Consider the following 55752-nt stretch of genomic DNA (forward strand, 5'->3'; position numbering starts at 1 on the left):
CCGTGCCGGACACCGAGCTGACCCGGGCCAACGGGCGCGTCGTCGGCACCCAGATCCTCGGCAACGACTTCGCCGGGGCGCCGCTGGCGGGCCTGCTCGTCACCGCCCTGCCCGCCGCCGTGCTGGGCGCGCCGGGGATCCTGTACGGGGTCGCGGGGCTGCTGTTGCTGGGCATGCGCGGCCGGTTCCGGTCTCCCCGGGCGGCGCCGCGGCCGGTGGCCGGGGAGATCGCCGGGGCGCTGCGTCACCTGTGGTCGCACCGGTTCCTGCGCACGCTGGCCCTGTCGGCGGGGGTGATCAACATGGCCGGGGCCGCCTACTTCGGGGTGCTCGTGCTCTGGGTCGTGGGCGACGGCTCGGCGATGGGGCTGGCGCCGAGCGGCTACGGCCTCATGCTGACCGTCTTCGCCGTCGGGGCCCTGGCCGGATCAATGGTGGCGGGGCGGGCCGGTCGCCTGGCCGGGGACGGGCCCGCCTTCGTCACCCTCTGGGCGATCTGCGCCCTGGCGCACCTGGTGCCGGTGCTGCTGCCGGTCCCCTGGCTGCTGTACGTGACCGCGATCGTGTGGGGGGTGTCCGGGGCGGCCGCGAACGTACTCGTGATCACCACCCGGCAGCGGATCATCCCTGAGGAGATGCTGGGGCGGGTGAACGCCGCCTACCGGATGATCGGGATGGGCGGCATGCCGGTGGGCGCCGCGCTGGGCGGGCTCGCGGGAGAGGTGGCCGGGCTGCCCGCGGTGTTCCTCGGGGCCACGGCGGTCCAGCTCCTGGCGGTCTTCCTGATCGGACGGGTCGTATTCTCGGCGAATTCCGCGCGGGTGACCAGCGGCGTTACCATTCCCGACATAACCGGATCACGTTAGGCACCCACAACAGTGCGCTGAGATGACATGATTACCCCTGTCAATGAGGGGATGGTATGCGGGAGATCGGCGGACGGTACCTCCTGAACGAGGAGGCCGGTCGTGGGGGCATGGGCGTCGTCTGGCGCGCGTTCGATCGGCTGCTCCACCGGGAGGTGGCGCTCAAGGAGCTGACGCTCACCGGCGAGGCCGAGATGGTGCGTCGGCGCGTGCTGCGCGAGGCCAGGATGGCGGCCAGGCTGACCCACCCGAACATCGTCACGGTCCACGACCTCATCGAGGAGGGCGGCAAGCTCTGGATCGTGATGGAGTACCTCGACGGGCTCTCCATGCACCAGCTGCTCTCCCAGGTGGGCACGCTCCCCGCGCAGTCGGTGGCCGCGATCGGCCGTCACCTGCTGGCCGCGCTGCGCACCGCCCACCAGGCGGGAGTCCTCCACCGTGACGTCAAGCCGGCCAACGTGATGCTGACCGGCGACCGGGTGGTGCTCACCGACTTCGGCATCGCCACCGCGGAGGGCGACATCCGCAAGACCACCACCTCCAGGCGGCTGCGCGGCACCCCCGCGTTCATGGCCCCCGAGCGGCTCTACGGCGGCCCGGCCAGCAAGGAGGCCGACATGTGGTCGTTCGGCGCCACGCTCTACAGCGCCATCGAAGGCCAGCCTCCCTACCCCGGACAGGACGCCGCGACCGTGCTCGGCATGGCACGCAGCGGCCCCTTCCCGCCGCCGCGCCGGGCCGGGGTCATGCGCCCGCTCATCGAGGGGCTCCTCCACCACGACCCGGCCCGCCGCTACTCGCTGGAGCAGACGGAGACGATGCTGGCAGGCATGCGCGCGAGCGCGTACCAAGCAGCCATCTGACCCCGCCCACGCGATCCAGCGACGCACGGCGGGGCCGCCGGGCCCGCTGGGCGTCGGCAACGCCGCGACATCCCACGAGGCATCGGCCCGCAGCCCGGTCATGCCAGGGCGTACACCGTCAGGCGCCGGCTGCTTCCTCGCGGGGGTCGATGCCTGATGCCTTCTTCGCGCGGGCCTCGGCCTCGGCGGCGTCCATCGCCGCCGCCTCCTCGGGGGTGGGCGCGGTGCCGCCGAGATGCGCCGGCTGCCACCAGACACCCTGCGGGATCTCCGGGTAGGTGCGCTGCGCCCGGTCGACCAGCTCCGACAGCCGCGTGTGCAGGGTCTCGGTGTGCTCGTTGACGTCCTCGCCGCGCTTGGGGTGCATGGGCTCGCCCACCAGGATGGTGATCGGCACGTGGCGCTGGAAGATGCGCCGCTCCCTGCCCTTGGTCCACAGCCGCTGCGTGCCCCACAGCGCCACCGGGATGACCGGCACCTTGGTCGCCTGCGCCATCCGGATCGCGCCGTTCTTGATGTCCTTGACCGTGAACGACCGGCTGATCGTGGCCTCGGCGAACACCCCGACCATCTCGCCCGCCTTGAGCATCCGCAGCGCGGTCGCGTACGAGCCCGCGCCCGCCCCCCTGTCGACCGGGATGTGCTTCATGCCGCGCATCAGCGGCCCGGAGATCCGGTGGTCGAACACGTCCTGCTTGGCCATGAACCGCACCAGCCGCTTGGCCGGAAGCGCGGCGTAACCGGCGAAGATGAAGTCGAGGTAGCTGATGTGGTTGCTCACCAGGACGGCGCCGCCGGTCGACGGCACGTGCTCGGTGCCCTCCAGGTTGAAGCGGTAGTCCAGCACGCGAAACAAGGTCCGCGCGGCGGCGATCACCGGCGGGTACACGATCTCGGCCATGTGCAGAAGGTAGCTTACTCCGTCCAGTGCTCGCCTCCGCGGCGTCCAGCGCTTGCCTCCAGGCGAAAACGGGCAGATGTTCTGACCATGAAGAAGCTCATCAACACGGCCGACACCGTGGTCGAGGACGCGCTGGGCGGCCTCGCCGCGGCGCACCCCTCGCTCCGGGTACGCGACCGCGTGGTCTACCGGGCCGAGGGCCCGCGTCCCGGCAAGGTGGGCCTCGTCTCGGGCGGCGGTTCGGGTCACGAGCCGCTGCACGCCGCCTTCGTGGGCCACGGCATGCTCGACGCCGCCTGCCCTGGTGAGATCTTCACCTCCCCGGTGCCCGACCAGATCATCGAGGCCACCAGAGGCGCCGACGGCGGCGCGGGCGTGCTGCACGTCGTCAAGAACTACACCGGCGACGTGCTCAACTTCGAGATGGCAGCCGAGCTCTGCGACGACGTCCGGGTGGTGAGCGTCCTGGTCGACGACGACGTGGCCGTGCAGGACTCCCTCTACACGGCCGGCCGGCGCGGCACCGGGGCGACGCTGTTCGTGGAGAAGATCGCCGGAGCGCTGGCCGAGGAGGGCGCGCCGCTGGAGGAGGTGGCGCGGGTGGCCCGCGAGGTGGACGAACGCAGCCGTTCGTTCGGCGTCGCCCTCACCTCGTGCGTGACCCCCGCGGCCGGCAAGCCCACCTTCGACCTCCCGGGCGACCAGGTTGAGCTGGGCATCGGCATCCACGGCGAGCCGGGCAGGTCGCGGGCGGCGATGGCGCCGGCCCGCGAGCTGGCCGCGACCGCCATGGCGGCGATCGACGGCGACCTCCCCCTCCGCGACGACCTGCTGGTCCTGGTCAACGGCATGGGCGGCACTCCCCTGATCGAGCTGTACGTGGTCTTCGCCGAGGTCGACGCCTACATCAGAGGCAAGGGCGCGCGGGTGGCGCGCTCGCTGGTCGGCAACTACGTGACGAGCCTCGACATGCAGGGCTTCTCGGTGACCGTCTGCCGCCTCGACGACGAGCTGACCCGGCTGTGGGACGCCCCGGTCGAGACCCCCGGCCTGCGGTGGGGGCGCTGATGTCCGGGATGCTCGACACCGGGTTCTTCCTCGCCTGGATGGAAGGCGCCGCCAGGGCGGTCCGGCTCCATCGCGACCGGCTCACCGGCCTGGACGCCGCCATCGGCGACGCCGACCACGGCGCCAACCTCGACCGCGGCTTCACCGAGGTGGGCAAGGCGCTGACCGAGTGGCCGCCGACCTCCCCCGCGCAGGTGCTGGTGTCCGCGGGCACGACCCTGATCCGCCGCGTGGGCGGCGCCTCGGGCCCGCTGTACGGGTCGCTGCTGCGGCAGATGGGCAAGACGCTGGACACTCCGGCGACGGCGGCCGGGTTCGCGGCGGCGTTCGACTCGGGCGTGCAGGCGGTGGAGCGTCTGGGCAAGGCCGCCCAGGGCGACAAGACCATGATCGACGCGCTGGCTCCGGCCGCCCGTGTCCTGACGCAGGCCGTACAGGAGGGCGCCGACGAGCACAAGGCGTTCGAACGCGCGGCGCGCGCGGCCGAGGAGGGGGCGAAGGCGACGATCCCCATGCGCGCCCGCAAGGGCCGCGCCAGCTACCTGGGCGAGCGCAGCATCGGCCACGAGGACCCGGGGGCGGCGTCGGCGGTGCTGCTGCTGGGGGCGCTGGCGGAGGCGGCGTCCTGATGGTCGGCGTGGTCCTCGTCTCGCACAGCGCCGGGCTGGCCTCGGAGGCGGTGGAGCTGACGCGCGGCATCGCCGGCCGCGAGACGCCTGTCGCGGCGGCCGGCGGCACCGACGACGGCGGGCTCGGCGTCAGCATGGACCGCATCGAGGCCGCGGTGCGCGAGGTCGACCAGGGCGACGGCGTGCTGCTCATCCCCGACCTGGGCAGCTCGGTCCTCACCGCCCGGCTGCTGGAGGAGCCGGGGCGGGTGGTGCTGGCGGACGTGCCGTTCGTGGAGGGCGCGATCGCCGCCGCGGTCGCGGCCGGCGGCGGCGCGGCTCTCTCGGCGGTGCTGGCCGCCGCCCAGGAGGCCCGCACCTTCCGCAAGCTCCTCTAGTGGCCCTTGAACGCCTCCTCCAGCCACCAGGAGGGACGGTCGCCGGTGACCTTGGCGTGCACCAGCAGGGGCCGGTCGCGCGGGCCCTTGAGCCAGTCGGCGACGCCCGCCAGGTCGTCCGGCCCGGTGACGGTCACGGCTCTGAACCCGTACCCACGCGCGATCGCCGCCAGGTCGGCGGGCGGGAACCGGACCGTCTCCAGCGGGTGGCCGTGCGGGCCGAAGTGGTGCACCTCCGCGCCGTACGCCTCGTCGTCGTAGACCACGACCACCATGGGCAGCCCGAGCCGGACGACGGTCTCCAGCTCGGCGATCCCCATGAACGCGCCGCCGTCGCCGAGCGCCGCGACCGGCAGCCGGTCGGGGCGGGCCACGGCGGCGCCGATGGCGGTGGCCAGCCCGAGCCCGATCGCCTGGAACGCCTGTGTGAAGCAGAACCCCTGCTCGTCCGGCACGTCCAGGAACATGGCCGGGTAGCCCATGAAGTTGCCCGAGTCGGTCGCCACGATCCGCTCGGCCGGGAGCAGGTCGTCGAGGCCCGCGGTGAGCGTCCGGGGGTCGATGCGGCCGCCGCCGCTCTCGTCCTGGTACGGAACCGCCCGCCAGCGGCCCTCCTCGCGGATCCGCAGGGCCAGCTCGGGCGAGCGGTATCCGGGCCGCTCGGGGCCGGTGGCGAGCGCCCGGGCGACCTCGGCCACGTCGCCGGTGACGCCGTGGTCGGCGGGCACGTGCCGGCCCACGACGTCCGGGTCGATGTCCACCTGGACGACCTTGGCGCCGGGGCCGATCAGCGAGCCGTGGCGGGTGGTCCACATGTTGAGCGCGCAGCCCCAGCCCACCACCAGGTCGGCGCCGCGGATCAGCTCGGCCGCGAGCGGGGTGGCGAACCCGCCGCTCACGTCCAGATCCCACGGGCTGCCGCGGAACAGGCCCTTGGCCACGGCCGAGGTGGCCAGCAGGGCGCCGGTCCGCCCGGCCAGCTCCTCCAGCTCACGCCGCGCGTGCCGGGCACCCCGCCCGGCCACGAACACCGGCCGCTCCGCCTCGTCCAACAACCGCCGCAACCCCTCGGCCTCCGCCATGGCCACGCCGGACGCGGCGGAGGGTGAAGTGGTGGATGCGGAAGAAGCTCCGGACGCGCCAGGCCCACCAACCCCGTCGGCGGCGTTGGACGCGCCGAATGTCCCGGACGTGGCCGGAGCCTGATCCGAGGGCTCCCCCGCAGGGCCCGCTTCCGCGGCCTGGACGTCGAGGGGGAGGTTGAGGACGACGGTGCGGCGCTCGTCGCGGGCGACCCGGAACGCCTCCAGCGTCGTCTGCCGTGCCGTGGCGGGATCGGTGATCCGCATGGGCACGGCGCCGACGGCGCGGACGGCGGCGTCCTGGTCGATGTGGAAGTTGGAGCGGGCGTCGGTCGCCTCGCCCGCCAGCACGACGAGCGGGGTACGGCTCTTCGCGGCCTCGGCGATGCCGGTGATCGCGTTGGTCAGGCCGGGCCCCTGGTGCACCGAGACCACCGTCACCTCGCCGGTCATCCGGGCGTAGGCGTCGGCCATGGTGGCCGCGCCGCCCTCGTGGCGGGCCGCGACGAAGCGCACGCCGCGGCCCGCGAGGGCGTTGGTGACGTGGAAGTTGCCGCTGCCGACGACCCCGAACGCGGCCCGTACGCCCGCCGCGGCCAGCGTGGCACCGACGGCCTCGGCGACGATCACCGTTCGACCAGCGCGAGCACGCGCACCGGGCTGCCGGAGCCGCCGAGGATGGGCAGCGGCGGCGCCACCACGACCGCGCCGGTGACCGGGAGCCGGTCGAGGTTGCGCAGCTGGGTGAGCCCGTACTTGCCGGCGCCGAGCAGGAAGGCGTGGCACGGGAAGGCAGGGTCGAAGGAGTGGGCGGCGCCCGCGTCGGTGCCGACGGTCTCGACGCCCAGGCCGAGGATCGGGGTCTCCTCGGCGAGCCACCTGGCGCACTCGGGGGAGATGCCGGGGGTGTGCGGGCCGGTCTCGTCGGCGTTGAGGAACGTGTCCTGGTCGCCCGAGCGGGAGTCCCAGCCGGTGCGGTAGAGCAGCCAGCCGCCGTCGGGCAGCGGGCCGTTGACGCGCTCCCACTCCTTGACGTGGTCGATCTGGAGGAGGAAGTCGGGGTCCTTGCCCGCCTCGGCGGTGAAGTCGAGCACCACGGCGGGCGCGATCAGGCTGCTCACCGGGACCTGCGAGACGTCCTGGCCGTCGCGGCCGGTCGCCCAGTGGATGGGGGCGTCGAAGTGGGTGCCGGTGTGCTCGCCGGTGTGGATGTCGTTCCAGTACCACCCCGGGCCGCGGTCGTCGTAGCGGCTGATCTCCTCCAGGCGGAACCGGATGGTGTTGCCGAACGGCTCGGGCAACTGGAGGATCGGGGTCTCCTCCGACAGGGGCGCGGTGAGATCGATGACCTCGATCGCGCCGCTGCGCACGCTGTCTGCAAAGCTCCGCAACACCGACATGTCTTCCTCCTCGCGTGGGGCTGAGCGCATCCTCCTACGCGCGCGTCACCTGTGCAAACACGCCCCGCTGCAAGGGTCTGTCAGGCTTTGGTCCAGTCTGCGCAGCCGGCCGTCTGGAAGCTCTTGTCGGTGGCCTGGATGGTGACGGTGGCCGGCCCGCCGGGCATGCCGGCGTCGATCACGTCGGCGAGGCCGCCGGTGGCGCTCTTCATCCGGGCCCAGTAGCACTGCCCGGCGCCGCCCACGGGGCCGGTGGTACGGTACGTGCCGGGCTGGATGTCGACGCCGACGACGAGGGTGCGCATCGACGCGAGCGGGTCGCCCGCGCCCGGCGAGGCGGGGCTCGAGCTCACGGGCGTGGAGGTCGCGGACGCGAACGGATCGGACGTCGGATTCGAGGCGGCGGGGTCCGACACGGCAGGGTCCGACACGGGGGGATCGGAGACAGCGGGATCCGACACGGCGGGATCCGACACGGCGGGATCGGTCGGGACGGCGTCGTCCGGCGGCGGCTGCGCTTCGACCGTCACCGTGACCCGCGGCGCCGGCGCGGCCGCCAGCTCTCCCGACCCGAGCCCTGTCAGGAACCCGACGAGGAACCCCAGCACCCCGGTCAGCCCGGCGACCAGGAGCAGGATCGTCGGGCTGGTCGGCGCGCGCGGGTAGTCAGGCGGGGGCCGGTACATCACACGGACAGCGTCCCACCCGCGTCAACGGTGGAGGTAGTCGACGAGCGACGCCTTCTCCGTCTCCAGCTCCTCGATGGCGTTCTTGACCACGTCGCCGATGCTCACGATGCCGACCAGGCGGCCGCCCTCGACCACCGGCATGTGGCGCACGCGGTGGGTGGTCATGATCTTGCGCAGCTCGTCGACCCGGTCGCCGGGCGCGACGGTGCGCACCTCGGCGGTCATGATCGAGGAGACGGGCTCGCCCAGGATGCCCGCCCCGCGGTCGTGGAGCCGGCGCACCACGTCGCGTTCGGAGACGATCCCGTCGATGGTGACGCCGTCGGCGGACACGACGACGGCGCCGATATTGTGCTCTGCCAGCTTGGCAAGGAGGTCCCGGACACTCGCGTCCGGAGCCACGGTCGTGACGTCGCTCCCCTTGCCGCGCAGGATCGTCCCGATCAGCATCTGCACCACCTCGGCTATGAGTTACCCCGTCGTGGTCCCAGGCAAGCAAGGGGGTGGGACGCCGTCAAGGACTCGCGTAAGCTGACTGTATTTGCCATGTGAAATACCACAGCTGGAGCCGTTGTGACCGAGCCTCTCAACACCGGGAGCCACGACCTGCCGATCACCGACGAGCTGGCCGCGTTCATGCGGACGAGCTGGGCGGACACGCGGCGGACCGACGTGCGAACGCTGCCGGTCGCCCCGTGGGCGGCCAAGCGGCGGGCGGCGCTGGCCGGCCGGTTCCCCGGCGAGCGGCTGGTCGTGCCGTCGGGCACCCTCAAGGTGCGCAGCAACGACAGCGACTACCGGTTCCGCCCGCACAGCGCCTTCTTGTACCTGACCGGCGCAGGTGAGCCCGGTGACGTGCTCGTGATCGAGCCGTCCGGCGAGGCGACCCTCTACACGCGGCCGCGCTCCCCGCGCGAGGAGGGCCAGGAGTTCTACCGCGACCGCCGCTACGGCGAGTTCTGGGTGGGCCGCAGGCCCGACCTGGCCGAGGCGGCGGAGCTCTACCAGATCGACTGCGTCCACCTGCGCGAGCTGGAGCTGAAGGGCCCGGCGCGGGTGCTGCGCGGGGTGGACCCGGCGGTGGACGCCGCGATCGAGCCCGGCGGCGGCGACGCCGAGCTGGAGAGCTTCCTGTCGGAGACGCGGCTGATCAAGGACGACTGGGAGATCGGCGAGCTGCAGGCCGCGGTCGACGCGACCGTGCGCGGCTTCGAGGACGTGGTGCGCGCCCTCCCGCAAGCGCTCGGCCACCCGCGCGGCGAGCGCTACCTGGAGGGCGTGTTCGGGCTGCGTTCCCGGCTGGAGGGCAACGCGGTCGGCTACGACAGCATCGTCGCCGCCGGCGCGCACGCGTGCGTGCTCCACTGGATCCGCAACGACGGCCGGCTCGACCCGGCCGACCTGCTGCTGCTGGACGCGGGCGTGGAGACCGACACCCTCTACACCGCCGACGTCACCCGCACGCTGCCGCTCTCCGGCCGGTTCGGGCCGGTGCAGCGTCAGGTGTACGAGCTGGTCTACGAAGCGCAGTCGGCCGCGATCTCCGTGCTGCGGCCGGGCGTCCGCTTCCGCGAGTTCCACCTGACCGCCATGCGCGTCATCTGCGAGGGGCTGCACGCGTGGGGCCTGCTGAAGGACTCGCCCGACGCGCTCATGGAGACCGGGCTCTACCGCCGCTACACGCTCTGCAGCAGCGGCCACATGCTGGGCCTGGACGTGCACGACTGCGCCAGGGCGCGGGTGGAGACCTATCTGGACGGCGTGCTGGAGGAGGGCCAGGTGCTGACCGTGGAGCCGGGCCTCTATCTCCAGCCGGACGACCTCACCCTGCCGGAGGAGTTCCGCGGGCTGGGGGTGCGCATCGAGGACGACCTGGTCATCACGGCCGACGGGGCCCGCCTGATGTCGGCGGCGCTCCCCCGCCACCCTGACGAGGTGGAGAGCTGGATGTCGGTCCTGCTCGGCTGATACCTGGGTATGACGGGAGGTTGGCACCCGGGTCCAATGGTGCCGTCGGGTCGGCGCCCAGATGATCAGGTTCTCCGACGATGGGACCTGACATGCGAAGACCAGCCCTGATTCTCAGCCTGCTCACCGCCACCGTCCTCCCCTTAGCCCCCGCGTCGCCCGCCACGGCGGCCGGCGCGGCGGCCGGCGCGGGCACGATCACGTGGACGCCCTGCCAGGACGACCCGTCCGCCGAGTGCGGCGAACTCGCCGTGCCCGTCGACTGGGACCGCCCCGGCGGGCCGACGATCAACCTGGCGCTGGCGCGGCGCAAGGCCACCGGCGCCCGTATCGGCTCACTGGTGGTCAATCCCGGCGGTCCCGGCGGTTCGGGGGTGGACATGGTCCTCCGGCCGGACCGCTTCACCCCCGAGGTGACCAGCCGTTTCGACCTGGTCGGCTTCGACCCGCGCGGCGTGCGGCGCAGCCACCCCGTCCGCTGCTCGGCGGAGCTGGCGCGTCAGGCGCCGGACCCGCTCGCGGTCAGCGGCCGGGCCGGGTTCGAGGCGCTGCTGGCCCACAACGAGCGCTACCGGCGGGACTGCCGGGCGCGCACCGGGCCGCTCTTCGACCACGTCGACACCGGCAGCGTGGTGCGCGACCTGGAGGCGCTGCGCGCCGCGCTCGGTGACCAGAAGCTCACCTACTTCGGCGCCTCGTACGGGACGATGATCGGCCAGCTCTACGCCGAGCGTTACCCGCGGCGGGTGCGGGCGCTCGCGCTGGACGGGAACATGGACCACAGCCTGGGCATCCGCGCCTTCCTCGACACCGAGTCGCGGGCGGCCCAGGAGTCCTTCGACGAGTTCGCCGCCTGGTGCGGGCGGACGGCGTCGTGCGCGCTGCACGGCCGGGACGTGCGGGCCGTCTGGGCCGGCCTGCTGGAGCGGGCGGCGAAGGGCGAGCTGACCGCCCCCGGCGAGCCGGACGAGCCCGCCCCGCCGCTCACCAGACCGGCTCTCATGCGCGAGGCGCTCAGAGCGTTCCAGCGCCCCGACTACTCCCACCTGGCCCGGTTCCTCGCCGCTCTGGACAGCGGCGAGCCCGTCGCACGAACGGCGGACGGCCGGAAGAACGGCGAGCCCCTCGATCCCGCCGGGCAGGACGAGGCGGTCAGCGACCCGTGGCGGGTCTTCTGCCTGGACTACCTGCTGCCGGTGCGCGACCACCGCGAGTACGCCGCGCACCTGCGCCGCTCGGCCGGGATCGCGCCGGACATGCTGATCAGCCCGCTCGCGCACAGCGCGCTGGCGACCTGCGCGGGCACGCCCGCCCCGATCCCGAACCCGCAGCACCGGCTACGCGTCCACGGCACGCCTCCGCTGCTGCTCGTCAACTCCCTGCACGACCCGGTCAGCCCGCACGGGTGGGCGGTCGCGGCCGCGCGCCAGATCGGGCCGGCGGCCAGGCTGTTGACGTACGAGGGCTGGGGGCACGGCGTGTACGACCGGAGCGACTGCACGGCGTCGGCCGTCGACCGCTACCTGATCGAGCTGAGGCTCCCGGCCGTGGGCGCCCGCTGCCCGGCGGTGCCGCAGCCCGGGGGCGAGGCGGAACGGCGGGTCGGCTCGACGCCGCCGTCCGGATCACCCGGCTACATCCCGGCCTGACCGGTGGCCGGTTTGATGTTCGCGTTGAGGTGGAAGACGTTGTCCGGATCGTACGCGGCCTTGATCGCCGCCAGCCGGGCGTACTTCTCCTCGCCGTAGGAGGCCCGCACACGGTCCTCGTCCTGGTCGGCGATGAAGTTCACGTACGTGCCGGTCCCTCCGGCGTGCGGGAGCATCGCCGACCAGGTGTCGCGGACCCACTCCTTCTCCTCTTCCAGGGCGTCCGCCGAGGACGCGAGCGCGGTGATGGAGAGCGTGTAGTGCGGCTCGCGGCTGCCACCGAAGGCGGTGGCGTCGTCCGGGACGGCGCTGAAGGCGCCGTCGAGCCGGAACGTCGGCACGAACGACATCGGCGACCCCTTGCGCGCCGCGTGCTCGCAGAGGGTGGCGATCGCCTCCGGGCCGAGCGCGGGCAGGTCGAGCGCCTTCTCGTAGGCGGGCACCCCCCACGGCGCGCTCTCGTCCAGCAGCGACTGGAGCTGCGGGTACGGCATCGACTCGGCGAACGCGAACAGCGGCGGCAGCGCGTCCGCGACGCGCTGCACCACGGCCACGTGCTGCTCCGGCTCCCCGAACCCGGCCAGGATGAGCGTGTGCCCGGGCCGCAGGCGGTGCTCCTCCGGCACGAACGGGGCGGGCGGCGCGCTCATGCCGAACCCGATCAGCGCGCTGACGTGCTCCGGCAGGCTCGTCACGATCCGGTCGACGACCTCGACCGCGGCGGGGCCCCGTTCGGCCTCCCAGAACAGGACCGCCACCCGCACGTCCGGCGGGACCGGGTGCAGCCGGTAGGCGAAGGAGGTGACGACGCCGAAGTTGCCGCCGCCGCCGCGCAGCGCCCAGAACAGGTCGGGGTGCTCGCGTACCGAGGCGTGCACCTGCCTCCCGTCGGCGAGCACGACGTCGGCCGACTCCAGGTTGTCGGCGGTCAGCCCGTGGTCGCGGGTCAGCCAGCCGAAGCCGCCGCCGAGCGTCAGCCCGCCCACGCCGGTGTGGCTAATCGTGCCGCCGGGGGTGGCCAGCCCGTACGCCTGCGTCGCCGCGTCGAGGTCGGCCCAGGTCGCGCCGGCGCCGCAGGACGCCCACCGGCTGGCGGCGTCGACGTCGATCAGCCGCAGGGCGCTCAGGTCCAGCATGACGCCGCCGTCGGTCACGGCGGCGCCGCCGAAGCCGTGGCCGCCCCCGCGCACCGAGATCTCCAGGCCCTCCTGCCTGGCGAAGGAGACGGCCGCCTCGACGTCCTCCGGGCCGCCGCACCGCACGATCACGCTGGGGCGGCGGTCGATGGCGCCGTTCCAGATCTTCCGCATGACCTCGTAGTCGGCGTCCTGCGGGGAGACGACGCGTCCGGCGCATCTCTCGCGCAGCCCTTCGAGTCCGCTTCTGACGAGCTGAACCATGTCGCACCCCCAGGGCGCGTTATAGGCGAATTATCAATCAATCCTAGGATTTGTCGTAATTGGCCCGGGTTGGTGGACGGGCAAATCTGAGTCACGGGTGTACGTTGCGGACATGGCGCTGGTGATGGGCGGGCGGCCGGACGAAGTGGACGCCCCGTTGACGTGGCTGACCTCCGCCGAACGGCAGCGGGCGATGCGGTTCCGGCACGACGCCGACCGCCACGCGTTCGTCGCGGCCCACCTGCTGGTCCGCATCTGCGCGGCCGAGTTCCTCGGTGTCGCCCCGGACCGGCTCACGCTCGCCCAGCACTGCGAGGTGCACGGCCCCGGCCACGGCAGGCCGTACCTGGAGGAGGCCAGGACCGTGGGCGTCAGCCTGAGCCACACCCGCGGCTACGTGTGCGCGGCGGCCGGGCACGGCCGGGTCGGCGTCGACGCCGAGCGGGTGCCGCCCGGCCCGCTCGACCGCATGCTCGCCGGGATGGCGCTCACGCCCAGGGAACGGGCGGACGCCGACGGCAACGAGGACGTGATCCGGGTCTGGGCGCGCAAGGAGGCGCTGATCAAGCGGGGCGAGCTGACCCTGGACGAGCTGTCGGCCCGCGACGGCGACTGGGCGGGCCGCCATCTGCTGGAGTGGCGGGCCGAGCCGGACATCGTGGTCGCCGCCATCACCGACTCCCCTGCCAGAAGGGCCGCCATCCCCGGTTAACCTGGTAAGTGCCGCCACCACAGCGGCCACGACCGTGTCCGGATAGGAGATCATGAGCGCGCCTCGCTGGCTTTCCCCCGCTGAGCAGCGTGCCTGGCGTACCCACCTGGCCCTGCACAAGCTCCTCATGCACCGCCTCGACCGGGAGCTGCAGGAGCACTCGCTGTCGCTCAACGACTACGAGATCCTGGTCAACCTCTCCGAGAGCCCGGGCCGGCGGATGCGCATGAGCGATCTGGCCGACGCGACGATCCAGTCGCGCAGCCGGCTGTCCCACCAGATCTCCCGGATGGAGGCCAAGGGCCTGGTCGTCCGCGAGGACTGCCGTGACGACCGCCGCGGCACCTTCGCCGTGCTGACCGACGAGGGCTGGGACACGATCCAGCGGGTCGCGCCCGACCACGTGACCGGCGTGCGCGAGCACTTCGTCGACCGGCTGACCGACGACCAGCTCAACGCGCTGGAGGCGGCCTTCACCCCGATCGTGGAGCATCTGAAGAAGCTCCGCTGACACCCAACCGATACCGGTGGCGGCGCGCGGCGGGCTTCCCGGCTCGCTACGATCCGCTTCATGCTGAGAAAGCTGCTCCTCGTCCTCGCCGTCGCGGCCGTGACCGCCTGCTCCTCCGGCGGCGGCGGCGAAGAGCTGCCCGCGGGCCCCGACCTGGTGAAGAAGGCCGCCGAGGCGATGCGGTCGGTGAAGTCCGCGGCGTTCTCGATCGCCACCGACGGCAAGCCGAACGTGCCGGTCAAGAAGGCCGACGGCCGGCTCACCGCGCAGGGCGACGCCGACGGCACGATCACGCTGGAGGTCTTCGGCAGCCTCCAGGAGATCACCTTCGCGCTGATCGGCGACACGGTCCACTTCAAGGGCCCGACCGGCGGCTTCCAGAAGCTCACCCGCAAGGAGCTGGCGCAGCTGTACGACCCGTCGCTGATCCTCGATCCCACGAAGGGCATCGCCCAGCTGATCGAGTCCGGCGGCGACCCGCGGGTCGAGGCCGAGGAGGGCGACGCCTACCGGGTGGCGATCGGGTTCTCCGAGCAGACGCTCGGCCCGCTCGTGCCGGGCGTCACCGAGCCGGTCAACGGCAAGGTCTGGATCGACAAGGCGACCAGCCGGCTGACCAAGATCGAGCTGCCGCTGCAGAACGGCACCGTCAGCGTCATGCTCTCCGACTACGACGCGCCCGTGACGGTCACCCCGCCCCCGTCGGCCGGATGAGGCGCGCGCGCCGGGTCGCGCTCGGCGTCGGCGGCGCGGTGGTCCTGCTGGCCGCGCTCGACGCGTACGTCGTCGTGACCGTCCTCATCGACATCGCCACCGACCTGGGCATCCCGCTCAACCGGCTGGAGCGGGCCACGCCCGTGGTGACCGGCTTCCTGCTCGGCTACGTGGCGGCGATGCCGCTGCTCGGCCAGCTCTCCGACCGCTACGGGCGACGGCCGCTCATCCACGCCTGCCTGGCGGCGTTCGCGCTCGGGTCGGTGCTCACGGCGCTGGCGTCGTCCGAGGTCATGGTGGTGACGGGCCGCACCGTCCAGGGGGTGGCGGGAGGCGCGCTGCTGCCCATCACGATGGCGCTCATCGGCGACCTGTGGGGCGAGCGCGAGCGGCCGGTGGCGCTCGGGGCCGTGGGCGCGGCCCAGGAGCTGGGCAGCGCGCTCGGTCCGGTGTACGGCGGGGTGCTGGCGCTGATCCCCAGCTTCGCCCTGTTCGGGGTGGAGCTGGGCGACTGGCACGCCATCTTCTGGATCAACGTCCCACTGGCCCTGGCCGCCGCGGTCGCCGTCCAATGGGCCATCCCCGGCCGTCCGGCCGCTGGGCAAGGCCCGGCCGGGGTCCACGAGGCCGCCGACACGGCGAGAGGGCCGGAAGGCGCCGCGGGCGTGCGGGTCGACTGGATCGGCGGCGTGCTGCTCGCGCTGGCGCTCGGCCTGCTGGTGGTCGGGCTGTACAACCCGGATCCCGCCGCGGCGGTGCTGCCCGCCTGGGGCCCGCCGGTGATCGGGGCCGGCGCCGTGGCGACCGCGGTGTTCGTCTGGTGGGAGGTGCGCTCGCCCGTACGGCTGCTCGACCTCACCGGCGTGCCCAAGGGCCCGCTGCTGGCCACGCTGGCCGTGAGCTTCCTGACCGGGGCCGCGCTCCTGGTCACGATGGTGTTCGTGCAGTTCACCGCGCAGACGCTGCTCGGCCTTGAGGCGCTGGACGCGGCGCTGGTGCTGGGCAGGTTCCTGATCGCGCTGCCGGTCGGCGCGCTGCTGGGCGGGCTGCTGACCCGCCGGCTCGGCGGCCGGGGGGTCACCGGGGCGGGCCTGCTGGTGGCCGCGGCCGGCTACCTGCTGATGAGCCGCTGGCCGCTGGAGCTGGCGGAGTCCCGGCTGACGATGGACCTCACGCTGGTGGTGGCGGGCCTGGGCGTGGGCCTGGTGATCGCGCCGGTGTCGGCGGCGGCGCTGCGGGTGACGCCTGCGGCCCAGCACGGGGTGGCGTCGGCCGCGGTCGTGGTGGCCCGGATGATGGGCATGCTGATCGGCATCGCCGCCGTCTCGGCCTGGGGCTTCCACCGCTTCCAGTCGCTGACCGCCCATCTCGACACCCCGGTGCCGTTCGGCGTCGACCCGGCCGAGTACACCCGCCGGCTCGCCGAGTACACGGCCGCCGTGCGGGCGGCGCTGCATGTCGAGTACACCGAGATGTTCCTGGTCACGGCGTTCATCTGCCTGCTCGGCGCGGCGCTGGCGTGGTTCCTGCCACGCGGCTCCGAACCACGCCAGGATCCCGCGTAACCAGGTCATCCGGGGCATCCTCCGGCGCTACGCTGTTCACCCTCACATCCACTGACAGGGGGCGTTCGTGTATGAGATCGGGGCGTTACATCCACGTGAGCTGAGCACGTCGGAGATCGGCGCCTGGCGGGACATGCAACGGGGGCAGTCCCACCTCGACAATCCCTTTCTCAGTCCTGACTTCACGCTGGCCATGGGCGAGGTCACGGACCGGGTCAGGGTGGGGGTGATCCGCGACGACGACGGCATCGCCGGGTTCTTCCCGTACGAGGAGCGTTCCGGCGTGGGAACGGCCGCCGGCGCGTGGGTGTCGCTCTGCCAGGGCGTGATCCACCGGCCGGGCGCCACGTTCGACGCCGGGGCGCTGCTGCGGGGGTGCGGGCTGCACGTGTGGGAGTTCGGCTGTCTGGTCCGCCAGCAGCCGTGGTTCGCCCCGTATGTCACGTTGACGCAGGACGCGGCCGTGATCGACCTGGCCGACGGCTATCCGGCCTTCCTGGAGGGGCTGCGCGAACGGTCGCCGAAGTTCCTCAAGACCACCTTGTACAAGGAGCGCAAGCTCGGCCGCGACGTGGGCGAGGTGACGTCCGCGTTCACGGTCGGCTCCGCCGAGGAGTTCCGGCTGCTGCGCGCGTGGAAGTCCGAGCAGTACGAGCGCAGCGGCCGCGCCGACCGGTTCGCCCGGCCGTGGGTGGTGGAGCTGGTGGAACGGCTGCACGCCGTCGACGCCAAGGACTTCGGCGGGGTGCTGTCGATGCTGTACGTGGACGGCGCCCCGGTCGCCGGCCACTTCGGCCTGCGCAGCCGCTCGGCCCTGGTCGGCTGGTTCCCCGCGTACGATCCGGCCTTCGCCAAGTACTCCCCCGGGCTGATCCAGCATCTGCGGATGGCCGAGGGAGCCGCCGAGGCCGGGCTGGAGGCGATCGACCTGAGCGTGGGCGCCGGCTACGAGTACAAGGACGCGCTCGCCGACAGGACCGTTCCGGTGGCCGAGGGCGTGGTGCGGCGGCGCACCGCGCGGGCGGGCGCGCACTGGGCGCGCACCGAGCCGGTGCGGCGGGTCCGCCGGGCCATCCTCGACTCCCCGGCGCTCTACGGGCTGGCCGACCGGGCGCTCAAGACCTACGGCCGGCGCCGGAGCGGGCGATGACCACCGGGACGATCGAGGCCCTGATGGGCGAGCGGCTCGGCCAGGCCTGCCTGCACGTGCCGTCGGCCCGGTTCGGCCTGCTGCTGGCCCTGCGCCACTGGTTCCGGCCCGGCGACCGGGTGCTGATCGCGCCGACGAACTGCGAGACCGTGCTGTTCATCGCGCTGGCCGCTGAGCTGACGCCGGTGATGGCTCCGGTGTCGGCCCGCGACGGCAACATCGACGTGGACCGGGTCGACTGGTCCGGGCTGACGGGCGTGCTCACCACCCATCTGTACGGGCTGCCCGACCGGGTGGCCGAGCTGCGCGCCGCGTGCGACCGGCACGGGCTGGTGCTGGTGGACGACGCCGCGCACGCCTTCCAGACGGAGGCGGACGGCCGCCCGGCCGGGCTGTGGGGAGAGGCCGGGGTGTTCAGCCTGGCCAAGCACGGGCGGGCGATGTCGGGCGGCTTCCTGACGACCGCCGACCCGGCCGCGCTGCCCGAGCTGGCCGCGGCCCGCGAGGAGCTGCTGCTGCCCGGCACCGCCCGGGCGGAGATCTCGGCCGTGCTGAGGCCGCTGCTGCGCGAGGCGGTCCAGCGCACCGGGCTGGTGCGGCCGGTCTGGCACACGCTCAAACGGCTCGGCCTCATGACGTGGACCGGCCACCGATACCCGACCACCGGCGACGAGGTGGCCAAGGTGGCGGGCGACCTCGACGCGATGGACCCGCTGCTCCGCATCGACCTGGACGACTGGCGGACGCGCCCGGGGCGGGCCCTGCTGCGCCTGCACCGTTCCCGGATCCGCGCGATCGACCGTGAGCGGGAGCGCAGGCTCGCCGGGGTCGCGGCGCTGCGCGCCACCCCGTGGGCCGCGCCCGGGGTGGCGGAGGCGCCGGTGCGGCCGCTGCTGCGGGTGCCGCTGCTCGTGGCGGACCGCGACCGGGTGGTGGCCGAGCTGGAGTCGCACGGCGTGGTGCCGGGGTTCGTCTACGACCCGCCGCTCGACGACTACCTGACGACCATGGTCGCCCCCGGTCCGACCCCCGGGGCGGCCCGCTGGTGGACGGGGCACGTGCTGCCCGCCGACCCGCTCTCCGCCCACCGCCTGATCCCGCTGCTGGAGCGGCTGGGCGTGCGCCCGCCACTGAAAGGACCGCCTTCCGATGACCAGTGACACCGGGGCGGTCCAGGACCGGGCCGGGCTGCTCGCCAGGCTCCGCACCGACCTGCGCGATCCGCTCTTCCTGCAGGGCTACGCCCTCATGGCCAACACCGCGATCACGGCGGTGCTGGGGCTGGGCTACTGGTTCCTGGCCGTGCGGCTGTACGATCCCGCGGCGTTCGGCCAGGGCCAGCTGATGATCACGGCGATGCGGCTGTTCTCCTCGCTGGTCGGGCTGGCGTTCGTGGGGGTGATGGCGCGGTTCATCCCGGTGGCCGGGCGCGGCACGGGCGGGCTGATCCTGCGCGGCTACGGGGTCGCCGGGGTCACGGCGGTGCTGGCGGCGCTGGCGTTCCTGCTGACGCTGCCGCTGTGGGGGCCGGCCTACGGGGAGCTGGCCGGGTTCGTGCCCGCGGTGGTGTTCCTGGCGTCGGTGCTGGTGTGGACGATCTTCACGCTGCAGGACGTGGTGCTCGCCGGGCTGCGGCGGGCCGTCTGGGTGCCGGTCAACAGCACGGTGTTCGGGTTGGGCAAGCTGGCGCTGCTGGTGGTGCTGGCCGGGGTGCTGCCGGTGGGCGGGCTGTTCGGCGGCATCTTCGTGTCCTGGATGGTGCCCACCGCGCTGGCGCTCGTCCCGATCACCTGGCTGATCTTCAGGCAGGCGGTCCCCCGCCACGTGACCCGCACCGCCGCGAACGCCTCCCCGCCCGGGCTGCGCGAGATCGGCCGGTTCGTGGCGGGCGACTTCTCCGGCACCCTGTCCACGCTGCTCGTGCTCTATCTGGTGCCGGTGATGGTGGGCGCCTGGCTGAACGACGCCGAGCTGTTCGGCTACTTCTCGGTCACCCACACGCTCGGCTGCATGATGGGGCTGCTGGCGGCCAACATGGCGGTGTCGCTGACCGTCGAGGGCTCGCTCGACGCCGGGCGGCTGGCCAGGAGCACCCGCGACGCGCTGCGCCGCACCTTCCTGATCGTCGGGCCGGTGGTGGCCGTCGTGGTGGCGGGGGCGCCGCTGATCCTGCGCGTGTTCGGGCCGGAGCTGGCCGAGGCCGGCACCCCGCTGCTGCGCCTGATGGCCCTGGGCGTGCTGCCGATGGCGCTGGTGGAGATCCGGCTCGGCACCCTGCGGGCCCGCAGCGAGGCCAGGAAGCTGGCCACCGTCCAGATCGGCATGACGCTGCTGGTCTTCGCCTCGGTCATCGCGCTGTTCCCGATGGCCGGCGTCACCGGGGTCGGTTACGCGTTGCTGATCAGCCAGACGGTGACCGGGTTGTGCGTGCTCCCCGGCCTGCGCCGGGTGCTGAGGCTTCCCCGTACCGGGTGAGTACCGGCCGGCCCGCCGCCCGGGACACCGGACGGCGGGCCGGGCCGTTACGGCGTGAGGCGGTGCAGGTCGCGCGGGAACGCGGTGACCTGGCGGATGTTCGCCGCGCCCGTCAGGCGCGCCGTCCACCGCTCCAGGCCGATGGCGAACCCGCCGTGCGGCGGCATCCCGTACGCGAACGTCCGCAGATATCCCTCGTACGGCTCCGCGCTCTCACCCCGGGCGGCCAGCGCGTCCAGGTAGTCCTGGTGGCGGTGCAGCCGCTGCCCGCCGGTGACCAGCTCCAGCCCGCGGAAGAGCAGGTCGAAGCCGTTGGAGTAGCCGGGCCTGGCGGGGTCGGGATGGGTGTAGAAGGGGCGTTTGGCCATCGGGTAGCCGGTGACGAACAGGAACTCCGAGCCGTGCTCCTTCAGCGCCCACTCCGACAGCCAACGCTCCTGGGCGGGCGAGAGGTCCGGCTCGTCCTCGCCGGTCATCCGCTGCGCCTCGGTGAAGTGGATCTCCGGGATCTCGGCGGGCACCTCCGGCACCGCGGCCCCGATCCGGGCCACGGCCGGGGCGGCGCGCTCGCGTACGGACTCCACCATGCCCGCCAGGGCCTCGCGGAGCACGGCCATCACGTCCCGGTGGTCGCGGACGAAGCCCAGTTCGGCGTCGAGGCTGGTGTACTGGGCCAGGTGGCGCACGGTGTCGTGCGGCTCGGCGCGGAAGACCGGCCCGACCTCGTACACCCGCTCGAACACGCCCACCATCGCCTGCTTGTAGAACTGCGGCGACTGGGCGAGGTAGGCGGGGCGGCCGAAGTAGTCGATGCCGAAGACGTTCGCGCCGGACTCGGTGGCCGACGCGACGATCTTCGGGGTGTGCACCTCGGTGAACCCGAGCCGGTCCAGGGCCGCGCGGAACCCGGCCACGCCGGCGGCCGAGATCTCCAGCGGCGCCCGCAGCACCGGATGCCGCAGGGCGGCGGGCGCGTGGTCGAGCACCGTCGGCAGCGTCGCCGGGACCACGGGCCTGAACAGGTCGAACGGCGGCGGCTCGACCGGCCGCGCCAGCAGCTCGATCTCCGGTTCTGCCAACTCGACGCCGCCCGGCGCCTGCGGGTTGACGGTCACCCTGCCGGTGACCTCGACGACGCTCTCCTCGGCGGGCAGGTCGCCCGCGGTGACCGCCTGAGTCAGCCCGGAGCGGTCCCTGACGACGAGGAAGGACACGGATTTCAGCAACCGGCGGCGATGGACCCAACCGGCGATCGTCACTCGTTGCCCGGCGTGCTCGGCGAGCTCGGCGGACAGAACACGAGAGATCATGACAGCTCCTCGTAAGGAAGGTGTATGACCCCTTGGGAGTGCGGGGGAGAAGGGAGCTCCCGGTGCCACCGCACTTTCGCCGCCCGGGGCACGGGCGGCCTCTCGGACCCTGTGACGGGGGTCAGGCCGGCGGGGCATTTCCTCCCCGCACTCGGGAGTGTCTTCGCCGGGGACGCGGGGCCGCCTTCACAGCACCGGCGGCTCTCTCGGCCCGCGTGGGCCCCGGCTACTCGTCTCCGTCAGCGTTTGCCGCCGATGGTATCAGCCGTGTGTCAGCTGGGGTGTCAGCGATCCTTCTTCGGACGCTTCTCCCTGATCTTCATCGTGACCTCGATCGGCGAGCCGGCGAACCCGAACTCCTCCCGGATGCGCCGCTCGATGAAACGCCGGTAGGTGTCTTCGAGCCAGCCGGAGGTGAACAGCACGAACTTGGGCGGCTCGATCGACGCCTGGGTGGCGAACAGGATCTTCGGCTGCTTGCCGCCGCGCACCGGGGGCGGCGTCTGCTGCACCAGCTCGGTCAGGAACGCGTTGAGCCGGGACGTCGGCACCCGGGTCGACCAGGACTCCAGGGCCCGCTCCAGGGCGGGCACCAGCCGGTCGACGTGGCGGCCGGTCTTGGCGGAGATGTTGACCCGCAGCGCCCACGGGGTGCGGACGAGCTGCCGGTCGATCTCCTTCTCCAGGTAGTAGCGGCGGTCCTCGTCGACGAGGTCCCACTTGTTGAACGCGACCACCATGGCCCGGCCCGACTCGATCACCAGGCCGATGATGCGCAGGTCCTGCTCGGTGAGGGGCTCGCTGGCGTCGATCAGCACGATCGCCACCTCCGAGCGCTCCAGCGCGGAGCGGGTGCGCATGGCGGCGTAGAAGTCGGCGCCCTGCAGCTCGCGGTCGCGCCGGCGGATGCCGGCCGTGTCGACGAACCGCCACGTCCGGCCGCCGAGCTCGATCAGCTCGTCGACGGGGTCGCGGGTGGTGCCGGCCATCGGGTCGACCAGCACCCGCTCCTCCCCCGCCAGCTTGTTGAGCAGGGAGGACTTGCCGACGTTGGGCTTGCCGAGCAGCGCCACCCGGTAGGGGCCACGCTCGGCGGCGAAGTGCTCGCGAGGCGTCTCGGGCAGCGCGTCGAGCACCACGTCGAGCAGGTCGCCGCTGGAGCGGCCGTGCAGCGCGGAGACGGGGTGCGGCTCGCCGAGCCCGAGCGACCACAGCGCCGCCGCCTCCAGCTCGACCAGCTGGTTGTCGACCTTGTTGGCGGCCAGGATGACGGGCTTGCCGGACTGGCGCAGCACCGAGCCGACGATCTCGTCGGCGTCGGTGGCGCCCACGGTGGCGTCGACCACGAACAGGATCACGTCGGCCAGCTCGGCCGCGACCTGGGCCTGCTCGGCGATGCGCAGCCCCATGCCGGTGGCGTCCGGGTCCCACCCGCCGGTGTCGACCACGGTGAAGCGGCGGCCCCGCCAGTTGGCCTCGTAGGTCACCCGGTCGCGGGTCACCCCGGGAACGTCCTCCACGACCGCCTCGCGGCGCCCGATGATGCGGTTGACCAGCGTGGACTTGCCGACGTTCGGCCGTCCGACGATGGCCACCACCGGCAACGGCGCGCTCTCGCCGTGGTCGCCGGAAACTTCGAGATCGTCGAGCTCAGCCTCGACCCAATCCCCCGTAGACATGATGTGTCATCCTTATGAGTCCCGCACCGCTCAGGTGCGCTCCTTGACCAGTCTCAACACCTCCGCGATCACCTCGTCGAGGTTGAGCGCGGTGGTGTCGAGCTCGATGGCGCCATCCGCCATCGAGAGTGGATCGGTCTTGCGTGTCGAGTCGAGCGTGTCGCGCCTGGCCAGGGCCTCCCGCTGCGCCTCCGCCGTGGTGCCGGCCAGCTCCGCCGACCGGCGCAGGGCGCGGGCCTCGGGGCTGGCCGTCAGGTAGATCTTGACGGGCGCGTCGGGGGCGACGACGGTGCCGATGTCGCGGCCCTCGACCACGATGTCGCCGGCGCCGATGATCTGCCGCTGCAGGGCGACGAGCCGGGCCCGGACCTCGGGCACGGCCGCGACGGCGGAGACCGCCGAGGTGACCTCGTCCTCACGGATGGGCCCGGCCACGTCGACGTCGCCGACGTGGATCGTGGGCCCGTCGGGGTCGGTGCCGGAGACGATCTCGGGCTCGCCGCAGCGGGCCGCGATCGTCTCGGGGTCGGCGAGGTCGACGCCCTGCCGGAGGATCCACCAGGTCATCGCCCGGTATTGCGCCCCGGTGTCCAGGTAGCGCAGACCCAGCGCGCGGGCCACCCCGCGCGACGCGCTCGACTTGCCCGACCCCGAAGGGCCGTCCATGGCGACGACCAGACCGGCCACGGCTCTCCCTCTTCACCTGTGCTGACCCAACCTGACGAGGTTACCGTCTCACGGCACCGCGGCGAGCCGGTCAGTCGGCGATCCAGCTCCCGTGGAAGCCGAGCGGCACCCGGGCCGGCAGATGGACGGTGGCCACCGGGGAGCCGGTGAAGTCCTGCGCCGACAGGATCACCAGGTCGGCCGCGCCCCGGTCGGGATTGTTGACGAAGGTCATCACGTACCCGTCGTCCTCGCCGTCGCCGGACGGCACGAACACCGGCTCGCCCACGTACGCGCCGCGCCCGAACTGCCTGGTCTGCTGGGTCCCGGCAGTCAGGTCCTGCTTGATCAGCGTGTTGTCGAAGGCCTCGTCGGGCAGGTCCTCCAGCTCGGTGACCCCGGGGTAGACGACGTCGTCGAGGTCGCGGGAGGCCGCGGTGTAGCCGTAGCGGTAGGGCCTGCCGGTCAGCCGCTCGTCCATGCGCGGGAACTCCTGGGACCGGTCGTCCAGCCGTGTCTCGGTGACCGTGCCCGCGACCGGGTCGATCCGCCAGCGGTCGAGCGTCGGCGGGCCGCCCAGGTCGAGCCGGGCGTCGACGAACCGCTCGCGGTAGCGGACCAGGTCGACCACCACCTGGTCGCCGTCGTCGTAGGCGTTGAGCGTGTGGAAGACCCAGCACGGCGCCACGTCCACCCAGCGCACCTCGCCGGTCGCCCGCGACAGCAGGCCGACCCGTGAGCCGTGCTCGGGGTTCCAGGCGTACGGCAGCGAGGCGCCCCGCTCGGCGTGCTCCATGCTGAAGGTGACCGGCAGGTCGTAGATGACCACGTACTTCTCGGTGAGCGCGAAGTCGTGCAGCATGGGCGCGTCGGCGATCGGGATGTCCCTGGTCCGGATGACCGTGCCCTTGTCGTCGAGCACGATGTGCTGGTGGTGCTTCCAGCCGAAGAAGTACGCCATCGCGTGCAGCTCGCCGCTGACCGGGTCGAGGTGGGTGTGCGCGGCGAACCCGCCGGGCAGGCCGCCGTCGAAGTCGCACGGGCCGATGGTGTCGAGCTCGTAGCTCAGCTCGTACGGCATCGACCCCGCCTCGACGGTGGCCAGCGTGCGTCCGGCGACGCCGATCACGTGGGTGTTGGCGGCGAAGTCCATCCCGCCGTGGCTGCGCGTGGAGCGCGGCTCCTCACCGAGCCGCCGGGCCACGGAGGCGTTGCGCACCCAGCGGTTGCGGTACCACTCGGCGCGGCCGTCGCGCAGCCGCACGCCGTGCACCATGCCCTCGCCGAGGAACAGGTGGGAGGCGGACGGGTCGTCCAGGCTCAGCGGGTTGGGGCCGTTGCGCAGGTAGCGGCCGTTCAGCTCGGCCGGGATCCGGCCGGTCACCTCCAGGTCGAAGGCGGTGATCTCCTCAGTGACGGGCGTGAAGCCGCCGCGGTACGGGGTGGACATCATGACGTCCTCTCGTCAGGGGGCGAGGAAGGGGTGGAGCACCGAGGTCCACAGCAGGCGGTAGCGGCGTTCGGCCTCGGCCCGGTCGAAGAATCCGGAGATCTCCAGGCTCACGGCGCCGTGCATGGCCATCCAGAGCATGTCGGCGATCTCCACCGCGGCGCCGCCCTGCAGCCGCCCTTCGTCCAGGCATCGCTGCACGCCGCTCACGAGCATGCGGAAGGGCCGCCGCGCGGCCTTCCTGGCGGTCTCATCCAATACATAACCGGACAAAACGCCTTGGAACATCACCCGGTAGTAGTCGGGCTCCTCCAGGGCGTACTCACGGTAGGCGGCGATGCCGGCGCCCAGGTGGGCGAGGGCGTCGTCGTCGTGCGGCACCTCCAGCAACCGGCGCTCGAACTGGACGAACCCTTCCACCCAGAGCGCCTGGCCGAGCCCGTCCTTGCCGCCGAACAGCGTGTAGATCACCTTGGTCGAGCAGCCGACCTCGCCGGAGATGCGCCGCACGGTCAGCGCCGCGGGCCCCTCGGCGATCAGCAGGCTCTTGGCCGCGTCGAGGATCACGGCTCGCACGACGCTCTGCCCTTCTTGCTGGGCCTGCTGGTACGCGGTCACACTCATGGAAGGTAACGCCGTTTCTTCTCGGTAACGCTGTTACCGCCTTTCTACGCCCCTCCCGCCGGACCGTCAAGGGCGAATATCCGCGCCCGGCGGGGCAGGGGGCGCGGGTGACGGACGACAGCAGGGTGACGGTGGTGGTGATGACCCGCGACCGGCTGCGCGCTCTGCAGCGCTCGCTCCCGCACCATCGCGGCCCGGTGATCCTCGTGGACAACGGCTCCACCGACGGCACCGCCGGTTTCGTGCGCCGCCACCACCCGCGCGTACGGGTGGTGGAGAACGACGGCAACCTGGGCGCGCCCGCACGCAACGTGGGCGTGCGGCTGGCGCGGACGCCGTACGTGGCCTTCGCCGACGACGACTCGTGGTGGGCCCCGGGAGCGCTGGAGCGGGCGGCCGACCTGTTCGACGCCCACCCTCGCCTGGCCCTGCTCGGCGCGCGGGTGCTGGTCGGCCGGGAACAGCGGCTCGACCCGGTCAGCGAGGAGATGCGCCGCTCGCCGCTGGGGGTCGCCGACGACCTGCCCGGCCCGAGCGTGCTCGGCTTCCTGGCGTGCGGCGCGGTCGTGCGCAGGGAGGCCTTCCTGGAGGCCGGCGGCTTCGACGACGTGGTGTTCTTCTTCGGCGAGGAGGAGCGGCTCGCGATGGACCTGGCCGCCCGCGGCTGGGGCCTCGCCTACGCCGACGACGTGGTGGCGCACCATCACCCGTCACGGCCCGGCGACCCGGCGGGCCGGGAGGCTCTCGCGGTGCGCAACGCGCTGCTGACGGCCGTGCTGCGCCGCCCGTGGCCCGTGGTGGCGAGGCAGACGCTCCGGGCGGTGCGGCACGGCCGGGCGGGCCTGCGCGGGCTGCGCGACGCGCTCCCCCGGCTGCGCCGCGCCCTCGCCCGCCGCGAGGCGCTGCCGCCGGAGGTCGAACGGGACCGCCGGTTGCTGGATCGTTACATAGCGTGACAGATGGGTAGCTCACCGTTATGACTACAGCACCGAACCCGATTCAGCTGCAGAAGCACCTCAAGGGTGTCGACTACCCGGCCACCAAGGCCGACCTGCTGGAGGCCGCCCGCGACCAGGGCGCAGACCAGGACCTGATCAGGGCTCTGGAGTCCATGCCGGACCGCGAGTACGACGGCCCCAACGCCGTCAGCCAGGCGGTCACCCGGCACTGAGACCAGCGGCGGGCGGGCCCCGGCATCCACGCCGGGGCCCGTCCTGCGCTGACGCCGCGCGGCTACGGCACCTGCCAGCCGCGCTCCAGCAGCGCCCGGGTGAGCCGCTCCCCCGCGTCGGGATGCACCGACAGCTCGGCCACACCCAGCGGCAGGCCGGGCGCGTGCTCCAGCCGGACGTCCTCGACGTTGACCCCGACCTCGTCGCACACCTGGAACAGCCGGGCCAACTGGCCGGGACGGTCGCCGATGACGACCTGGACGACCGTGTACGCGGCAGCCGGGCCACCGTGCTTGCCCGGGATCCGCCCGTGGCCCGCGACACCCCGCTTGAGCAGCTGGGTCAGCTCACCTGAGGCGGTGCCGTCGCCCTCGGCCAGGGCCCGCAGCGCCGTCGCGGCCTCGGCCAGGTCACGCGAGACCGCCTCCAGCACCTCGGCGACCGGGGCCGAGTTGCCGGACAGGATGCCCAGCCACAGGCCGGGGTCGCCGCCCGCGATCCGGGTCACGTCACGCACCCCCTGGCCCGCCAGGCCGAGCGCCACGTCGGAGGCGTCGGCCAGACGCGCCGCCACCGCCGAGGCGGCCACATGAGGCGCGTGGGAGACCACCGCGACCGCCCGGTCGTGCTCGGCGGCCTCGACCTCGACCGCGTTGGCGCCGCACAGGTCGATCAGCCGCAGCACCGCCTCCCTCGCCTCGGGAGACGCCTCGGCCGTGGGGCAGAACGCCCACGGCCGCCCCAGGAACAGGTCGGCCATGGCCGCCCCCGGCCCGGACCGCTCCCGGCCGGCCAGCGGATGCGAGGCCACGTACGTGACCAGGTCGCAGCCCAGCTCGCGCGCCCGGTCGATCGGCTCCGCCTTGACGCTGGCCACGTCGGTGTAGAACCGGGCCGCGCCGCCTTCCTGCAGCCGCATCAGCTCGGTGGCGACGTGACCGGGCGGCACCGCGATCACCGCCAGGTCGGCGCTCTCCCCCGGCTGCCACTCCTCACCGGCGCCGAGCTCGCGGGCGAGCCGCACGGCTCCCTGGTCGCGGTCGGCGAGCAGCACGCGCACCTCGTGCTTGCGCAGCGCGAGCGCCAGGGACGTGCCGATGAGACCGGTGCCCACCACCAGCACGGTGCGGAGTTCGGAGGCCATGTCGTTGTCCTGATCTCAGTCGTACGCGGACGTACTAGGGATTATTGGGCGATGTCCTGACGGAGCGCGACGGCACCGCGCAGATACACGTGCTGGATCGCCGAACGCGGCCGGTCGATCTCCACGTGCGCCATGAGCCGCACCACCCGGGGCAGCGCCCCCGGCACGTCGATCTCGGTGCAGCAGATCAGCGGCACCTCGTGGAACCCCAGCTTGCGCGCGGCCAGCGCCGGGAACTCGGCGGTCAGGTCGGGCGTGGCGGTGAACAGCACGCTGATCACGTCGTCCGTGGTGAGCTCGTTGCGCTCCATGACCTGGGCGACCAGCTCGGTCGTCCCCTCGATGATCGAGTCACGGTCGTCGGCGTCCACCTGGATCGCCCCGCGGATCGCCCGCACCATGCGCTTCGCTCCTTCTATAGCGGGAGAGCCCGTGCGGAGGTTCGCACGGGCTCCAGCTTCGTGGCCAGGTTACAGCTTCACGGCCGCGTACAACTCGCCGACCTCACGCAGCGTCAGCGCCCTGAGCGTGCCGGGCTTGGTACGGCCGAGCTTCACCGGGCCGAACTCGATCCGGGCCAGGTCGATGACCCGGTGGCCGGACTCCTCCAGCATCCGCCGCACCACGTGCTTGCGGCCCTCGTGCAGCACCACCTCGACCAGCGCCTGCTGGCCGTGCTCCTGCACGATCTGGAAGCTGTCGGCCTTGGCGAGGCCGTCCTCCAGCTCGACGCCCTGCTTGAGCCGGCGGCCCAGGTCGCGCGGGATCGGGCCGGGCACCTTGGCCCAGTACTTCTTCGGCACCCCGTAGCTGGGGTGGGTGAGCCGGTTGGCCAGCTCGCCGTCGTTGGTGAGCAGCAGCAGGCCCTCGGTCTCGGTGTCGAGCCGGCCCACGTGGAACAGCCGGGGAGCCAGCTCCTCCACGTAGTCGGCCAGGCACGGCCGGCCCTGCGGGTCCTCCATGGTGGAGACCACGCCGATGGGCTTGTTCAGCGCGTAGTAGACCAGGTCGGGCGCGGTCGGGATGCGCTTGCCGTCGACGTGGATGACCTGCTTGGCCGGGTCGACCTTGGCACCGAACCTGCGCACCACCTGGCCGTCCACGGTGACGCGGCCGTCGCCGATCATCTCCTCGCAGGCCCTGCGGCTGGCCACCCCGGCCTGGGCGAGCACCTTCTGCAGCCGCACGCCGCCGGGCACCTCGGTGGTGTCGCGCTCGTCGGTGTAGCCCTCGGGGTAGAAGTCGCGGTCGCGGACGGGCTGCCGGGCGGTCTTGAACCGGTCCTTGGGCTTGTCGCGCTCGCCGGCGCCGCGCCGGGAGTCGCCGATGGTGTGCACGCCGTCGCGCCTGGACACCCGGCCGCTGCGCGCGCCCTCGTCCCTGCGGGACCCGCCGCGGAAGTCGTCCCGGCGGCCCGTGCGCCCTTCCCCACGGGACCCGTGGGACGTCCGCCCCGCACCCCGGAAGTCACCACCGCGAGCCGACCTGCCCTCGCCACGGAAGTCGTCATCCCGGGAAGCCCGGCCCTCGCCGCGGAAGTCATCGCCGCGAGCCGTCCGGCCCTCGGTGCGCGAGCCGCCCGTACGGTCCGCGTACGGGCTGGCGGCGCCGTCCTCGCGCTTGCCGTAACGGGCCCGGATCGGCGCGTCGGAGTCTTCCCTGCGCCCGTTCCGGTTCACCCGGAAGCCGCCGCGCTCCTCCTTCGGCCCGCCGCCGAACGACTCGTACTCGTACTCGTCACCCCCGGAGGGACGACGGTCGTCGCGGGGAGCCCGCTCGAAGCGCCCGCCGTCGCGTCCACCGTCGCGCCCGCCACGCTCGAAGTTATCGCGGCCGGACCGCTCGAAGCCGCCGTCGCGCCCGTACCGGGCCCGCGTGCCGCCCCTGTCGGCGCGCACCGAAGAACCCCGGCTGTCGCCCCGGAAGTCACGCCGGTCACCGCCACGCTCGTCCCGGCCGTACCGGTCGTCGCGCCGGGCACCACCACGCGCGTCATCGCGCCGGAACCCACCCCGCGCGTCGTCGCGCCGGAACCCACCCCGCGCGTCGTCGCGCCGGAACCCGCCGTCCCCGGAGCCATAGCGGTCGCCGCCACGGCCGTCACGGTCGTCGCGGCGGGGACCGCGGTCGTCGCGGCGGAAGTCGCGGGAACCCCCGCGCTCGTCACGGCGGGAACCACGCGCGTCGTCCCCGCCTCGGTAGGACCCGCGCTCACCTGACGCCCCGCGGGCGTCGTCGCGGCGGAACCCACCACGGTCGTCACGCGAACCCCTGCGGTCCGCGCGGAAGCCGTCACCACCGGAACGCCGGCGGTCGTCACGGAACCCGTCACCACCCGAACCCCGGCGGTCGCGGAAACCCTCGCCGCCGGAACCCCTGCGGTCCGCGCGAATGCCATCACCACCCGAACCCCGGCGGTCGCGGAAACCCTCGCCGCCGGAACCCCTGCGGTCCGCGCGAATGCCATCACCACCTGAACCCCGACGGTCGCGGAACCCCTCGCCGCCGGAACCACGGCGGTCGTCGGGGCGGAAGTCGTCTCGTTGGGAACCGCCGCGGTCGTCGCGGCGGGGACCGTCACGGAAGTCGTCGCGGCGCGTACGGCCACGCGAGTCGTCCGAGCGGAAGGCGGGACGCCCGCCACGGCCGGAGCCGCCGGCGCGTCCTCGACCGCGTCCATCACCGGACGGGGTGCTTCGCCTGTTGATCACTTCGTCGTCTCCTCGATGTTTTCCACGTCGTCCGGGAGGAACGGTGCGAGCTCGGGAAGCTCGCTGACGTCGTTCAGTCCCAGACGCTCAAGGAAGTATGAGCTTGTCCGGTAGAGCACGGCTTGGCTCTCCGGGTCGGTGCCGGCCTCCTCGACCAGCCCCCTGGCGACCAGCGTCCTCATGACGCCGTCGCTGTTGACGCCGCGTACCGCGGCCACCCGCGCCCGGCTCACCGGCTGCCGGTAGGCCACGACCGCGAGTGTCTCCAGCGCGGCCTGGGTGAGCCGCGTCTGCTGGCCGTCACGGACGAACCGCTCCACGAACGGCGCGTACGCGGGGCGCGTGTAATAGCGCCACCCTCCCGCGACCTGCCTCAAGTCGAAACCCCGTCCGGAGGCTTCGTATTCCTCGGCCAGCTCCCGGAGCGCCGCCACCACCTCGTGCGTGGGGCGCTCCAGCACCTGGGCCAGGGTCATCTCCCGTACGGGCTCGTCGACGATCATGAGGATGGCTTCGAGCGCCGGCTTGAGCTCGGGCCCCTGCGCAACCTGCGGAACTTCGAGATCGTCGTGAGGATCGACGAGTGGCTCCCGGTCGACATCCTCACCGGCCACCGGGACGGCGACACTCACCGGAGCAGCCGCGAGATCCTCCGCCGAGGCCCCGTCACCCCCGAGAGCTTCCTCCCCGAAGGCGCCCGCATCCGGAGAAGCGGTGACAACCTCGGACGCGCCATCAGAGGAGTCCGCGCCATCCGAGAAGTCCACGGCATCCGTGGAGTCCACGGCATCCACGGCATCCACGGCATCCACGGCATCCGTGGAATCCTCGGCCGGCGGGGTGGCCGCCAGGGAGCCGGGGAGGGTCATCCAGGCGGGGAGGTCCTTACGCGCATGGGGGTCGTCAGCCATCTGCGGGTTTCTCCAGGCCTTCCTCGTAGTCGTCTCCCACCGCGACGTCACCGTCGTCGGCGCCCGTCCAGGTGACGTGCAGGTCGCCGAGCGGCTCGATCTGCTCGAAGCTGACCGCGGACTCCCGGAACAGCTCCAGCACGGCCAGGAAACGGGCGATGACCTCGTAGGTGCCCTCGCAGTCGGCGACCAGGGCCCTGAAGGTGGCGCTGCGCATGCGGCGCAGGCGCTGCACCAGGATAGCGGCCTGCTCGCGCACACTGGCGAGTGGTTGGTAGATGTGCCCGACGTTGACGGTGGGCGGCAGCTTGGGGGCGAAGGCCTTGGCCGCGATGCGGGCGAGCTGCTCGGGGCCGATGCCGAGCACCAGCTCGGGCAGCAGGTTGGCGAACTGCGGCTCCATGGGGACCGTGCGCGGGAAGCGCAGCGCCTCGTCGGCCATCCGGCCCGCGAAGATCTTGGCGACCTCCTTGTAGGCCTTGTACTGCAGGAGGCGGGCGAACAGCAGGTCCCGGGCCTCCAGCAGGGCGAGGTCCTCCTCGTCCTCGACCTCGCCGGACGGCAGCAGCCGGGCCGCCTTGAGGTCGAGCAGGGTGGCCGCGACCAGCAGGAAGTGGCTGGTCTGGTCGAGGTCCCACTCGGGGCCGCGGGAGCGGATGTAGGCGATGAACTCGTCCGTCACCTGCGAGAGCGAGACCTCGGTGATGTCGAGCTTGTGCTTGGAGATCAGGCCGAGGAGCAGGTCGAAGGGCCCCTCGAAGACGTCCAGGTGGACCTGGAAGCCCTGGGGCTCGGCCTGCTGCTCTGTCACCTCGCCATTGTGGCAGGCTGCGGCCAGCGTGAGAGCACTTCGCGGGCCAGCTCGCGGTAGGCGTTGGCGCCGAGCGAGGACGGGTCGAAGGTGGTGATCGGCTCGCCGGCCACGGTGGCGTCGGGGAAACGCACCGTACGGTTGATCACGGTGTGGAACACCTTGTCGCCGAAGGCTTCCACGACGCGGGCGAGCACCTCGCGGCCGTGGAGGGTGCGCGCGTCGTACATGGTGGCGAGCAGGCCCTCGATCTCGAGGTCCTCGTTGAGCCGCTCCTGCACCTTGGTGATGGTGTCCATGAGCAGGGCGACGCCGCGCAGCGCGAAGAACTCGCACTCCAGCGGCACCATGACGCCGTGGGCGCAGGTGAGGGCGTTGATGGTGAGCAGGCCCAGCGACGGCTGGCAGTCGATCAGGCAGACGTCGTAGTGCGGCAGCAGCGGCTTGATGACGCGGCCGAGCACCTGCTCACGGGCCACCTCGGTGACGAGCTGGACCTCGGCGGCGGACAGGTCGATGTTGCTGGGCAGCAGGTCGAGGCCCTCGACGCCGGTCTCCAGCAGCACGTCCTCGGCGCTGACGTTGCGCTCCATCAGCAGGTTGTAGACCGTGAGGTCGAGCTGGAGCGGGTTGATGCCGAGGCCGACGGAGAGCGCGCCCTGCGGGTCGAAGTCGACGAGCAGGACCTTGAGCCCGCATTCGACGAGGGCGGCGCCGAGGTTGATGGTCGTGGTCGTCTTGCCGACCCCGCCCTTCTGGTTGACCATGGCGACCACGCGGGCCGGGCCGTGGACGTCGCGCGGCACCGGCTCCGGGAACACCGGACGGGGCCGCTGCGTGGGGCCCAGATTGACGCCGTTGGAAGGCGCGTTGGTCTTGGTGTCACCCCAGGGGTTGTCGGGGGTCCCCGGGGTCGAACCGTTGGTCTTCACAGTCACCAGCTCGAACCTCCCTGACGATCCCGAACCGGACCGTCCGGACGGACACTATGGCGTCGCCACTAAACGCGGCAAGGCGGCACGCCGGAGTGCCGCACGACCCAAAAGACTATAGATCACTGGCGGGCACGGGGATGCGCCGCCGCGTACACCTCTCTGAGTTTGTCGACCGTCACCAGTGTGTAGACCTGGGTGGTCGTCACGGAGGCGTGGCCGAGCAACTCCTGCACCACCCTAACGTCGGCGCCGCCGTCAAGGAGGTGGGTTGCGAACGAATGCCGGAGAACGTGGGGAGATATCCCGGCGAGTCCGGCACGTTCGGCGGCGGCCTGCAGGACCTCCCACGCGCCCTGGCGGGTGAGCCGGCCGCCGCGGGCGTTGAGGAAGACCGCGGGGGTGCCGCGGCCGTGTGTCAGCAGGCCGGGCCTGGCCCGGACGAGGTAGGCGTCGAGCGCGGCGCGGGCGTAACGGCCGAGCGGCACGACGCGGGAGCGCCCGCCCTTGCCGCGCAGCCGCACCTGGTCGTCCTCCAGGTCGTCGACGGCCAGGCCGACGGCCTCGGAGATGCGGGCGCCGGTGCCGTACAGGACCTCCAGCAGCGCGCGGTTGCGGAGGGTGAGCGGCGCGCCGTCGGGGCCTGAGGCGGCGATGAGCCGCTCGACCTCGTCGACGGTGACGGCCTTGGGCAGCCTGCGGAGCTGGCGCGGCGGGCGGACCTCGTGGGCGGGGTCGTGCGCGGTGACGCCCTCGCGCAGCGCGAAGCGGTGCAGGCCGCGGACGGCGGACACGGCGCGGGCGGCCGAGCTGGCCACCAGCGCGGGGTGTTCGCCGTCGCCTTCGCGCAGCGCGGCGAGGAAGGCGCGCACGTCCGCCTCGGCGACCTGGTCGAGCTCGGCCCGCCCGCGCGAGCGCAGGTGCTCGGCGTAGCGGCGCAGGTCGCGCCGGTAGGAGGCGAGTGTGTTGGCTGCCAGGCCGCGCTCCACCGCGAGGTGGGCGAGGTAGCTGGTCAGCACCGCCTCCACGGATCCGGCTCCTTCCTTCACGCCTCCGGGGCGTCTGCGGGGCGCAGGCCCGTGAACCCGTCGGCCGCGGCCGCGTACGCGGCGAGGATACCGGCCACGGCCGCGGAATTGTGGATCATCCCCGCGAGCACCCTGCGCACGGCGTCGTCGAGCGGCACCCACTCGACGAGCATGTCGATCTCCTCGTGGCGGTGCTCGAAGGAGTTCTCCTCGTCCGGGATCTTCTCCAGGTCGCGGGCCAGGAAGATGCGGATGCGCTCGTCGGAGCAGCCGGGCGAGGTGAGGATGTCGACCAGGGTGTGCCAGGTGGCGGCCCGGTAGCCGGCCTCCTCGGCCAGCTCGCGGGCGGCGCCGTCGACCAGCGCCTCGCCCTCGACGTCGCGGATCCCGGCGGGCAGTTCCCAGAGCAGCCGCCGGGCGGGGTGGCGGTACTGGCGGATGAGCAGCACCCGGCCGTCGGGGTCGAGCGCGAGCACCCCGACGGAGCCGGGGTGGCGGACGTAGTCGCGGTCGGCGGTCTGGTCGCGGGGCATGCGGACGGTGTCGGTGACCACGTCGATGACGTAGCCCTCGAACCGGGTCCTGGTCTCGACGACGTCCCAGGACTCCGGCGTGTCCTCGATCACGGCGGCCCCCCGCTGGTCACCCGGGCTGATCTTCACTTGGTCACCTTAGCGGCCACCCTGCTGTCGGCGTAGGCGAGGGACGCGCCGACGAGCCCCTTGAACATCGGGTTGGCGCGGGTGGGCCGGGAGCGGAACTCGGGGTGGGCCTGGGTGCCGATGAAGAACGGGTGCACCTCGGCGGGCAGCTCGGTGTACTCGACCAGGCGGCCGTCGGGCGACAGGCCGGAGAACACCAGGCCGACCTTCTCCAGCCGCTCGCGGTAGGCGTTGTTGACCTCGTAGCGGTGCCGGTGGCGCTCGCCGGCCTTGGCCTTGCCGTAGAGCTGGCGGGCGAGGGTGCCGTCGCCGAGCTTGGCGGTGTAGCTGCCGAGCCGCATGGTGCCGCCCATGTCACGCTCGCCGGCGACGACGTCCTCCTGGTCGGCCATGGTGGAGATGACGGGGTGCTTGGTGTCGGGGTCGAACTCGGTGGAGTTGGCCTCGGCGATGCCGGCCATGTTGCGGGCGGCCTCGATGACCATGCCCTGCATGCCGAGGCAGATGCCGAGCAGCGGGATCTTGTTCTCCCTGGCGTGCCGGATGGCGCCGATCTTGCCCTCGATGCCGCGCACGCCGAACCCGCCGGGGATGAGCACGCCGTCGACGCCGTCGAGCTCGCGCTCGGCGCCCTCGGGCGTCTCGCAGTCGTCGCTCTTGACCCAGCGGATGTTGACCCTGGCGTCGTTGGCGAACCCGCCGGCGCGCAGCGCCTCGGTGACCGACAGGTAGGCGTCGGGCAGGTCGATGTACTTGCCGACCAGCGCGATGGTGACCTCCTTGGCCGGCCGGTGCACCCGGCGCAGCAGCTGGTCCCATTCCTTCCAGTCGACGTCGCGGAAGGGCAGGCCGAGCCGGCGCACCACGTACGCGTCGAGCCCTTCGGAGTGGAGCACCCGGGGGATGTCGTAGATGGAGGCGGCGTCGACGCAGCTGACGACGGCGTCCTCGTCGACGTCGCACATGAGGCTGATCTTGCGCTTGATCGCGACCTGCACGGGACGGTCGGAGCGGAGCACGATGGCGTCGGGCTGGATGCCGATGCTGCGCAGCGCGGCCACGCTGTGCTGGGTGGGCTTGGTCTTGAGCTCGCCGGACGGGCCGATGTAGGGCAGCAGGGAGACGTGCAGGAAGAACACGTTGTCGCGGCCGACCTCGTGCCGGATCTGCCGCACGGCCTCCAGGAACGGCAGTGACTCGATGTCGCCGACGGTGCCGCCGACCTCCGTGATGACCACGTCCACGTCGGGGGCGGCCATGCCCCGGATGCGGTCCTTGATCTCGTTCGTGATGTGCGGGATGACCTGGACGGTGTCGCCGAGGTACTCGCCGCGCCGCTCCTTGGCGATCACGTTGGAGTAGACCTGGCCGGTCGTCACGTTGGCCGAGCCGTGCAGGTCGGTGTCGAGGAAGCGCTCGTAGTGGCCGACGTCGAGGTCGGTCTCGGCGCCGTCGTCGGTGACGAAGACCTCGCCGTGCTGGAACGGGTTCATCGTGCCGGGGTCGACGTTGAGGTACGGGTCGAGCTTCTGCATGGTGACCCGCAGGCCGCGCCCCTTGAGCAGACGGCCCAGGCTGGAGGCGGTGAGCCCCTTGCCGAGACTGGAGGCGACGCCGCCTGTGACGAACAGATGCTTGGTTTGCGTGGCGCTGCGCAAGGAGGCTCCCGTGGCTCGAAGTGTGGCCCAAGATGTGGCCGGAGTGTCCACGGGCTCTCAGGATATCAAACAACGCCCCTCACATGCCCGAACGGTATGACCAACCGGTAACTTTGGTCCTTATGTCACTTGTACGGCGGGCGCTCGGCACGTTGATCCACCGTGCCTACGCGGCGATCCGGGACACCGGGGCGATCACGCCGCTCACCCCGGCCGGCTACGGCTTCCGCCACCTGGGCACGGGAGCCAAGATCGCCTTTCCGCCGGGGGCGATCTTCGGCGAGGAGTGGATCGAGATCGGGGACCACACGCTGATCGGCGAGCGCGTGTCGCTGTCGTGCGGCATGTGGCCGGGCGCCGACCTGGGCCCGGACTCGATCCTGCGGATCGGCGCGAGCTGCTCGATCGGCCGCGGCACGCACGTCGTCGCACACCAGTCGATCGACATCGGCGACGACGTCTTCACCGGCCCGTACGTCTACATCACCGACCAGAACCACGTCTACGACGACCCCGACGTGCCGATCGGCCGGCAGTGGCCGCGCAACAACCCGGTCTCGATCGGCTCGGGCTCCTGGCTGGGCGCGGGCGCGATCGTGCTGCCGGGCACCCGTCTGGGCCGTCAGTGCGTGGTGGCGGGCGGCGCGGTGGTGCGCGGCGAGTTCCCCGACCACAGCGTGGTGGCGGGGGTGCCGGCCAAGCTGATCCGCACGTACGACCCCGACTTAGGCTGGCACCCGCCGGGCGTCTCGCCCCTGGCGGCTTCCTGACCTGCTGGACCGAACATGCTTCTGGCGGTTAGCGTCGGTGCATGCGGACCGCCATCAGCGAGCGTCTAGGCATCGAGTTCCCGCTGTTCGCCTTCAGCCACTGCCGCGACGTGGTGGCGGCCGTGACGAACGCGGGCGGCTTCGGTGTCCTGGGCGCGATCGCGTACACCCCCGAACAGCTCGACGTGGAGCTCACCTGGATCGACCAGCAGGTGGGCGGCAGACCGTACGGCGTGGACGTGCTCGTCCCCGGCAAGGTGGACGCCGCCGCGCTCGGCGGCGTGCGGGCCGCCGACCTGATCCCCGAACGGCATCGCGACTTCGTCACGCACCTGATGGCCAAGTACGGCGTGGGCGGGCACGGGCAGCAGCCGGTGGGCGCGGCGGCCGACGAGTTCGCCCGGCGGGTGTCGGCGGCGGGCGCGACCGGGCTGATCGACGTGGCGCTCAAGCACCCGATCGGGCTCATCGCCTCCGCGCTGGGCCCGCCGCCGCCGGAGATGGTGGCGCTGGCCCGGGAGGCGGGGGTGCCGGTGGCGGCGCTGGTCGGCACCGTGGAGCACGCGCGCCGGCAGGTGGCCGCGGGCGCGGACCTCATCGTCGCGCAGGGCACCGAGGCCGGCGGACACACCGGCGAGATCTCCACGCTGGTGCTGGTGCCGCAGGTGGTGGACGCGGTGGCCCCGGTCCCGGTGCTGGCGGCGGGCGGCATCGCCTCCGGCCGGCAGATGGCGGCGGCGATGGCGCTGGGCGCCGAGGGCGTGTGGTGCGGCTCGGTCTGGCTGACCACGGAGGAGGCGGAGACGCCGCAGGCGGTCAAGCGCAAGTTCCTGGCCGCCTCGTCGCTGGACACGGTGCGGTCGCGTTCGCGTACCGGCAAGCCGGCCCGCCAGCTCGTCACGGCGTGGACCGAGGAGTGGGACCACGGGCAGGAGAGCCCCGGCCCGCTCGGCATGCCGATGCAGATGCTGGTGGCCGAGCACGCGATGGCCCGCATCGTCGCGGCGGCGGAACGCGGCGAGCCGGGCGCGCTGGAGCTGGCCGGCTACTTCGTCGGCCAGGTGGTGGGCCAGCTGAACCAGGTGAGGCCGGCCCGCGAGGTCGTCTACGAGATCGTCTCCGAGTTCGCCGACGCGGTGGAGCGGCTGGGCCGCCTGGCCCGGTGACGTACCATCCCGGTGTGGTCCGGACCCCTCCCGAGCTGGAGCGCGGCGGCGGCGTGCCGGCGCACGTGCAGATCGAGCGGTGGCTGCTCGACGCCATCTCCGGCGGCGACATGGCGCCGGGCGACCGGCTGCCCGGCGAGCGGGAGCTCGCGGCCCGGCTGGGCGTGAGCCGGATGACGCTGCGCCAGGCGCTGTCGACGCTGGAGCGCGACGGGGTGCTGGTGCGGGTGCCGGGCCGGTCGGGCGGCGCGTTCGTGGCCGAGCCGCGCGTCGAGTGCGACCTGACGGGGCTGGCCGGGTTCACCGAGCAGATGCGCCGCGCCCATCTGCGGGCCGAGGCCCGCATCCTGGTGGCGCGCCTGGTGTCCGCCCCCGCGCCGGTGGCCGCCGCGCTGAAGCTGGCGGCGGGCGCGCCGGTGCACGAGGTGGCGCGGGTGCGCTCGGCGGGCCGCTCGCCGGTGGCGCTGGAGCGCTCGTTCTTCCCCGAGCTGCCCGGCCTGCTGGAGGAGGACCTGTCGGGGTCGCTGTACGCGCTGCTGGCCGAGCGCTACGACCTGGCGCCGGTCACCGCCGTGGAGCACCTCGACCCGGTGGTCGCGGCCCCGGCGGAGGCGGCGGAGCTCGGCATCGAGCCGGGCGCGCCGCTCATGCGGATCGAGCGCACCGCCTACGCCGGCGACGGCACCCCGGTCGAGCACGCCCGCGACCTGTTCCGCCCGGACCGGGTGCGGATCTCGGTACGGTCCGGGGTCAGCGCACCCGCTCCCCCGCCGGGTCCCACAGCGGCTCCTTGACCACGGTGCCGGGCACCCACGTGCCCTCCACCTCGATCTCGACCTTGGTGCCCGGCTCGGCCTCCAGGTAGGCGTAGGCGATGGAGGAGCCGACGGTGTAGCCGTAGCCGCCGGAGGTGACGCGGGCGGCCACCTCGCCGTCGACCCGTACCGGCTCGTTGCCGAGCGCCACGGCGCGCGGGTCGCCCAGCGTGACGCAGCGCAGCCGGCGCGACGGCCGCGGGTCGAGCGCGTCCCTGCCGAGGAACTCCTTGTCCATCTTGACGCAGAACCCGAGCCCGGCCTCGTACGGCGTGGTCTCGGGGCCGATGTCGGCGCCCCACACCCGGTAGCCCTTCTCCAGGCGCAGGCTGTCGATGGCCTTGTAGCCGCCGGCCGTCAGGCCGTGCGGCTCGCCCGCCCGCCACAGCGCCTCCCAGAGCGCGAGCCCGTACTCGCTGGAGCAGTAGAGCTCCCAGCCCAGCTCTCCGACGAACGTCACCCGCAGCGCCAGCACCGGCACGTCGCCCACGGTCAGCTCGCGCGAGCTCATGAACGGGAAGTCCAGCGGGTCGGGGGTGAGCGTGCCGAGAATGTCGCGGGCCCGCGGCCCCCACAGCGCGAAGCACGCGTACTGGCCGGTCACGTCGGCGATCCGCACGTCGGCGCCGCGCAGCCGGGCCTGCTTGCGCAGCCAGCCGAGGTCGTGCGAGCCGAACGCGGTGCCGGTGACGATCAGGAACTCCCGCTCGCCGCGCCGGGTGACGGTGAAGTCGCACTCGATGCCGCCGCGCCGGTTGAGCGCCTGGGTGTAGGTGACGGCGCCGACCGCGCGGGCGACCCGGTTGTCGCACACCCACTCCAGCAGCGCGGCGGCGTCCTGGCCGGTCACCTCGATCTTGGCGAACGAGCTCTCGTCGAACAGCCCGGCGGCCTCGCGGGTGGCCCGGTGCTCGGCGCCGACGGCGGGCGACCAGTTGCGCCCCGCCCAGCCACGCGGCCGCTCGTCCCGATCGTCCGCGTTGCCGGCGTAGTGGTTGACCCGCTCCCAGCCGGACTTCTCGCCGAACACCGCGCCGTGCTCGCGGTGCCAGGCGTACGCGGGAGACAGCCGCAGCGGCCGGCCCGCCCGCCGCTCGTCGCCCGGGTAGCGGATGTCGTAGTAGGTCTCGTAGTTCTCCACGGCGCGGGCGAGCGTGTAGGAGGGCGAGCGGTACTGGGCGCCGAACCGGCGGACGTCCATGTGCCACAGGTCCATGGACGGTTCGCCCTCGACGATCCACTCGGCCATCACCTTGCCGATGCCGCCCGCGCCCGCGATGCCGTGCGCGCAGAACCCGGCCGCCACGTAGAACCCGCCGACCTCGGTCTCGCCCAGGCAGAACTCGTTGTCCGGGGTGAACGCCTCCGGGCCGTTGATCAGCTTGCGGATGCCCACGTCGGCCATGGCCGGCACCCGGCGCCGGGAGTTGTCGAAGATCTCCTCCAGCCGCGGCCAGTCCTCGGGCAGCAGCCGGCCGTTGAAGTCCGCCGGGATCGCGTCGTGCGCGGCGGCGGTGGCCGTCCAGGGAGCGCACTCGCGCTCGTACCCGCCCATGACCAGCCCGCTGACCTCCTGCCGGTAGTACACGAGCAGGTCGGGGTCGCGCAGCGTGGGCAGGTCGCGGTGCTCGTGGAAGCCCTCGGTGACCACGTACTGGTGCGACATCGGCACGATCGGCACGCGCACGCCGGCCATGCGGCCGATCTCGGCGGCGAACATGCCGCCGCAGTTGACGACGATCTCGCAGGCGATGTCGCCCTGGTCGGTGCGCACGCCGGTCACGCGCCCGTCCGTGACGTCCAGGCCGAGCACCCTGGTCCGGGTACGGATGCGCGCGCCGCCTTCCCTGGCCTTGGCCGCCAGCGCGTAGCACAGCCGGGAGGGGTCGATCTGGCCGTCGGTGGGCAGGTAGGCGGCGCCGACCACGCCCTCGGTGCTCATCAGCGGGAACAGCTCGGCCGCCTCGGCGACGGAGATCTCCTCCAGCGGCAGGCCGAACGTGCGCGCCCAGCCGATCTGGCGGCGGATCTCGGCCATCCGCTCGGGGGTGGAGGCCAGTTTGATGCCGCCGCACTCGGTCCAGCCCGCGTCCAGCGTCCGGTAGAGCTCGACGGAGTACTGGTTCATCCTGGTCAGCGTGGGATCGGCGCGGAGCTGGCCGACCAGCCCGGCCGAGTGGAAGGTGGAGCCGCTGGTGAGCTCGTCCCGGTCCAGCAGGATCACGTCCCGCTCGCCGAGCAGGGTCAGGTGGTAGGCGACGGAGGCGCCGCCGACGCCACCTCCGATGATCACGATGCGGGCGGAGTCGCTCATGCGGCGAGGCTAACCTTCGATGACCTTAAAGGTCTAGACCGTTTAGCGCGCGTCGGCTTAGCATCGACCATGGCCGTGCTCGAGATCATCGACCGCATCCCCCTCCTGTCCGGCGTGCCGCACTCCGTCGAGGAGCTGCCCGGCGGCCTGACCAACCGCAACTTCAAGGTGAGCACCGACGGCGGGGCGTACGTGGTGCGGGTGTTCGGCAGCGACGGCTCGCTGCTGAACATCGACAGGGACGCCGAGCACCTGGCCACGCTGGCCGCCGCCGAGGCCGGGGTGGGCGCGCCGGTGCACGCCTACCTGCCCGGCGAGGGGCTCGTCGTGGGTTATCTCCCGGGGCGCACGTTCACCGAGGACGACGTGCGCGACTCGGCGAACCTGCCCCGGGTGGCCGAGGCGTGCCGCCGGCTGCACGCGGGGCCGCGCTTCCCCCGCGACTTCGACATGTTCGACGTGCAGCGGCGCTATCTGGGGATCGTGCGGGAGCGGGGGTTCCGGCTGCCGCCGCGCTATCTGGACTTCATGCCTCTGGTCGCCCAGATCCAGACATGTCTGGAAGTGCGGCGTGAGGCGACGGTGCCCTGCAACAACGACCTGCTGGCGGGCAACATCATCGACGACGGCCGGCGCCTCTGGCTGATCGACTACGAGTACGCCGGCAACAACGACCCCTGCTTCGAGCTGGGCAACCTGTGGAGCGAGTCCAACCTCTCACCCGGCCAGCTCGAGGAGCTGGTGACCGCCTACTACGGCCGCCGCCTGCGCCACAAGATCGCGCGCGCCCGGCTGCTGGGACTCATGTCCAAGTACGGCTGGACCCTGTGGGCGTCCATCCAGGACGGCGCGAACGAGTCCATCGACTTCGACTTCTGGTCGTGGGGGATGGAGAAGTACGAGCGCGCGGTGGCCGAGTTCACCGGCCCGGAACTTTCGTTCCTCATGGACGAGGCCACCCGGGCAGACTAGAGCCATGTTCGCCACTTTGACCGGACTCGGCCTCTCCACCGCCGCCGGGCTGAACGCCTACATCCCCCTGCTGGTGGTGGGCGTGCTGGCCAACCTCACCGACGCGGTCAAGCTGCCCGACGGGTACGCCTGGCTGTCGAACTGGGGCGTGCTCGGCGTGATCGCGGTGCTGCTGGCGGCCGAGTTCGTGCTGGACAAGGTGCCGGCCGTGGACACGGTGAACGACATGATCCAGACGGCGGTCCGGCCGGCGTCCGGCGGCGTGGTGTTCAGCGCCACCACCGCGGCGGCCGAACTGGACAGCTCGACCTGGATGGCGGAGAACCCGTGGCTCGGCTGGGTGCTCGGCATCGTCATGGCGCTCGCCGTCCACCTGCTGAAGACCGCCGCCCGGCCGGTGGTCAACGCCTCCACGGCCGGCACCGGCGCCCCGGTGGCCAGCGTCGCCGAGGACAGCGGCGCCCTGGGCCTGAGCCTGGTGGCGATCTTCGCCCCCGTGCTGGTGATCCTCGCCCTGATCCTCCTGGCCCTGATCGCCTGGTGGGTGATCAGAAAGGTGCGCCGCCTCCGCGCCCGCCGCCGAGCCCGGCAGGGTCTCGCCGAGCCGCCGCCCGGGCGGTCGCGGATCGATTAGCGCGCCCCCGGCCGCCGCGTCAACACCCGCCAGGCGGATGTGAGGCGTCCGCTTCGTCCCGTACCGTCGAGATCCGCGCCCGCCCTCGCGGCGGGCCCGCGATCCGTGCGGGCGCTCAGTGGCCCCCGCCCCGCGCCCGCATGACGGAGGCCCGGCAGCATTCACCCCGCTGCCGGGCCTTTCCCATCGCCGCCGGGGCACTATCCTCGAAGCCAAGAGCCCCACACAGGAGGTGTCCCCGATCGGCGAAGTCCTCATGATCGTGCTGGTCATCCTGGCCTTCCTGGCGCTGATCGCCGGGGTCGGCATCTACGTGCTGGTCAAGGTCGGCAAGAAGGCCGCGGTCAAGGCCAAGGAGGCCACCACCCGGCTGACCACCCACGTCAACGCCATGGGCACCGGCGACGCCGCCGAGGTCGAGCGGCTCCGCCTCGACCTGCGCCGCGAGGTCTCACTCACCCGCCAGGCCGTCGAGCAGGCCCAGCGCCAGGGCTGGGGCCTGGGCGACCTGCCGCGCCTGCTGGCCGACCTGACCGCCCAGGCCGACGTGCACGACGGCCAGCTCGGCATGTACGCCCAGCAGGCCCGCGTCTCCCGCTACGTCGACCACGCCACCCTCGGGCAGCTGCGCGAGCACCAGGCGAAGCTGACGGCCATGTGCGCCCGCATCCGCGCCGACCTCCTCAGCGACCAGGTGCACCACTCGGCCACCGGCCTGGCCGACCTGAGCGCCCGCACCGACCTGGAGATCGAGGCCCGCCGCCCGGCCCCCGACCCCCTCCAGGAGATCGACGACCTCTACCGCAGAACCATGCAGGACCGCAAAGAGCAACCCTGACACCACCCACCGTGGCACAATGACTTCGAAGGGTCACATCTCCGAGGGGGCGTCGTCATGACCACAGCCTTTCCGGAATGGTTCTACCCCGGCCCTCCAGGCGGCTGGACCGCCGACATGCTCGATCACCTCCCCCCCGACGCGCCCCCGCACGTCGAACTGATCGATGGTGGGCTCATCATGATGTCGCCCCAGACGATGTTCCACATGCTTGTTCTCAGGCTGCTGGAAAGGGAGCTCCGCCCTCCCGACCACCTCGTCGTCATCCGGGAGATGACCGTGACACTGGGCCTGCGCCAGCGCCCCGAGCCGGACATCATGCTGGTGCAGGCCGCTGCCGCCCAGCAGATCGGCATCACCACCTTCAAGCCGGCAGACGTCCATCTGGTGGTCGAGGTGGTCTCCGAGGAGTCCCGCGACCGAGACCGCACCACCAAGCCGAGCAAATACGCGAGCGCGGGCATCCAGCACTTCTGGCGCGTCGAACTGGAGGACGACCGACCCGTCGCCTACACCTTCGAGCTGGAGCCCGCCGTCAAGGCCTACCTGCCCACCGGCATCCATCGCGGCCGGCTGCGCACCGACATCGGCTTCCCCGTCGACGTCGATCTCGACCTGGACAAGGTCAGGCGCTGAGGCGGCCCCGCTAGCTCCACTCCTGGTAGATGAAGGCCGCGTACTCCTCGGCCGATCCGCCCTTGTTGAGAACGGCCCGGGCCGCCTGCGCCTGCTCGACGGACGGCAGATGTCCTTCCAGCAGGATCGGCAGCGACAGCCGCCGTGCCAGCAACTCTTTCTCGGAGATCCCGTACGGCCGCCGCACCACCGACACGTTCACCCGGAGCGCATGCTCGTTCCCCGGCACCGCCCCCGGCCGATCCACCTCGACCGCCGCGTACCGATAACCATGCGCCCGATCACACGCGGCGCACCCGGCGGGCCCCCGGCTGAGCGCTCCCCCGCACTCCCCGCAGACCAACCGGTCATAGGCGGCATCGACGACCCGCCAGAGATGCCGGTCGAGCTCGTCGATCACCATCTCGGCGACCCCCCGCTCCTCCTCCGCGGAGAGCCCCCCGAACTCCCCCCGCAGAAACTCCCGCCACCCCTCCTCGACGAGTCCGTCCACCACTCGGGCGCACTTCATACACCCCGGCGCCCCGGCCGGCTCCCACAACCCGCATCCCGCACACCGCCGCATCCCCGCACCCTAGCCATTTCTCGGCAGCCGCCTCCCCACAGATTCCTGGCCACTCGCCGGGCGACCTTCCAGAGGCTTCGGGTGCCCATGCCGGCTCGCGATGCGCCAGATTGGACCCATGGAACAGCTCATCGCCGAAGAACTCCTCCTGCTGGCCCACCGCCCCGACGGCGTGATCTCGGTCAACCAGGAGATGCTGGACTACACACTGAGCGCCGCCGTGCTCGCCGAACTCGTCGTCATGGACAGATTCACCCTGGAGAACGGCCACCTACACGTACGCGACCCCGAGCCCACCGGCAACCCCGAACTGGACGAGACACTCCGTCAGCTGACAGCCCACAGCGGCCCACCACCGGCCTTCACCGACTGGTGGGTCGCGATGTACACCCCCGAGCGCCGTACCCGATTACTGGCCGCACTCGTACGTCAAGGCCTGATCACCGCAGAAACCCGCCGATACCTGCGCATCTTTAAAGAGGAGGTCTACCCCGAGACCAGCCCGGCCCCAAGAGCCGCGCTCCACGACCGATTGCTAGCCGTGCTGACCGGAGCTGAGCCCGACTCCCGCACCTCGGCACTCGTCTCCCTGGCCCACGCAGGCAAGCTCCTCCCCAAGAACCTGCCGAAACCGGAACGCCGACGCGCCCAGGAGATGACATCCCAGAACCCCCTGGGCAACCTGGTCGCACAATCGTTCGACCAGGCCGCCAAGGAGAGCATCGGCAGGCTCGCAGGCGGCTCGGCCACCTGACCAGACGGAGATCGGGGACGGCCCACGTCGCAGCGAACGGTGGCGGACGCGATGCCAGCCTCCCGCACGGCCCGGCTCCCGGCAACCAGGAACCACCCAGCGAACCGCAGGGCATCTCCAGCCCCCACTACGGGAGCCTCCCGACCACGCCATCCGCGGCCGCCGCCTCCGCCTCCGCCGCAGACTCCCACGGCTGCTCCGCTGGGCGATCCCCATCGTGCTGGCCGCTGTCACCGGCCTCCTATAGCGGCCGACCGACCTCCAGGCTGACCCACGGACGCCCCGAGGACGAACCCGCCCTGGCCCACCTGACCAGCGGAACGGAGCTGCTGGCGGACAAGGTGACGGTGACCTGCACCCCCGCTCCGGCAAGCTCCGCAGGCAGCCCTCCCAAGAAGCAACGCGACGGCCGCCGCAAAAACGCCGCGGCTGACCGTACAGGCAAGAGCCCGGAAAGCTACGGCGGCCAGCGATCACATGGCCCGGAAAGCGACGCTTCAGCTACGGCGGGCACTCGAGCACGGGGTGAGCCAAAGCTTCAGCATCGGCGGCGAAACAGCCACGAAAGCGGCAACCAGCACTACGGCCCGAGCCCGGACGAGCGGAAAGGGACAAGCGGAGGTGGGCGGGCGACCCGGCCGAGTTAAGACCGCGCCAGATACCCCCGCGCCCGGACAACGCCGAAGGCGAAGATCGCCAGACCCCAGGCAATCGCGCGAGGCCGGGCCGCCCGCCCACCGCAGCGGCACAAAACGGCCGCCCCTGCAGCGGCACAAAGGCCGGAAGTCAGCGAACCCCAGCTTCGCGCATGTCCCGAAGCTCCCGCTTGAGCTCCTTGATCTCGTCACGAAGCCGAGCAGCCACCTCGAACTGCAGATCGGCCGCAGCCTGATGCATCTGCTCGGTCAACGAGTCGATCAGCGACTCCATCTGCGCCCGAGGCATCTCCCCCGCGATGGCCTTGGCATGCTGCCCGGCCGCCTTGGCGGCGAACCCCGGCACCGGCGCCTTGCCCCGGGACTGGGACCGCCCGCCCCCCATGAGCTGCCAGGTGTCGGCGTCCTCCCGCTGCAACGAGTCGAGGATGTCGGCGATCTTCTTACGGAGCGGCTGCGGGTCGATCCCGTTGGCCTCGTTGTAGGCGACCTGCTTGGCCCGCCGCCGGTTGGTCTCGTCGATCGCCCGCTCCATGGACGGCGTGACCTTGTCGGCGTACATGTGGACCTGCCCGGACACGTTACGCGCCGCGCGCCCGATCGTCTGGATGAGGGACGTCTCGGACCGCAGGAAGCCTTCCTTGTCGGCGTCGAGGATGGCGACCAGCGACACCTCGGGCAGGTCGAGCCCCTCGCGCAGCAGGTTGATGCCGACGAGCACGTCGTACTCGCCGATGCGCAGCTCCCGCAGCAGCTCGATGCGGCGCAGCGTGTCGACCTCGCTGTGCAGGTAGCGGACCCGGATGCCGAGCTCCAGCAGGTAGTCGGTGAGGTCCTCGGCCATCTTCTTGGTCAGGGTGGTGACGAGCACCCGCTCGTCGCGCTCGGCCCGCTCGCGGATCTCGTGGACCAGGTCGTCGATCTGCCCCTTGGTCGGCTTGACCACGACCTCGGGGTCGACCAGCCCGGTGGGCCGGATGACCTGCTCGACGACGTCGCCCTTGACCCGGCCCAGCTCATAGGGCCCGGGGGTGGCGGACAGGTAGACCGTCTGCCCGATGCGCTCCAGGAACTCCTCCCACTTCAGCGGCCGGTTGTCGAGCGCGGACGGCAGCCGGAAGCCGTGGTCGACGAGGGTGCGCTTGCGTGAGGCGTCGCCTTCGTACATGGCGCCGATCTGCGGCACGGTCTGGTGGGACTCGTCGAGCACCAGCAGGAAGTCCTCGGGGAAGTAGTCGAGCAGCGTGTTGGGCGCGCTGCCGGGCTCGCGGGCGTCCATGTGGCGCGAGTAGTTCTCGATGCCGGAGCAGGTGCCGATCTGGCGCATCATCTCGATGTCGTAGGTGGTGCGCATGCGCAGCCGCTGGGCCTCCAGCAGCTTGCCCTGCCGCTCCAGCTCGGCGAGCCGGTCGGCCAGCTCGGCCTCGATGCCGGCGACGGCCGCGGTCATCCGTTCCTCGCCCGCGACGTAGTGGGAGGCGGGGAAGATGTAGAGCTCCTCGTCCTCCGTGATGACCTCGCCGGTGAGCGGGTGCATGGTGGAGAGCTTCTCGATCTCGTCGCCGAACATCTCGATGCGGACGGCGAGCTCTTCGTACTTGGGGATGATCTCGATGGTGTCGCCGCGGACCCGGAAGGTGCCGCGGGTGAAGGCCACGTCGTTGCGGGTGTACTGCATGTCGACGAGGCGGCGCAGCAGCCGGTCGCGGTCGATGTCCATGCCGACGCGCAGCCGGGTCATCCGGTCGACGTACTCCTGGGGCGTGCCGAGGCCGTAGATGCACGAGACGGAGGCGACCACGACGGTGTCACGGCGGGTGAGCAGCGAGTTGGTGGCCGAGTGGCGCAGCCGCTCGACCTCGTCGTTGATCGAGGAGTCCTTCTCGATGTAGGTGTCGCTCTGCGGGACGTATGCCTCGGGCTGGTAGTAGTCGTAGTAGGAGACGAAGTATTCGACCGCGTTGTTGGGCAGCATCTCGCGCAGCTCGTTGGCGAACTGGGCGGCGAGCGTCTTGTTGGGCTGCATGACCAGGGCGGGCCGCTGCAGGCGCTCGATGAGCCAAGCGATGGTGGCGGTCTTGCCGGTGCCGGTGGCGCCGAGCAGCACGTTGTCCTTCGCCCCGGCCTTGACGCGGCGCTCCAGCTCGGCGATGGCCGTGGGCTGGTCGCCCGAGGGAGTCATCTCGGTGACGACCTTGAACGGCGCCACCCTCCGCTGCAAATCTGTGACCGGACGCATGATGCCACTTTAGGCGCACCCACCGACAGAAACTCACGCGGAGATGGGCACGCCTTTCATCGGGGTGAACCCGAAGAGGTTGACGTCGACGCTGGTCACGCCGGCGGGCGGGGCGGTCATGAGCACGAACAGCCGGATGTGCTCCCCCGGGCCGAGCTTGGTCAGGACGATCGTCGAACAGACGCAGCGCCTGGGGTAGCTGCTCCTGCCGACGGTGGTCAGCGGGGAGTACCGGGTCCCGTCCACGCCGGTCAGCGTGAGCCAGAAGAAGTCGCCCTTGTAGCCGACGACGGACCCGAGCCGGTCGAGGTCCTTGTCCCAGGCGCCTTCTTGCAGGCGGACCGGGCCGCCGTGGCCCGTGTGGCGGAAGCCGACGGTGGCGATGAGCGCCTTGTCGCTGATCCGGCGCAGCTCCAGGAGGTCCGCGGTGAGACCGGTCAGCTCGCGCAGCCCGGTGGCGGAGGCGACGGCCGTGCCGGGAGTCGCCGTGGCCTCCCCGGCGGGGGTGCCGGAGGTTTCCTTGGGCACGGCAGCGGGGGTGGAACCCGGGCCGGGGGTGGCCGCCCGCTCGAACACCACCTGGACCCGCCGGTTGCGGGCGCGGGCCTGGTCCGACGACCCCTCGGCAGCGGGCTCCGTCTCGCCCTTGCCCTCGGTACGGAACGCGGCGTCCGGCACGAGCGCGGCGAGCGACCGTTCCACCGCCTTGGCCCGGCGCAGCGACAGCGCCAGGTTGTAGCCGTCCTCGCCGACGTCGTCGGTGTGACCGACGATCTGCACGGTCCCGCGAGCCTCCGCGCTGATCCGGTCCGCGGTCCGGCGCAGCGTCTCGCGGGCCTTCGGGGTGAGCGTGGCCTTGTCGAAGTCGAACAGGACGTCGGTGTTGAGCGCGATCTCGACCCGGTCACCCGACTCGGCGACGGCGGATTCGGTGCCGGCCAGGCGTGTGGTCAACGGCACGGTGGTGGGGTGGGCCGCGTCGATCATGCCGGGGTCGGGCTCGCCGTCCAGCCTCACGCCGGTGCCCGCCGGGCTGATCGGCAAGGTCGCGGTCAGGCCCGCGTGGTGGAAGCCGACCGCCACACTGGTCGTCTCCGGCGGGACCTGGTAGACGGCCCACAGCAGAGCCGCCTGGCCGGGGGTGACCTTCGCGGACACTTCCGGGTAGCTGCACACGCAGCGGTCGCGGGTGCCGGTGTCCTGTTCGCGCATCGGGGTAGTACGCGGTCAGGCGGGGGTGGTCCAGCAGGTAGAAGCCGGAGAAGGCCCGGATGTAGTCGTAGGTCGAGTTTCCGGGCAGCGAGGATGCGTGGAATCCATTCAGCGTGACCGGGCTGGTGTCGGCGCTGACGCGGAAGCGGGCGGTGACCGAGGTGGGGGTGGCGCGTTCGAGGGCGATCACCTCGATCTTCGCGCTGCGGTGATCGTCGTCGTGCCCGTTCCCGTACAGGGTGGCGAGGGCGGGAGTCGCCGCGGCGGTCGCGGACGGCGCCGCGGGCGTCGAAGGGGAGGCGGGCGGTGTGGACGGGCCGGGTTCCGACCTCTCACCGGAGGCGGTCGGCCGGCCGGGTTCGGGCCTGTCGCCGGAGGCGGTCGGCAGGCCGCATCCGGCCAGCAGGAGCAGTCCGGCGACGATCCGGCCCACGGCGACGCCACAGGTTGAGGACATAGATCGCAATGTTGCCGATATGTCAGGCGGAGCGCTCGCCGATTCCGGAAAGGCGACCTCCACCCACCGACAGGGACTCACCCGGAGAAGGGCACGCCCTTCATCGGGGTGAATCCGAACAGGTTGACGTCGACGCTGGTCACGCCGGCGGGCGGGGCGGTCATGAGCACGAACATGCGGATGCGCTCTCCGGGGCCGATCGTGGTTCTGGTCGTCGTCGAGCAGACGCAGCGCTTCAGGACATGGGGGTTGCCGGCGTTCGTCAGCGGGAGGTAACGGGTCGCGTTCGCGCCGGTGAGCGTGAGCCAGAAGAAGTCGACGTTGGAGCCGACCATGGACCCGATCTCGTCGTCGTCCTGGTCCAGCGCGCCTTCCTCCAGGCGGACCGGGGCGCCGTCTCCCGTGTGTTCGAAGCCGACGGTGGCGATGAGCGCCTTGTCGCTGATGCGGCGCAGTTCGAGGAGGTCCGCGGTGAGACCGGTCAGCTCGCGCAGCCCGGTGGCGGAGGCGACGGCCGTGCCGGGAGTCGCCGTGGCCTCCCCGGCGGGGGTGTCGGAGGTTTCCTTGGGCACGGCAGCGGGGGTGGGACCCGGGCCGGGGGTGGCCGCCCGCTCGAACACCACCTGGACCCGCCGGTTGCGGGCGCGGGTCTGGTCCGACGACCCCTCGGCAGCGGGCTCCGTCTCGCCCTTGCCCTCGGTACGGAACGCGGCGTCCGGCACGAGCGCGGCGAGCGACCGTTCCACCGCCTTGGCCCGGCGCAGCGACAGCGCCAGGTTGTAGCCGTCCTCGCCGACGTCGTCGGTGTGACCGACGATCTGCACGGTCCCGCGAGCCTCCGCGCTGATCCGGTCCGCGGTCCGGCGCAGCGTCTCGCGGGCCTTCGGGGTGAGCGTGGCCTTGTCGAAGTCGAACAGGACGTCGGTGTTGAGCGCGATCTCGACCTGGTCATCGGACTCGGCGACCGAGGCGGCGGGATCGGCCAGGCGGGTGGCGAGCGTGACCGTGGTGGGGAAGGCGGCGTCGGCCGCCGCGGCGTCCGGCTCCCCGTCCAGCTTGACGCCGGTCCCCGCGAGGCTGATCGGCAAGGTCGCGGTCAGGCCCGCGTGGTGGAAGCCGACCGCCACGCCGGTGGTCTCCGGCGGGACCTGGTAGACGGCCCACAGCAGGGCCGGCTCTTCGCGGGTGAGCGTCGCCCGCTCGATGTAACTGCACAGGCAGGTGGCCCCGGTGTCGGTGTCCTCCTTGCGCATCGGGTAGTAGGCGGCCAGACGGGAGTGGTCCAGCAGGTAGAAGCCGGAGAAGACCGTGAGCCACTTGCCGTAGACCGTGTTCCCGGCCAGACCGGAGTCGTGGAAGTTCCCCAGCCTGACCTCGCGGCTGCCGGGGCTGATCCGGAAGCGGGCGGCGACCGACGTGGCCGAGACCCGCTCCAGGCCGACGATCTCGAACTTCGCGCCGCCGTGATTGTCGTCGTGCCCGTTCCCGTACAGGGTGGCGAGCGCGGGCGTTTCAGCGGGGGACGGCGAGGAGACCGGCGTCGCGGACGACGGCGGGGAGCCGGGCGTCGGCGGCGGGTTCAGCTCGGGCCCTGCGCCGGGCACGGGCAGGAGCCCGCAACCTCCCAGCAGAAGCACAGCGACGACAATTCCTACAGCACCACGCCCTAAAGCCATAGATCGCTATTGTGCTGAAATGTCAGGCCGTACGCTCACCGATCCTCGGAAAGGGCGTCGTGGAGAAGATCACCTCCACCGGCACCTCGAAGTATTCGGAGATGCGCAGGGCCAGGTGGAGGCTCGGGCTGTATTCGCCGCGTTCCAGATAGCCGATCGTCTGGTAGTGCACGCCCAGGGCGTCGGCGAGCTGCCTGCGGGTGACACCGCGCTCGGCCCGCAGCAGGGCGATGCGGTTGTAGACGTTCTCGCTCATCGTCGCCCATCTTCTCAGCCGATGCGCTGCATGGCGCGCTGACGGCGCTGCTCCATCAGTGAGCCGGACTCGCGCCGGGCCATCCTGCGCAGGATCGGCGGGGCCAGCAGCAGTCCGGCCACGACCCAGACGAGCAGCACGAGCGTGGTCTCCACCGGCCGCCACGAGCCGCCGATCTCCGCGGCGGCGGCCGCGTCGGGCAGCAGAGCCGAGCGCATGCCGAGGCCGAGCCAGTAGAGCGGGAAGACGTGCGCCAGGCCCTGCAGCCAGCCGGCGAGCGCGGTGATCGGGTAGAAGATGCCGGAGATCGCGCTGAGCCCGCCGACGATGAGCATCGACAGCCCGGCGGCGGTCTGCGGGCTGCCGGCCACGGCGCCGATGACGGCGCCCAGCGGGAGCGCGGACAGCAGCCCGAGCACCGTGATCCAGGCGACGGTGAGCCAGCCGCCCACCGGTGTCCCGGCCAGCCCCGGCACGAGGAACAGCCCGGCGGCGAGCAGCACCACCAGGGAGGCCATGGTGGACATGGACAGCACGAGGATCCGGCCGACGAGATAGCCGATCATGCCCTGGGGCAGCGCCTTGGCCCGCAGCAGGGTGCCGTCCTCGCGTTCGACGGCCAGCGTGCCCACCGCGCCGATGAGCGCGTTGATGGGGATGATCAGCCCGAGCAGGCCGGGCAGCGTGGCCGCCGCCAGCGAGACGTCGGTGCCGGGCACGGTGGCGTCGCGCTGCAGGTAGAGCACGATGATGAAGGCCACGGTGCTGAACACGGTGAAGCCCACGTCCTGCGCGTTGGTGAGCTGTTGTTTGAACTCGATCCAGCCGCGTGTGGCCCCCAGCCGGACGGCGTGCAGCGTCGGGTTCACGCTTCCTCCCTCTTGACGATGGCCATGTAGGCGTCCTCCAGGGTGGCCCGGCGCACCTCCAGGTCGGAGACCCCGCTGCCGTACTGCTCGAACAGGCCGCGGACGAAGCCGGTGGCGTCGTCGGTGGCGTGCACGAAGTGCTCGCCGTCGCGGCTCCAGCGCACCTGGGCGTCGCGGGAGACCCGGCGGGCCAGGCTGTCCGGGCTGCCGGCGGCGGCGATCCTGCCGCCGGCCAGGATGAGGATGCGGTCGGCGAGTTTCTCGGCCTCGTCGAGGTCGTGCGTGGTGAGCAGGATGGTGGTGTCGTCGAGGTCCGACAGCCGGTGCACGAGGTCGTGGAAGTCCCGCCTGGCCTGCGGGTCGAAGCCGGCGGTCGGCTCGTCGAGGAAGAGCAGCTCGGGGCGGCCGACGATGCCGATGGCGACGTCGAGGCGGCGCCGCTGGCCGCCGGAGAGCCGGCTGACGCGCTGGCCGGCCTGGTCCCCGAGGCCGACCGCCTCGATCAGGTCGCCGGTGTCGAGCGGCAGCCGCCCGGGTTTCGCGTACGGCACGTAGTAGCGGCTCAGGTGGTGCAGGAGCTGGTGCACCCGCCACCGGCCGTGGTCGCGCCAGGACTGCAGCACCACGCCGAGCCTGGCCCGCCACGCCTCGTCGCCGCGCGCCGGTTCGGCGCCCAGGACCCGGACGCGGCCGCCGGTGGGCACCCGGAAGCCTTCGAGGATCTCGATGGTGGTGGTCTTGCCCGCGCCGTTCGGCCCGAGCAGGGCGATCACCTCGCCGGGCGCCACGGCGAAGTCGACGCCCCGGAGCACTTCCTTCTCCCCGTACGCCATCCGCAGGCCGCTGACCTCGATCGCGGCCCCCTCGTTCATCACATTGAGGTCACCGTCCAGTGCTCTGGTGGCGCTCATCACCCCTCCGATGTAGCAGGACTACTACATTGATAGCACGACTGCTACGCATGGCAATAGACGTACGACAATGCTTTGCAAGCAGATGGCAAGCCTCACCCGATACGGTCTGAATTCGCTTGTAGCGGAAGAGGAAGGTTTCATGTCACGACCCAGAGAGGCCCTGAGGCAGGCGGGCCAGGGCGTAGCCCAAGCGGTCGCCCAGGGAGGAAACGTACGTCAGGCTGTCGGGCAGGCGATGGGCCAGGCCGTCCAGCAGGCGGGGCAGTACGGCAACCCGATGCAGGGCCAGAACCAGGTCCAGGGGTTCACGCTCAACCCCCACGACTTCGCCGCCGCCCGTGACGGCGGCGCGTCCATCGGCACCCTGATCGAGGCGCGCACCGCGTCGCTCAACGAGGCCGGCGAGATCGTCAACCGCAGCTTCGCCGAGAACGGGATGCACGTCATCTCGCCCGTGGTGATCCCCAAGGGCAGCACCGCCAAGGTCGTCGTCCCGCTGATCATCCTGGTGCTGCTCGGCCTGATCGGCGCGCTCGGCAACGTCATCCCCAACACCGACCTGTTCTTCGGGCCCCACTACTGGGTGGTCCTGGTGCTGGCCGCGGTGTTCCTGTGGTGGCGGCGCAGCGTGGTGATGGTGCCTGAGGGCTGCAAGGCGCTGATCACCCAGTTCGGCAAGCTCGTGCACATCGCCGACCCGGGCCGCGTGACGCTGTTCAACCCGTGGAAGCGGGTCAGCTACATCGTCAACACCACCCGCGAGTACCCCTTCAACGCCCCCATCAGCGAGGCGCCGACCCAGCAGGGCGTCAAGGCCAGCGTCGACCTGTTCCTGCAGTTCAGGATCGAGAACCCGGCCGAGTTCATCTTCGTGCTCGGCTCGGTCAGCGGCTTCCAGTCGAAGCTGCAGAACGCCATCAGCGAGGTCACCCGTTCCCTCATCTACGCGCAGCGCGCGGAGGAGATCTACGACCTGGTCGGCGAGAGCACGGTCGGCATGCTCGACAGCCTCAACCAGCAGTTCCTGCCCGCGGTGCGGCTCACCGACGTGAACATCACCCACGCCGAGCCGTCCAGCCAGGAGTACCGCATGGACCTGGCCGCCCCCGAGATGGTCCGGGTGGCCAAGGAGGCCTACACCTACGAGTACGAGCTCAACCTGCGCAAGGAGCAGAACGAGGGCGACCTGGTCAAGGAGCTCGCCGGGCTGCAGGAGACGCTGAGCGCCA

The 55752-nt window shown here is 72.1% G+C and carries 53 protein-coding genes (2 of these 53 cut by a window edge); 25 read left to right on the top strand and 28 right to left on the bottom strand.

The annotated features are described in order from the left end of the window. Both ACGFI7_RS15805 and ACGFI7_RS15810 read left to right on the top strand, forming a co-directional pair. Positions 1–866, top strand: the 3' portion of a protein-coding gene (locus ACGFI7_RS15805; RefSeq protein WP_393404566.1) for an MFS transporter. Its footprint begins 418 nt before the window's first position; 866 of the gene's 1284 nt are visible here — the last part of the coding sequence; the start codon falls outside the window, past its left edge; its stop codon occupies positions 864–866. Between the two features lie 56 nt (positions 867–922). Beyond that, the gene (locus ACGFI7_RS15810; protein ID WP_393404569.1) at positions 923–1732 is read left to right on the top strand and encodes a serine/threonine-protein kinase; all 810 of its coding nucleotides are present in this window, start codon (positions 923–925) and stop codon (positions 1730–1732) included. Between the two features lie 118 nt (positions 1733–1850). Here ACGFI7_RS15810 and ACGFI7_RS15815 read toward each other — a convergent pair whose 3' ends face one another. Further along, complete coding sequence (locus tag ACGFI7_RS15815) at positions 1851–2633, bottom strand: lysophospholipid acyltransferase family protein (RefSeq protein ID WP_393404572.1); 783 nt, start codon at positions 2631–2633, stop codon at positions 1851–1853. A gap of 87 nt (positions 2634–2720) precedes the next feature. On the opposite strand from ACGFI7_RS15815, the gene dhaK reads away from it, so the two are divergent. Genes dhaK through dhaM form a run of 3 tightly spaced genes read left to right on the top strand, consistent with a single transcriptional unit; the run spans position 2721 to position 4707 of the window. Then, the gene (gene dhaK, locus ACGFI7_RS15820) at positions 2721–3701 is read left to right on the top strand and encodes a dihydroxyacetone kinase subunit DhaK (RefSeq protein ID WP_393404575.1); all 981 of its coding nucleotides are present in this window, start codon (positions 2721–2723) and stop codon (positions 3699–3701) included. Then, positions 3701–4330 (top strand): dihydroxyacetone kinase subunit DhaL, encoded by a 630-nt coding sequence (gene dhaL, locus ACGFI7_RS15825; RefSeq protein WP_393404578.1) that lies wholly within the window; start codon positions 3701–3703, stop codon positions 4328–4330. The genes dhaK and dhaL overlap by 1 nt, the downstream gene beginning before the upstream one ends. Beyond that, complete coding sequence (gene dhaM / locus ACGFI7_RS15830) at positions 4330–4707, top strand: dihydroxyacetone kinase phosphoryl donor subunit DhaM (RefSeq protein WP_393404581.1); 378 nt, start codon at positions 4330–4332, stop codon at positions 4705–4707. Before dhaL ends, dhaM begins: the two co-directional genes overlap by 1 nt. Here the strand turns inward: dhaM and ACGFI7_RS15835 are convergent. The 4 genes from ACGFI7_RS15835 to ACGFI7_RS15850 all read right to left on the bottom strand — a co-directional run bounded on the left by ACGFI7_RS15835 (position 4704) and on the right by ACGFI7_RS15850 (position 8328). Beyond that, entirely contained in the window at positions 4704–6419 is a 1716-nt protein-coding gene (locus ACGFI7_RS15835; RefSeq protein ID WP_393404584.1) for a thiamine pyrophosphate-binding protein, read from the bottom strand. The two genes, dhaM and ACGFI7_RS15835, sit on opposite strands and share 4 nt — an antisense overlap. Then, a complete protein-coding gene (locus tag ACGFI7_RS15840; RefSeq protein WP_393404586.1) occupies positions 6416–7189 on the bottom strand; it encodes a cyclase family protein in 774 nt (257 codons plus the stop codon). The genes ACGFI7_RS15835 and ACGFI7_RS15840 overlap by 4 nt, the downstream gene beginning before the upstream one ends. Positions 7190–7269: 80 nt before the next feature. Further along, a complete protein-coding gene (locus tag ACGFI7_RS15845) occupies positions 7270–7878 on the bottom strand; it encodes a hypothetical protein (protein ID WP_393404588.1) in 609 nt (202 codons plus the stop codon). Positions 7879–7899: 21 nt separating this feature from the next. Next, the gene (locus tag ACGFI7_RS15850) at positions 7900–8328 is read right to left on the bottom strand and encodes a CBS domain-containing protein (protein ID WP_393404591.1); all 429 of its coding nucleotides are present in this window, start codon (positions 8326–8328) and stop codon (positions 7900–7902) included. 123 nt (positions 8329–8451) lie between these two features. Between ACGFI7_RS15850 and ACGFI7_RS15855 the strand changes: the two genes are divergently transcribed. Further along, positions 8452–9846 (top strand): aminopeptidase P family protein, encoded by a 1395-nt coding sequence (locus ACGFI7_RS15855; RefSeq protein WP_393404594.1) that lies wholly within the window; start codon positions 8452–8454, stop codon positions 9844–9846. A 92-nt stretch (positions 9847–9938) separates the two neighbouring features. Further along, on the top strand, positions 9939–11495 hold the full coding sequence (locus ACGFI7_RS15860; protein WP_393404597.1) for an alpha/beta hydrolase: 1557 nt from the start codon (positions 9939–9941) through the stop codon (positions 11493–11495). Here ACGFI7_RS15860 and ACGFI7_RS15865 read toward each other — a convergent pair. Beyond that, the gene (locus tag ACGFI7_RS15865) at positions 11480–12895 is read right to left on the bottom strand and encodes an FAD-binding oxidoreductase (protein ID WP_393404601.1); all 1416 of its coding nucleotides are present in this window, start codon (positions 12893–12895) and stop codon (positions 11480–11482) included. The genes ACGFI7_RS15860 and ACGFI7_RS15865 overlap by 16 nt on opposite strands. Positions 12896–13007: 112 nt before the next feature. Between ACGFI7_RS15865 and ACGFI7_RS15870 the strand changes: the two genes are divergently transcribed. The 7 genes from ACGFI7_RS15870 to ACGFI7_RS15900 all read left to right on the top strand — a co-directional run bounded on the left by ACGFI7_RS15870 (position 13008) and on the right by ACGFI7_RS15900 (position 20022). Then, positions 13008–13607 (top strand): 4'-phosphopantetheinyl transferase family protein, encoded by a 600-nt coding sequence (locus ACGFI7_RS15870; RefSeq protein WP_393404604.1) that lies wholly within the window; start codon positions 13008–13010, stop codon positions 13605–13607. Positions 13608–13659: 52 nt separating this feature from the next. Next, positions 13660–14118 (top strand): MarR family winged helix-turn-helix transcriptional regulator, encoded by a 459-nt coding sequence (locus tag ACGFI7_RS15875; RefSeq protein ID WP_393404607.1) that lies wholly within the window; start codon positions 13660–13662, stop codon positions 14116–14118. A 60-nt stretch (positions 14119–14178) separates the two neighbouring features. Beyond that, positions 14179–14832: an LppX_LprAFG lipoprotein gene (locus tag ACGFI7_RS15880; protein ID WP_393404610.1), complete on the top strand. Its 654-nt coding sequence runs from the start codon at positions 14179–14181 to the stop codon at positions 14830–14832. Next, positions 14829–16397 (top strand): MFS transporter, encoded by a 1569-nt coding sequence (locus ACGFI7_RS15885; RefSeq protein ID WP_393404613.1) that lies wholly within the window; start codon positions 14829–14831, stop codon positions 16395–16397. Before ACGFI7_RS15880 ends, ACGFI7_RS15885 begins: the two co-directional genes overlap by 4 nt. Positions 16398–16464: 67 nt before the next feature. After that, the gene (locus ACGFI7_RS15890) at positions 16465–17547 is read left to right on the top strand and encodes a GNAT family N-acetyltransferase (protein WP_393404616.1); all 1083 of its coding nucleotides are present in this window, start codon (positions 16465–16467) and stop codon (positions 17545–17547) included. Continuing rightward, the gene (locus ACGFI7_RS15895) at positions 17544–18707 is read left to right on the top strand and encodes a DegT/DnrJ/EryC1/StrS family aminotransferase (protein WP_393404619.1); all 1164 of its coding nucleotides are present in this window, start codon (positions 17544–17546) and stop codon (positions 18705–18707) included. Before ACGFI7_RS15890 ends, ACGFI7_RS15895 begins: the two co-directional genes overlap by 4 nt. Then, positions 18697–20022, top strand: a complete 1326-nt coding sequence (locus ACGFI7_RS15900; protein ID WP_393404622.1) for a lipopolysaccharide biosynthesis protein — start codon at positions 18697–18699, stop codon at positions 20020–20022. The genes ACGFI7_RS15895 and ACGFI7_RS15900 overlap by 11 nt, the downstream gene beginning before the upstream one ends. Positions 20023–20069: 47 nt before the next feature. Here the strand turns inward: ACGFI7_RS15900 and aspS are convergent, their stop codons facing one another. From aspS to ACGFI7_RS15925, 5 genes are all read right to left on the bottom strand, one after another. Further along, positions 20070–21332 carry an aspartate--tRNA(Asn) ligase gene (gene aspS, locus ACGFI7_RS15905; protein WP_393404625.1) on the bottom strand — a complete coding sequence of 421 codons (1263 nt, stop codon included), beginning with the start codon at positions 21330–21332 and terminating at the stop codon, positions 20070–20072. A gap of 284 nt (positions 21333–21616) precedes the next feature. Beyond that, complete coding sequence (der, locus tag ACGFI7_RS15910) at positions 21617–23011, bottom strand: ribosome biogenesis GTPase Der (RefSeq protein ID WP_393404628.1); 1395 nt, start codon at positions 23009–23011, stop codon at positions 21617–21619. Between the two features lie 30 nt (positions 23012–23041). Continuing rightward, the gene (gene cmk, locus ACGFI7_RS15915; protein ID WP_393404631.1) at positions 23042–23698 is read right to left on the bottom strand and encodes a (d)CMP kinase; all 657 of its coding nucleotides are present in this window, start codon (positions 23696–23698) and stop codon (positions 23042–23044) included. 70 nt (positions 23699–23768) lie between these two features. Further along, complete coding sequence (locus ACGFI7_RS15920; RefSeq protein WP_393404634.1) at positions 23769–25130, bottom strand: carotenoid oxygenase family protein; 1362 nt, start codon at positions 25128–25130, stop codon at positions 23769–23771. 12 nt (positions 25131–25142) lie between these two features. Further along, complete coding sequence (locus tag ACGFI7_RS15925) at positions 25143–25751, bottom strand: TetR/AcrR family transcriptional regulator (protein WP_393404637.1); 609 nt, start codon at positions 25749–25751, stop codon at positions 25143–25145. 140 nt (positions 25752–25891) lie between these two features. Here ACGFI7_RS15925 and ACGFI7_RS15930 point away from each other — a divergent pair, with 140 nt between their 5' ends. Further along, a complete protein-coding gene (locus tag ACGFI7_RS15930) occupies positions 25892–26707 on the top strand; it encodes a glycosyltransferase family 2 protein (protein ID WP_393405673.1) in 816 nt (271 codons plus the stop codon). Positions 26708–26727: 20 nt separating this feature from the next. Then, positions 26728–26922 carry a DUF2795 domain-containing protein gene (locus ACGFI7_RS15935; protein WP_393404640.1) on the top strand — a complete coding sequence of 65 codons (195 nt, stop codon included), beginning with the start codon at positions 26728–26730 and terminating at the stop codon, positions 26920–26922. Between the two features lie 62 nt (positions 26923–26984). On the opposite strand, the gene ACGFI7_RS15940 is transcribed toward ACGFI7_RS15935, so the two are convergent. The 9 genes from ACGFI7_RS15940 to ACGFI7_RS15980 all read right to left on the bottom strand — a co-directional run bounded on the left by ACGFI7_RS15940 (position 26985) and on the right by ACGFI7_RS15980 (position 36780). Further along, positions 26985–28067 (bottom strand): prephenate dehydrogenase, encoded by a 1083-nt coding sequence (locus ACGFI7_RS15940; protein ID WP_393404643.1) that lies wholly within the window; start codon positions 28065–28067, stop codon positions 26985–26987. Between the two features lie 41 nt (positions 28068–28108). After that, the gene (gene aroH, locus ACGFI7_RS15945; protein ID WP_270159111.1) at positions 28109–28468 is read right to left on the bottom strand and encodes a chorismate mutase; all 360 of its coding nucleotides are present in this window, start codon (positions 28466–28468) and stop codon (positions 28109–28111) included. 69 nt (positions 28469–28537) lie between these two features. Further along, positions 28538–29965: a pseudouridine synthase gene (locus ACGFI7_RS15950; RefSeq protein ID WP_393404646.1), complete on the bottom strand. Its 1428-nt coding sequence runs from the start codon at positions 29963–29965 to the stop codon at positions 28538–28540. 809 nt (positions 29966–30774) lie between these two features. Next, positions 30775–31392 carry an SMC-Scp complex subunit ScpB gene (scpB, locus tag ACGFI7_RS15955; RefSeq protein ID WP_393405675.1) on the bottom strand — a complete coding sequence of 206 codons (618 nt, stop codon included), beginning with the start codon at positions 31390–31392 and terminating at the stop codon, positions 30775–30777. 289 nt (positions 31393–31681) lie between these two features. After that, complete coding sequence (locus tag ACGFI7_RS15960) at positions 31682–32500, bottom strand: segregation and condensation protein A (RefSeq protein WP_393404649.1); 819 nt, start codon at positions 32498–32500, stop codon at positions 31682–31684. Then, positions 32497–33438, bottom strand: coding sequence for a ParA family protein (locus tag ACGFI7_RS15965; protein WP_393404652.1), 942 nt, complete (start codon positions 33436–33438; stop codon positions 32497–32499). Before ACGFI7_RS15965 ends, ACGFI7_RS15960 begins: the two co-directional genes overlap by 4 nt. A gap of 116 nt (positions 33439–33554) precedes the next feature. After that, positions 33555–34460: a site-specific tyrosine recombinase XerD gene (gene xerD, locus ACGFI7_RS15970; RefSeq protein ID WP_393404655.1), complete on the bottom strand. Its 906-nt coding sequence runs from the start codon at positions 34458–34460 to the stop codon at positions 33555–33557. 17 nt (positions 34461–34477) lie between these two features. Further along, a complete protein-coding gene (locus ACGFI7_RS15975; protein WP_393404658.1) occupies positions 34478–35122 on the bottom strand; it encodes an NUDIX domain-containing protein in 645 nt (214 codons plus the stop codon). Further along, positions 35119–36780, bottom strand: coding sequence for a CTP synthase (locus ACGFI7_RS15980; protein WP_393404661.1), 1662 nt, complete (start codon positions 36778–36780; stop codon positions 35119–35121). The genes ACGFI7_RS15975 and ACGFI7_RS15980 overlap by 4 nt, the downstream gene beginning before the upstream one ends. Before the next feature lie 122 nt (positions 36781–36902). Here ACGFI7_RS15980 and ACGFI7_RS15985 point away from each other — a divergent pair, with 122 nt between their 5' ends. The 3 genes from ACGFI7_RS15985 to ACGFI7_RS15995 are packed head-to-tail and all read left to right on the top strand — an operon-like array spanning position 36903 to position 39510. Next, positions 36903–37550 (top strand): acyltransferase, encoded by a 648-nt coding sequence (locus tag ACGFI7_RS15985; RefSeq protein WP_393404664.1) that lies wholly within the window; start codon positions 36903–36905, stop codon positions 37548–37550. Between the two features lie 41 nt (positions 37551–37591). Continuing rightward, complete coding sequence (locus ACGFI7_RS15990; RefSeq protein WP_393404667.1) at positions 37592–38716, top strand: NAD(P)H-dependent flavin oxidoreductase; 1125 nt, start codon at positions 37592–37594, stop codon at positions 38714–38716. Between the two features lie 14 nt (positions 38717–38730). Beyond that, positions 38731–39510: a GntR family transcriptional regulator gene (locus tag ACGFI7_RS15995; RefSeq protein WP_393404670.1), complete on the top strand. Its 780-nt coding sequence runs from the start codon at positions 38731–38733 to the stop codon at positions 39508–39510. On the opposite strand, the gene ACGFI7_RS16000 is transcribed toward ACGFI7_RS15995, so the two are convergent. Next, positions 39467–41845 carry an FAD-dependent oxidoreductase gene (locus tag ACGFI7_RS16000; protein ID WP_393404673.1) on the bottom strand — a complete coding sequence of 793 codons (2379 nt, stop codon included), beginning with the start codon at positions 41843–41845 and terminating at the stop codon, positions 39467–39469. The two genes, ACGFI7_RS15995 and ACGFI7_RS16000, sit on opposite strands and share 44 nt — an antisense overlap. A gap of 69 nt (positions 41846–41914) precedes the next feature. On the opposite strand from ACGFI7_RS16000, the gene ACGFI7_RS16005 reads away from it, so the two are divergent. From ACGFI7_RS16005 to ACGFI7_RS16020, 4 genes are all read left to right on the top strand, one after another. Next, entirely contained in the window at positions 41915–42817 is a 903-nt protein-coding gene (locus ACGFI7_RS16005; RefSeq protein ID WP_393404675.1) for a phosphotransferase, read from the top strand. A gap of 4 nt (positions 42818–42821) precedes the next feature. Continuing rightward, positions 42822–43451, top strand: a complete 630-nt coding sequence (locus ACGFI7_RS16010) for a DUF4126 domain-containing protein (RefSeq protein WP_393404678.1) — start codon at positions 42822–42824, stop codon at positions 43449–43451. A gap of 232 nt (positions 43452–43683) precedes the next feature. Continuing rightward, entirely contained in the window at positions 43684–44289 is a 606-nt protein-coding gene (locus ACGFI7_RS16015) for a hypothetical protein (RefSeq protein WP_393404681.1), read from the top strand. Between the two features lie 57 nt (positions 44290–44346). Next, entirely contained in the window at positions 44347–44925 is a 579-nt protein-coding gene (locus tag ACGFI7_RS16020; RefSeq protein ID WP_393404684.1) for a Uma2 family endonuclease, read from the top strand. Positions 44926–44935: 10 nt separating this feature from the next. Here ACGFI7_RS16020 and ACGFI7_RS16025 read toward each other — a convergent pair whose 3' ends face one another. Then, positions 44936–45421: a hypothetical protein gene (locus ACGFI7_RS16025; RefSeq protein WP_393404687.1), complete on the bottom strand. Its 486-nt coding sequence runs from the start codon at positions 45419–45421 to the stop codon at positions 44936–44938. Between the two features lie 187 nt (positions 45422–45608). Between ACGFI7_RS16025 and ACGFI7_RS16030 the strand changes: the two genes are divergently transcribed. Further along, positions 45609–46244, top strand: coding sequence for a GPP34 family phosphoprotein (locus ACGFI7_RS16030; protein ID WP_393404689.1), 636 nt, complete (start codon positions 45609–45611; stop codon positions 46242–46244). Between the two features lie 786 nt (positions 46245–47030). Here the strand turns inward: ACGFI7_RS16030 and uvrB are convergent. The 6 genes from uvrB to ACGFI7_RS16060 all read right to left on the bottom strand — a co-directional run bounded on the left by uvrB (position 47031) and on the right by ACGFI7_RS16060 (position 54520). Next, entirely contained in the window at positions 47031–49139 is a 2109-nt protein-coding gene (gene uvrB, locus ACGFI7_RS16035) for an excinuclease ABC subunit UvrB (protein ID WP_393404692.1), read from the bottom strand. 33 nt (positions 49140–49172) lie between these two features. Further along, positions 49173–50351, bottom strand: coding sequence for an OmpA family protein (locus ACGFI7_RS16040; protein WP_393404695.1), 1179 nt, complete (start codon positions 50349–50351; stop codon positions 49173–49175). A gap of 534 nt (positions 50352–50885) precedes the next feature. Next, the gene (locus ACGFI7_RS16045; protein WP_393404698.1) at positions 50886–52445 is read right to left on the bottom strand and encodes an OmpA family protein; all 1560 of its coding nucleotides are present in this window, start codon (positions 52443–52445) and stop codon (positions 50886–50888) included. A gap of 61 nt (positions 52446–52506) precedes the next feature. Continuing rightward, on the bottom strand, positions 52507–52740 hold the full coding sequence (locus tag ACGFI7_RS16050; protein ID WP_393404701.1) for a helix-turn-helix transcriptional regulator: 234 nt from the start codon (positions 52738–52740) through the stop codon (positions 52507–52509). Positions 52741–52754: 14 nt separating this feature from the next. Then, the gene (locus tag ACGFI7_RS16055; protein WP_393404704.1) at positions 52755–53609 is read right to left on the bottom strand and encodes an ABC transporter permease; all 855 of its coding nucleotides are present in this window, start codon (positions 53607–53609) and stop codon (positions 52755–52757) included. Then, on the bottom strand, positions 53606–54520 hold the full coding sequence (locus ACGFI7_RS16060) for an ABC transporter ATP-binding protein (RefSeq protein WP_393404706.1): 915 nt from the start codon (positions 54518–54520) through the stop codon (positions 53606–53608). Before ACGFI7_RS16060 ends, ACGFI7_RS16055 begins: the two co-directional genes overlap by 4 nt. 142 nt (positions 54521–54662) lie before the next feature. Here ACGFI7_RS16060 and ACGFI7_RS16065 point away from each other — a divergent pair, with 142 nt between their 5' ends. After that, a protein-coding gene (locus ACGFI7_RS16065) for an SPFH domain-containing protein (RefSeq protein WP_393404709.1) crosses the window boundary here: on the top strand, positions 54663–55752 show its 5' portion. 497 nt of this gene lie beyond the right edge of the window; the window shows 1090 of its 1587 coding nt (coding positions 1–1090); the start codon lies at positions 54663–54665; its stop codon lies beyond the right edge, outside the window.

Source organism: Nonomuraea sp. NPDC048826, assembly GCF_043198225.1.
Taxonomy (GTDB): Bacteria; Actinomycetota; Actinomycetes; order Streptosporangiales; family Streptosporangiaceae; genus Nonomuraea.

Excerpts from the sequence above, each read along its gene's own strand:
- ACGFI7_RS15810 (WP_393404569.1), top strand. The coding sequence starts at position 923 with ATGCGGGAGATCGGCGGACGGTACCTCCTGAACGAGGAGGCCGGTCGT.
- ACGFI7_RS15815 (WP_393404572.1), bottom strand. The coding sequence starts at position 2,633 with ATGGCCGAGATCGTGTACCCGCCGGTGATCGCCGCCGCGCGGACCTTG.
- dhaK (WP_393404575.1), top strand. The coding sequence starts at position 2,721 with ATGAAGAAGCTCATCAACACGGCCGACACCGTGGTCGAGGACGCGCTG.
- dhaL (WP_393404578.1), top strand. The coding sequence starts at position 3,701 with ATGTCCGGGATGCTCGACACCGGGTTCTTCCTCGCCTGGATGGAAGGC.
- dhaM (WP_393404581.1), top strand. The coding sequence starts at position 4,330 with ATGGTCGGCGTGGTCCTCGTCTCGCACAGCGCCGGGCTGGCCTCGGAG.
- ACGFI7_RS15840 (WP_393404586.1), bottom strand. The coding sequence starts at position 7,189 with ATGTCGGTGTTGCGGAGCTTTGCAGACAGCGTGCGCAGCGGCGCGATC.
- ACGFI7_RS15850 (WP_393404591.1), bottom strand. The coding sequence starts at position 8,328 with ATGCTGATCGGGACGATCCTGCGCGGCAAGGGGAGCGACGTCACGACC.
- ACGFI7_RS15860 (WP_393404597.1), top strand. The coding sequence starts at position 9,939 with ATGCGAAGACCAGCCCTGATTCTCAGCCTGCTCACCGCCACCGTCCTC.
- ACGFI7_RS15865 (WP_393404601.1), bottom strand. The coding sequence starts at position 12,895 with ATGGTTCAGCTCGTCAGAAGCGGACTCGAAGGGCTGCGCGAGAGATGC.
- ACGFI7_RS15870 (WP_393404604.1), top strand. The coding sequence starts at position 13,008 with ATGGCGCTGGTGATGGGCGGGCGGCCGGACGAAGTGGACGCCCCGTTG.
- ACGFI7_RS15875 (WP_393404607.1), top strand. The coding sequence starts at position 13,660 with ATGAGCGCGCCTCGCTGGCTTTCCCCCGCTGAGCAGCGTGCCTGGCGT.
- ACGFI7_RS15880 (WP_393404610.1), top strand. The coding sequence starts at position 14,179 with ATGCTGAGAAAGCTGCTCCTCGTCCTCGCCGTCGCGGCCGTGACCGCC.
- ACGFI7_RS15885 (WP_393404613.1), top strand. The coding sequence starts at position 14,829 with ATGAGGCGCGCGCGCCGGGTCGCGCTCGGCGTCGGCGGCGCGGTGGTC.
- ACGFI7_RS15895 (WP_393404619.1), top strand. The coding sequence starts at position 17,544 with ATGACCACCGGGACGATCGAGGCCCTGATGGGCGAGCGGCTCGGCCAG.
- ACGFI7_RS15900 (WP_393404622.1), top strand. The coding sequence starts at position 18,697 with ATGACCAGTGACACCGGGGCGGTCCAGGACCGGGCCGGGCTGCTCGCC.
- aspS (WP_393404625.1), bottom strand. The coding sequence starts at position 21,332 with ATGATCTCTCGTGTTCTGTCCGCCGAGCTCGCCGAGCACGCCGGGCAA.
- der (WP_393404628.1), bottom strand. The coding sequence starts at position 23,011 with ATGTCTACGGGGGATTGGGTCGAGGCTGAGCTCGACGATCTCGAAGTT.
- ACGFI7_RS15920 (WP_393404634.1), bottom strand. The coding sequence starts at position 25,130 with ATGATGTCCACCCCGTACCGCGGCGGCTTCACGCCCGTCACTGAGGAG.
- ACGFI7_RS15925 (WP_393404637.1), bottom strand. The coding sequence starts at position 25,751 with ATGAGTGTGACCGCGTACCAGCAGGCCCAGCAAGAAGGGCAGAGCGTC.
- ACGFI7_RS15930 (WP_393405673.1), top strand. The coding sequence starts at position 25,892 with ATGACCCGCGACCGGCTGCGCGCTCTGCAGCGCTCGCTCCCGCACCAT.
- ACGFI7_RS15935 (WP_393404640.1), top strand. The coding sequence starts at position 26,728 with ATGACTACAGCACCGAACCCGATTCAGCTGCAGAAGCACCTCAAGGGT.
- ACGFI7_RS15940 (WP_393404643.1), bottom strand. The coding sequence starts at position 28,067 with ATGGCCTCCGAACTCCGCACCGTGCTGGTGGTGGGCACCGGTCTCATC.
- aroH (WP_270159111.1), bottom strand. The coding sequence starts at position 28,468 with ATGGTGCGGGCGATCCGCGGGGCGATCCAGGTGGACGCCGACGACCGT.
- ACGFI7_RS15985 (WP_393404664.1), top strand. The coding sequence starts at position 36,903 with ATGTCACTTGTACGGCGGGCGCTCGGCACGTTGATCCACCGTGCCTAC.
- ACGFI7_RS15990 (WP_393404667.1), top strand. The coding sequence starts at position 37,592 with ATGCGGACCGCCATCAGCGAGCGTCTAGGCATCGAGTTCCCGCTGTTC.
- ACGFI7_RS16000 (WP_393404673.1), bottom strand. The coding sequence starts at position 41,845 with ATGAGCGACTCCGCCCGCATCGTGATCATCGGAGGTGGCGTCGGCGGC.
- ACGFI7_RS16005 (WP_393404675.1), top strand. The coding sequence starts at position 41,915 with ATGGCCGTGCTCGAGATCATCGACCGCATCCCCCTCCTGTCCGGCGTG.
- ACGFI7_RS16010 (WP_393404678.1), top strand. The coding sequence starts at position 42,822 with ATGTTCGCCACTTTGACCGGACTCGGCCTCTCCACCGCCGCCGGGCTG.
- ACGFI7_RS16020 (WP_393404684.1), top strand. The coding sequence starts at position 44,347 with ATGACCACAGCCTTTCCGGAATGGTTCTACCCCGGCCCTCCAGGCGGC.
- ACGFI7_RS16030 (WP_393404689.1), top strand. The coding sequence starts at position 45,609 with ATGGAACAGCTCATCGCCGAAGAACTCCTCCTGCTGGCCCACCGCCCC.
- uvrB (WP_393404692.1), bottom strand. The coding sequence starts at position 49,139 with ATGCGTCCGGTCACAGATTTGCAGCGGAGGGTGGCGCCGTTCAAGGTC.
- ACGFI7_RS16040 (WP_393404695.1), bottom strand. The coding sequence starts at position 50,351 with ATGCGCGAACAGGACACCGGCACCCGCGACCGCTGCGTGTGCAGCTAC.
- ACGFI7_RS16050 (WP_393404701.1), bottom strand. The coding sequence starts at position 52,740 with ATGAGCGAGAACGTCTACAACCGCATCGCCCTGCTGCGGGCCGAGCGC.
- ACGFI7_RS16060 (WP_393404706.1), bottom strand. The coding sequence starts at position 54,520 with ATGAGCGCCACCAGAGCACTGGACGGTGACCTCAATGTGATGAACGAG.